Source organism: Dokdonia genika (assembly GCF_042652845.1).
Classification (GTDB): domain Bacteria; phylum Bacteroidota; class Bacteroidia; order Flavobacteriales; family Flavobacteriaceae; genus Dokdonia; species Dokdonia donghaensis.
In genome coordinates this window covers 57,672-115,342 of the sequence record NZ_JBHSHB010000042.1, presented here as the reverse complement: position 1 = coordinate 115,342, position 57,671 = coordinate 57,672, and the positions used below count along the sequence as shown (strand labels likewise).

Genomic DNA, 57,671 nt, shown 5'->3' with positions numbered 1-57,671 from the left:
ATAGATTACAAATTTAAGGCTTTAAGAAATGGGGGGTTCTTAAAGCCTTGATTGGGTTTAGAACGCTTTCGCGAAAGCGTTCTAAACCTTTTTATTAAATACTTAGTTTACATTAAGTGTACTCATACCACCATCTACACCTATCACTTGACCAGTGATCCAAGTGCTGTCGTCACCTAGTAAGAAGGCTGCTGCATTTGCAATATCTTCTGAGGTACCTACACGTTTAAGCGGGTGGCGCTCGTTCATCATTTCTTTTTTCTTGTCGTTGCTTAAGAGACGCTTTGCAAGTGGTGTGTCTGTAAGTGATGGTGCTATTACATTAACACGTAGCTTAGGTGCATACTCTGCTGCGAGTGCTTTGGCAAATCCTTCTATAGCTCCCTTTGCAGCGGCAACACTTGTGTGAAAAGGCATTCCCACCTTTACAGCAACTGTACTAAAGAAAACGAGACTTGCTTGCTCAGATTTCTTAAGGTGCTCCATCACCTGGTGTACTACGTTTACCATACTCAAAAAGTTAAGCTCCATATCCTTACGGAAGGTATCTACCGTGAGCATTTTAAAAGGCTTCAGGTTTATAGTACCTGGGCAAAATACAAAACCATCTAGGTGGTCTGGTAACTGGCTTAGGTCTAGCTCATCCTTTTCTGTGTCATACTCGATGTAGTTTACATCTAGATTACCTAGATTCTCATTAGTACGAGAAGCGACATATACCGTGTGGTCTTGGTATAGCTTGCTTGCGATTTCAAAACCTATTCCGTGGCTTCCTCCTATTAATAGTATGTTTTTGCTCATAGTGTTATTTTTATGCGTGTTAGGCTAGTATATCTTGTTTAAGTGTAGTTGCTGTTTGTTCTGGGTTTTTATAAACACCAAATTTATCTTCGAGGGCTTTCTTTCTGTATTCAAAAATCTCTTCTAGTTTTGGTTTTACCAGATAAGGGTGTGCAAGTCTTCCTAAAAAGCCTGCAGGTACTTTATAGTCTACAATATCTTCCATCTCTACGCCGCCTGGTATCTCTTTTATAAAATGCTTGTGATGCCATAGGGCATAAGGACCGTACTTTTGCTCATCTACAAAATAGGCACCTTCCTTTACACTTATAATTTCTGTAACCCACTGCATCTTAATATTTGCAATAGGGGTGACGGTGTATTGTATAAGTTGGCCAGCATACACCGGTCTATCTGCACCAGAGATTATATTAAAATTCATATAATCTGGAGTGATGGTACCTAGGTTACGTGCGTTTGATAAAAACTGCCAAGCCTCATCTACACTTATAGGTAGATTTTGCTTAGAATGTATTTGGTAGATTTTCATAGCTTATTTTCTGATTATAAAAATACAATCAAAATGTTTATCAAAACAAGCTATTTAGTTAAACAAAAATTAAATCTATTAGAAATAGCCTTTCATCTTGGTAGGAAGTAGTGCTAGTTTCCTGTTTTTGGTAGAGAGGTAATATAAAATTAAGAATGATTATCTTTTGAGTTATGAAATCAGAACGTCAACTTCCAGAGATATTTACTCGTGCCCTATTGCAAAAGGAGGAAGCACTTATCGCACGCTATCATACCATACGCGAGTACATCCTTAAAACTTATCCGGGTGTAAATGAGCTATTGTATCATACACACGCGTTGACGAGTGTATTTACAGTGTCAGAAAAGATGAGTGATGGTTTCTGTCTTATTCCTATATATACTGCACATCTCAACTTGGGTTTTCAGCGGGGAGTACTATTAAATGATAGTTTACATCTACTAGAAGGTACTGGCAAGCTTATGCGCCATATACCTATAAGGAATCTGGATGATTTCCATAAGGAAGCGGTTTATCACCTCATAGATGAGGCTTATCAACTCGCTATAGAAGATGCGGGTGCTAGCAGCGCATTAAATGGTAAAACCATTTCAAAAATAAAGAGTATTTAAGCATCACAACACTGCTCGTCTTTTACGAGCTTGCAACTTGCTACGGCTAGTATTGCGCCTATAAATGGAGCGGTAACATATAGCCACATAGGTTCCCATTGCCCAGAAAATATGGCAGGACCTATAGATCGCGCAGGATTCATAGACGCATTAGTCATAGGTCCCGCAAACATTGCTTCTAGCAATACGACACCACCTATGGCTATTCCAGCGATGATACCTATTTCTTTTGCACCTGTAGATACGTTTATGATGACCAGCATTAAGAAAAAGGTGAGGAGTATCTCTAGTACAAAAGCCTTATGATGCTCAAAGGAGGGAACGGTGCTTCCTAAAAATTCACTCTCAGGAAACAAGAACCACAACATCGCACCGGCAAGTGTAGCTCCTAGTACTTGTGCAATGATATACTTAGGTACCTCTCTCCACGCAAATTTCTTTGCATAAGCAAAAGCTACTGTCACCGCAGGGTTAAAGTGCGCACCAGATATATCGCCAAAGGCATAGATCATAGCCATCACAATAAGCCCCCAGGTAATTGCAACACCGGGGTGGGTAACGGCGCCGCCTGTAATCTCGTTTACTGTCATAGCGCCACAACCACAAAAAACCATTGTAAATGTTCCTATTATTTCGGCTATGTAGCGTTTCATATGTGCTATTTTGCGGTAAAGATACACAGCGTTATATTAAGGTTTTGTTAACATATGACGCATTTTAACATCTTATTTTTGTGTGAGGAGATTTTCGCGAAAGCGTAAAAAAATCCATAACCAATAAAATCAAGCATTATGAAAAAATTACTTTTTGTAGCCTTCTTAGGTCTTATGACGGCAGGAGCTACAGCACAAATTAAAACACCAGCACCTAGCCCAGCAGCAAAGGTGATGCAAACGGTAGGTCTTACAGATGTTACTCTTGAGTACTCTAGACCTGCAATGAGAGGACGTACTATTATGGGTGACCTTGTACCTTACGGTGCAATGTGGCGCACAGGAGCAAATGCAAATACAACTGTTGAGTTTTCTACACCAGTAACAGTTGCAGGTACAGAGCTTAAGGCAGGAAAATATGCAGTATACACAAAGCCTACAGCAACTACTTGGGAAGTATACTTCTACACAGATACAAATAACTGGGGTACACCTCAAAAGTGGGATGATAGCAAGGTTGCTGCAAAGGCAACAGCAAAAGCGCAAATGAGCAATATGCCAGCAGAGTCTTTTACTATGGGAATCAACCACCTGTCTAACGATGGTGCACACCTTACAATTCAATGGGATAAAACGTATGTAGCTGTACCATTTACAGTACCGGCAAACGAGACAGTACTTGCGAGTATAGATAAGATGATGGCAGGACCAGGTATGGGTGATTACTATGCTGCAGCAGTATATCTTTCTAGCACTGGACAGTCACTAGATAAAGCAAAGACGTATATGGACAAAGCGATGTCTATGAACAAAGATCCTAAGTTCTGGCAACTACGCCAGCAGTCATTATTACTTGCAAAGGTAGGAGACAAAAAAGGAGCTATAAAAGCGGCACAAGCGTCACTTAAAGGAGCAAAAGAAGCAAAAAATCAAGACTACATTAAGATGAACACAGACTCACTAAAAGAGTGGGGAGCGATGTAATCATTGTTTAGTTCGCTTTCGCGAAAAAGTAAGAGCCCTCACACGAGGGCTTTTTTTATGTCTAGTAGTCACAAACTACCTAGCAGATGCGTGTAAAAAAGAGCCATTCATTGCGCTTTTAACTTCGCAGCTCTTTGTATCTTTGTGTAACTTTTAAAAACAAATTATGAGTTCATACGATGTAGCCGTTATAGGCTCTGGTCCTGGTGGATATGTTGCAGCAATACGTTGTGCACAACTAGGAATGAAAACAGCATTAATAGAAAAATATAGTACACTAGGAGGAACTTGTCTTAACGTAGGGTGTATCCCGTCTAAGGCGCTTCTAGACTCATCACACCACTATGAAGATGCCATCAAGCATTTTGAAGAGCACGGTATCGAGGTAGGTGATGTAAAATTTAACCTAGAGAAAATGATTGCCCGCAAGCAAAGCGTAGTAGACGTTACTACAAAGGGTATTGAGTTCTTAATGGGTAAAAATGAGATAGACGTTTACCAGGGTGTGGGATCTTTTAAAGATGCTACACATATAGATATCGCAGGAGAGAAAAACCTAACTATAGAGGCAAAAAATACCATTATAGCAACAGGATCTAAGCCTAGCACATTACCTTTTATAAACATAGATAAAGAACGTATCATCACTTCTACAGAAGCATTAAAACTTCCAGAAGTACCTAAGCACCTTGTTGTGATAGGTGGTGGTGTGATAGGTCTTGAGCTTGGTCAAGTATACAAGCGTCTAGGTGCAGAGGTAACCGTAGTAGAGTATATGGATCGCATCATCCCTACGATGGATGGCGCTCAGAGTAAAGAATTACTTAAAGTCTTCAAGAAGCAAAAAGTAAAATTTGCTCTATCTCACGGAGTTACGGCTGTAGAGCGTGACGGAGATGAGATTACCATCAAAGCGACAAATAATAAGAAAGGTGTAGATGTAGAGTTTAAGGCAGACTACGTACTTGTAGCTGTGGGACGTCGTGCCTATACAGACGGTCTTAACCTTGATGCCGTAGGTATCAAGACAGACGAGCGTGGTAAAGTAGAAGTAAACGAGCACCTACAGACTAATGTGTCAAACATTTATGCTATAGGTGATGTGATAAAAGGAGCAATGCTCGCTCACAAAGCCGAAGAAGAAGGAACACTCGTTGCCGAAATTCTTGCAGGTCAAAAACCACATATAGATTACAACCTTATACCAGGTGTAGTATACACTTGGCCAGAAGTTGCCTCTGTAGGTAAAACTGAGGAGCAACTTAAAGAAGCTGGAGTAGCCTACAAGTCTGGACAGTTCCCTATGCGTGCATTAGGACGTAGCCGCGCGAGTGGTGATACAGACGGATTTGTAAAAATACTTGCAGATAAGGAAACAGATGAGGTACTAGGCGTACATATGGTAGGAGCTCGTGTAGCAGACCTTATAGCCGAAGGAGTAACCGCAATGGAGTTTAGAGCAAGTGCAGAAGATATTGCACGTATGAGTCACGCACACCCTACGTATGCAGAAGCTGTAAAAGAAGCTGCCCTCGCTGCAACCGAAGATAGACCTATACACATCTAGTCACTACTAGAATGATATACTATAAAAAAACCTGCTAGTGATAGCAGGTTTTTTTTTGGTTTGTGGAGTTGGAGAAGATTTTAATCAAAGTGATTTAAAAAAATAGGGTTATCGAGAAATCAATAAGAAACTAACTAATTGACTTTCGTTTATATTTTTTCTTGAGTTTGAAGCTCGTTGAATTTTTTAATTCAATGTCTTCAATTATTGCCCTATTGAAACTATTTAAGTATTGGCCCAGTAGAATACTAAATTTTATTTTAGACTCATAGCTGTTATTATAATTAAATGCTGATAAATTTTTAATAAAGTCAGCTTCTTTAATCTGAGGGCAACGAATTTTGTTGTTTAGTTCTTCAATAGATATTTCTGAGACATAATTAAGATAATTTCGAACCTCAGACGGACTAAAATTTTGATTGCTTTTTATGGTTCTGTATAAATTAGTAAGAATAGTGTTCTCTACTGTGTTGTTAGCTCTAGCAGATTGTTGCTCAAATAATTTTAAAGTGCTTTTTAAATCCTGCCATACTAGCTGGTGAACATTACCTCCAACTTTAGTTATTTCAATTTCCACATTACTTAGTGATTCTCCAGTTTTTTTGAAATGCCAATTTCCACTTCCAATACTAACTGAGAATGGCATAATCGCAGATAAAATAGAGCTTAAATTTTTGGCATCCCCCGTATCTAAATAGAAATAGCCTTTCTGTAAGTATCTCTGAAGCGCAACGTTGCTAAAAAAAAATGAATAATAATATGTAGTGTACTTCCAACTATCGTTTATATTGGTTTCCATATTGGTGAAATCTGACAATTGTAATAGCGATCTCACATAATATTGTTCAAATTCGGATAAAATAGATTTATAAAATAATGACTTTGGAACTTCTAAGAAATAGGCATTATTAGACTTTTCACTTTCTCTTGCAGAAATTGTGTTTTGCAAAAGCGTAGATCGAAATTTGTTAATTTTATATTCACTTAATTTTATATCAGTTTTGATTAATTCAATGCTATACTTGCTTTTTATTCGCACGAAATTTTGCCCAAACATAGCTTAAAAGATGTCATTTGAAATATCAATATTAAAATTATTGTTCTTATAAAGTTCCTTTTTCATATCAGATACAAGTTTTACAAGGACAGAGTTTGAAGATCCAATATAATTATCATAATTTAGAGAACCAATAGGAGAGAGCGTTTCCACCAATGAATTTAATTTTAAATTACTAAATCTTTTAAAACTCAACTCGACGACCTCATTAAAAATATCAAAAAGTGCACGGAAAATCATAGATTTAGTAAGTTTTGCTTTCTCTGAATTTGTAGAAAGTAAAACAACTTCTGCTGCTTCTAAGTAATTCTTAACAGCTTTGTAAACAACGTTAATATCTTCATCAGAAAAATAGCCAGAATCTAAAATTTTACTAGTTGCTTGATTGAACGTATTTTTAGATATTTTACCAACCCTGCTTTTCGTAGCAGACATTAAACCAGTAAGTACGCTATCTTTATTCAATAATTCAAATAAGTCTCTTTGTTTCTCTTCTTTTTTAGTTTCTTTTCCAGATAAGTTTTTAATATCAATTAATAAAGTAGTTGGTACACCTTTTTGATTTGTATTAATGTCAATAAAAAGGTTTACTTCTTCAAATGTTTTTAAATTATTGAAAATAATTACTGGTATTTTATGTGTTTTATCTGATAAAAACATCCCATATAATCTATGTTGCCCATCCAATACCAAAAATGAATTTTTGGAGTTAGAGAAAGATATTTTTGAGTTTTTTTCATCATATTTTAAGTTCGCACTTGGTTGAGCACTTAAAATCAGTGGAGATGGTATAACCCCATTATCTGAGTCCATATATTTAGCTATGTCTTTAGCTCTATTGGTATTCAATATTCTTTGAAAGCCTTTTATTGAATCTTCTTCTCTATTTAACACATAAGCAATATCTTTAAGAACATTTGTATCAAGAGTAGTTATGTAAAAAGTTTTATTATTTTGTTCTAATTTTAAAGATTGATAGCTGGCCATTTTATTTGTTTTATTCAAATTTAAAGTTTTATCCTTAGCCATTACTGTTTGCTAAGTCTAAATTCTATAATTTTTTGTTTTCGTGTTCGTTATTTTCGCAATCTCACTTTTCAACTATTTTGAACACCAAAGAAGAAATAAAATAAGGTCGTTTTGTATTTTTGCAGCTCTTAAAAAGAGTACATATGTGGTACAGACGCGCGCTTAAAATATCAATCATTTTCTTATACCTCATTATCATCGCAGGGGCGGTGGTACGTATGACGGGAAGCGGTATGGGTTGCCCCGACTGGCCACAGTGTTTTGGGTACTTAGTACCTCCTACAGAAGAGAGCGAGCTGCAATGGGAGCCTAACCATAGTTATGAAGATGGACAGGTCATTATACGCAATGAGTCTCTGCGCGTTGCCCCAGCAGATTTTACTTCTGGAGCCACCTATAATGAGCAAAACTGGGACACCTATGATACGCACGACTATGCCAGCTTTAACGTATGGCACACCTGGATAGAGTATATAAACAGGCTTGTAACGGCACTAGCCGGTATCCCTATGTTACTTATGGTAATACTCGCTTTCTGGTACTGGAAGGGGCGTAGGGGGCTTATTTTTGCCACTTTTATGGTGTTGCCTTTAATGCTTTTTCAGGCGTGGCTGGGTAAGCAAGTAGTAGACTCAAACTTACTGCCGGTAAAAATCACCATCCATATGATTGCGGCACTCTTTATCGTAGCGCTACTCTTGTTCTTGTGGTATAAATCGCAGCACAAAGAGATGGGGATTACGCTTTCGCGAAAGCGTACTTATGACCCTGTTTTTAAAAACCTCATTGTGATCGCTAGTATACTCACGCTTGTGCAAATAGCACTAGGCACACAAGTACGACAGTATGTAGATGAGCGCGTGGCAGAGGTAGGCTATGAGGCAAAGGAGTTATGGCTTAACCCGGCTACGGTATGGTTTTATGTACATAGATCTTTTTCTATACTCGTGACATTATTAAACCTATATATATTCTGGCGTAATAAAAACTTACTGCTAGGGCATACCAAGTTACTTAACTGGACGCTTATACTCATAGCCTTAGAGGTGGTGACGGGTATCGCGATGTATTATATAGATTTCCCGTTTGGGAGTCAGCCATTACATTTAGTCTTAGCGTCATTACTTTTTGGGGTTCAGTTTTATATTTTGTTAGAAAGTTTCCCAAAAAGGGAGGCTATCACACCTACGATATAGGGATAAACCAAGTATCTTTACCATCTTAAAATTTGTACAATGATTTACCGTTTTAGAGCAATTCTAGACACAGAAGAAGATGTTTTTCGCGATCTTGAGATCGAAGCTGCGGCTACGCTTGAAGACTTGCATAATGCTATAAACCAGTCTTTTGGGTTTGATGGGGCAGAGGTTGCTGCTTTTTACCTAAGTGATGATACCTGGATGCAGGGCGAGGAGTTTGCCCAGTTTGAAATGGGTGAGGGTGAGAGCCAGTTGCGCCTTATGAATGAGACGTCACTAGACGGGCTTCTGGGAGAACACCAGACGCGTCTTATATATGTATATGACTTCTTAAATATGTGGCGTTTTCTTGTAGAGCTTGCAGAGATTACAGAGCCAGAAGATGGCGTGACGTATCCTAACCTTATGTTTGTACAAGGGCAAGTGCCAGACCAAGCGCCAGAGTTTGAGATGGAGCCACAAGACGAGGAAGATGAGGATGATGATGAGTTTAATGATGATTACAACATCGACGATTTTGACGATTTAAGTTTTGATGAGAACTGGAATTAGTATTCTTGTATCTCTTTATAACCTAACCTGTGTGCATCGCATACATCACAACACATACATACGACTATGATAAATTTATATAGCGCTCAGATAGAGTCACTATCTATACACCGTATAGGTAATAAAGGAAAGGCAGAAGGACTTTTTGTATCTCAAGATCCGTATCCTTTAAGTGATGAGCTTACTCCGCTTATTAAGGAGTTTTTCTTTAAACCTTTTAGAGAAAAGGAGGAGAACTACTATAAGTTTTTTCACGATCAAGATTTAGAGTTCAATACGCTTTTTACGTTAGCAAAGAAGATTTTTGATAATCCGCACGGGACGCATTTACTCTCTGAGGATATTGCAAAACACTTATATGCACAAAGTGATCACCCGCACATTAAGGCTGGTGAGTTGTATATCGCACACCTAGAAGGCGTACAGATAGATAATATCAAAACAGATGCTTTAGGTATCTTTAAGAGTGAGTTAAAGCAGGATTTCTTGCAGTTTCGCGAAAGCGGGACAAACCTAGAGATGATACTTGAGCAAGGTATTAATCTTAATAAACTAGATAAAGGCTGTCTTATCTTTAACCATAAGGAGGACGAAGGGTATAAGGTACTCTCTGTAGATTCTAACCGTTATGATACAAAGTACTGGCTAGAGAATTTTATGGGTGTAGAGACCTTTGAAGATGATAACTTCTACACAAAGAAGTATCTTAAGTTTTGTCAAGACTTTGCAAAAGACGTAGTACTCCCTGCCGAAGATAAAAAGGAGGAAGTGCTGTTTATGAACCGCGCGGTAAATCACTTTGCAAAAAATGACACCTTTGAGGAAACGGCTTTTATGAATGATGTGATAGATAATCCGGATCTTATACCAGAGTTTCGTCATTATAAAACAGAGCAGTCGCCTAAGTATAAAATTGAAGACCTTACAGACTTCTCGATAAGCAATAAAGCGGTTACAGCACAGCGTAAGAAAATAAAAAGTGTGATTAATCTCGATACCAATATCCAGATTAAAATGGACTTTATTAACCCAGAAAGCGCAGAGAAATTTGTAGAAAAAGGATGGGATGAAGAAAAGCAGATGTACTACTACCTTGTGTACTTTAACAAGGAGCAGAACTAAGCCTTTCCATATTACATAAAAAAAGCGTAGCCAGATAGCTACGCTTTTTTTATGCTTTAAATCTCTTTTATGAGACGTTTAAGACTGATGTCTTCATAATTACGTTTTACAAACTCTAGCGCTGCACGTAGTACGGCTCCCATATTTGCAGCACGTTTAAATTTGAGATCACTTGTAAAGTCAAAAATATCTGCTCGTAGTTGACGCACATTCTCACGAGGAGAGATATTATCTGTAGCCATCACACGTAGTAATCTCGTGAGTCTCTTTTTACCATTGAGAATTCTCCTTGCAAGAAGTGCTCTCTCTTCATTACGGTACTGCTCGATAGAGCGGTTGTCTAGTCGCTTTGCAACTAGTTGTACCAGTCTTATGTTTTCTTTAAAAATAGCAGGTTGATATACTTTAAAATTACCTTCAAAACACTGTTGGTCAAAATCTATTGCACGTATTTTATAACGTACCGTGTCAAAATCGTGGGTAGGGATAATAACGTAGTTATAAGCTCTCATATCACCCAGTAGGGTAATCATACAGCGCTCGTTAAACTTTACAAACTCCTTTGCGATTTGTGTAAGACCTAGGTCATCACACTCGCTTAGGTGATTTTTTATAAACTCATCACCAGGTATACCAGAGATGTGCTCTTCTATAAGCGTGTCTTCATATACCAGAAAGTTAATACGGTTAGGCGATAAGATGTGCTCAAGCTCAAGTCCATAAACTCTACTAGCATCTGCCTGCTTTACATAAAAGTATACGTAGTTATTATTATAAATATTAAGCACCTTAATACGAAAGGGCTTAGAGTTACCAAAAGTGCAAAAGTCTATACCCGCAATGCGTAGGTAATCAAAGATATTCTCATTACCATCTGAGTGCAGCTGGGTATAAATGCGTTTAAGATTATACTCTATCTCATCTTGTTCAAACTCGGGATAGTAAACACGTATCCACAGCGTGTCATTATCTTCTTTATCAAAAACACTCACACCACCAGAAAACCTAAGCAGATCTTCATAAGAGATCGTAACCTCAGATGTCCTTGCGTAGGTGTCTAGATAGGAAAGAAGCTTCTCATTTACGGGAAATGAGGGTTTCTTTTTAGACATCAGTTTGTTTTCCATTGCGGGGTGTTTTTATGTAAAGATACTAAAGGCTTGTAACAAAAGGTCTACATAGCCGTCTTGTAAACACTAGCAATCAAAAAACATACTTCATATTGGAAACAATCCTAACGATTAATAATCTAACGAAACATTACGGCCTTGTAAAGGCTGTAAATGACCTCTCGTTTACGATAGAAAAAGGAAACGTATATGGCATACTAGGCCCTAATGGTAGTGGTAAATCTACCACCCTAGGTATGGTACTTAATGTGGTAAACCCTACTTCTGGAAACTTTCACTGGTTTGATGGGTCAGACACCACACATAATGCTTTAAAAAAGGTGGGAGCTATTATAGAGCGACCTAACTTTTACCCATATATGACTGCGGCACAAAACTTACAGTTAGTCTGCAAGATAAAGGATGTCCCGTCAGATAAGATTCAAGAAAAACTTGAAGTTGTAGGACTTCTAGATCGTATGCATAGCAAGTTTAGTACCTACTCACTAGGTATGAAACAACGTCTAGCCATTGCCTCTGCACTTCTTAACGATCCAGAGATACTTATACTAGATGAGCCTACAAATGGTCTTGACCCACAAGGTATACACCAGATACGTGAGATTATAAAGAAAATTGCCGCAGGAGGTACTACCATACTACTTGCCTCTCACTTACTAGATGAGGTAGAAAAAGTATGTACACACGTAGTTATCTTACGTAAAGGCGTAAAGTTATATTCAGGACGAGTAGATGCGATGAATGCTAGTCACGGCTTTTTTGAGTTGCGCACAGATAACTTATCTATGCTCGAGACCTATCTCAATGCCCACTCAGATTTTGGCGAGGTAAAGATAGAAGGCGACTTGCTCACTGGGTTTTTATTAAATCCGCTAGAAGCCAAAGAGCTCAACACGCAACTACACCAGCAAGGTATCGTGCTCACGCACCTTGTAAAGCGCAAAGAGAGCTTAGAAGAGCAATTCCTTGAATTAACTAAAAACTAAACAACCCAATGTTACGACTACTCACCATAGAATATCATAAACTCAGACACAGTAAGACATCACGTGTCCTAATCATAGGGTACTTTGTATTGCTATCTGCTATAGCACTGCTTGCCTCAATTAAGTTTAACCTTTTTGGAGCCGAGTTTCGTCTGGCAGACCAAGGTATTTTTAACTTTCCATACATCTGGCACTTTAATACGTATGTAGCGGCAATACTCAAATTTTTCTTAGCCGTTGTAATAGTATCAATGACTGCAAATGAGTACAGCAATAGAACGCTTAAACAAAACCTCATAGACGGTTTGAGTAAGAAGGAATTTATACTCTCTAAGTTCTTAACTGTTGTTGTCTTCTCAGCTATCTCTACTTTATTTGTGGCGGTACTCAGTCTTATCTTAGGCTTCTCGTTTTCAGATTTTACAGAGATGTCTATCATATTTTCTGACCTAGAGTTCTTATTTGCTTTTTTCCTTAAGCTGGTCGCCTTTTTCTCATTCTGTTTATTTTTAGGGATACTTATAAAACGCTCTGCATTTGCACTTGGCTTTTTATTAATGTGGTATTTCTTTGAAGGAGTTGTACAGCTCATCTGTTTATTCTTTCAAGAGAAGTATGATATGGAAGGACTACGCAGCAACGTCTCACAATTTTTACCACTTGAGAGTATGAGCAACCTTATAGAGCAACCACTCACAAGGCTCAATGTTGTACAGTCTGCAGCAAATCAAATTCAGGCAGATGTCCTTTCAGATTACACGGTATACTTTCACGAGATAGCTATCGTATCGGTATGGACGTTCTTATTTATATATGCAAGTTTACTATTATTAAAGAAAAGAGACTTGTAGTATCACGCTTTCGCGAAAGCGTAATCAATCACAATGCAACCTCAAAAGGGTTGCATTTTTTGTATCTTCATATCAGAAATCAGTCCTGGCGGTGACTTAAAAACCTAATGTTTTAATCATCTTGAAAAAGTGATGGTAGTTGAAACCCCGTTTGTAGCTGAAAATTAAAAGGATAATACCCTGTAAAGTACTGTGAATCTTAAAAAATAACCTATTTTCGCGAGAATGTCTATGACCTTTAAAGATCTCAATCTCGATAAATTTTTGTGGAATGCCCTAGATGATATGGGGTACACACAACCTACTCCTATACAGGTAGATGCACTTGCGCCTGTAATGTCTGGAAGTGACGTAGTAGGAATTGCTCAAACCGGTACAGGTAAAACATTTGCATACCTCTTACCTATACTAAGAACATTACCATACTCAAGACAAGAAAACCCTCGTGTACTTATTCTAGTCCCTACTAGAGAACTTGTACTACAAGTGGTAAACGAACTTGAAAAGCTCACAAAATACATAGATGTGCGTATTGCGGGTGTTTATGGTGGTTCTAATATCAATACCCAGAAAGCACTCATTGCTCAAGGGCAAGATATTGTAGTAGCGACACCTGGTAGACTGTATGATCTAGCCGTGAGTAGAGTATTGCAACTTAAATCTATCCAAAAAGTAGTGATAGATGAGGTAGATGTGATGCTGGATCTAGGTTTTAGACCACAGCTTATGAACATTTTTGACATTCTCCCAAAAAGGAGACAGCACATTATGTTTAGCGCCACGATGACAGAGGATGTAGATGCGCTTATTAAAGATTATTTTAACAAACCTAAGTTCATAAAAGTTGCTCGTAGTGGGACACCGCTAGAAAATATAAAGCAAGTAGGGTATAAGATACCTAACTTCTATACCAAGGTTAACTTTTTACTAGAAGAGCTCGCTTCCGCGAAAGCGTACCCAAAAACGTTATTATTTGTAAGAGACAAGCGTATGGCAGACAGGCTATACCTCAAGCTTGAAGAAGCGTTTCCGGGGCAAGTAGATCTCATACACTCTAACAAGACACAAAATTACCGTATAAACAGTATCAATGCCTTTTCTGAAGGTAAAGTACGTATGATGGTAGCGACAGATGTAATGGCGCGTGGTCTTGATATAGATGACATAACACACGTTATAAATGTAAACACACCTCGTTTTCCTGAAAACTATTTACATAGAATAGGGCGTACGGGTAGAGCACAAAAAGAAGGTACTTCAATAGTATTAAGCACTCCAGCCGAAGATGCTTTTCTAGAAGAGATAGAAGCGCTTATGGGTGTAAAAGTACCTATAGAGACGCTGCCAGAAGATGTTCAAATCTCTAAAGAACTCACACCAGAAGAGCGACCAGAAGCCAAAGAAATTTTTAATCCTCATAAATGGAATAAAAATGATGAGGATGCTCCGGGACCAGCTTTTCACGAGAAGAGTGAGAAAAACTCTAAGGTAAATCTAGGAGGTTCTTACAGAAGAGAAATTGCAAAAAAATACAAGAAGCCTAAGACTAGAGGCGATAAAAACTATAATAAAAGAAATAAACGAAAGTAAACAATGAAGCGACTACTGCAGATGTTAGGGATCTGTCTAGCCGTACTACTATTACATTCTTGTTTTGACAAGAGTAAGTATGCCCCCGAGCCTTACCTAAGGCCGCTAGAGATAATAAAACTATCTGATCAAGACTATATGCACGTCTCATATCTTAAGGACGGTAATGGTGGTTACATACCTTGCAATGGTTATATACGTAAGGAGGGTGATGAGGTTTTTGTATTTGAGACACCCCTAGATGATTCAACATCTGTACAACTTATTGACTTTATACAAAATGATCTTAACGCGACCATAAAGGCCGTTATGGTGAGTCACGCTCATATAGATGGCGCAGGCGGTGTAAAAGCATTTTATGAAGCAGGTATACCTACATATGGCTCGTCAAAAACGGCAGCATTACTTGCGAGAGATACAATTACCTTAAGTAATACATTCCAGCTTAAAGATAGTTTGATGCTAGGGAAGACGCTCGTAAAGATGGATTACTTAGGTCCTGCACATACAGATGATAATGCGATAGCCTATCTAGAAGGACCAGAGGTATTACTAGGCGGGTGTATGATAAAATCTCTAGAAGCTGGAAAAGGCAATCTAGCAGATGCAAACCTAAAGGAATGGGCAAAGACCGTAGCCACAGCAAAGTATCTGTATCCAGATGTAAAACAAGTAATACCAGGTCACGGGAGACGTGGAGACAGCTCACTGCTTACCTATACTATTAAAATGTTTCAGGTAGAAGAGCCCATAATTAAAGAATTAATAAACACCAATGAGCAGGAAACTGTTCAATTATAACTAATATATAATGGAGAATAATAAAAAAGTAGCAGGTCTAGCACCTATAGCCGTAGAGCTTGAAGAAGGAAAAAAATACTCTTGGTGCACTTGTGGACACTCTGCAAAACAGCCATTTTGTGATGGCGGACATAAAGCGGCAGAGAGTACCCCTAGTTTACGTTTTGAGGCAGTAAAAACTGGCACTGCCTACTTATGTAATTGTAAGATGACTAAGAATCCTCCTTATTGTGATGGAAGTCACAAAACCTGCGAGATAGGTTAAAACGGTCATTTATAGATATAAAAAATCCCCTTGATAAACTTCAAGGGGATTTTTGTTTTATAAGCTATAATCTTATGCAGTAAGCCCCATAGTCTTTGCTTTATCCATCATAAAGGCAACGGCAGCTTCTTTTTCGTTAGGTATCTCTCCTTCTAGTATAGCCTCCTTTATGGCTTCTTTGAGCGTTCCTATCTCACGACAAGGCTTTAGATTAAAGGTTTCCATAATTTCTTCACCAGATACTGGTGGCTGGAAGTTACGTATGTGATCGCGCTCCTCAACCTCTTTCATCTTCTCACGCACAACCTTAAAGTTGTTATGGTAGCGTCTAAAGCGTTTTGGGTTTTTTGTAGTAATATCTGCCTCACAAAGCGTCATAAGATCTTCTATATAATCTCCTGCGTCAAAAATGAGTCTTCGCACAGCACTATCTGTCACGTGATCTTCAGAGATAACAATAGGGCGTGAGCTCATCAATACCATCTTTTGAACAAACTTCATCTTGTCATTAAGAGGCATTTTAAGGCGCTTAAATAGTTTGTAAACCATCTTTGACCCTACAAACTCGTGCCCGTGAAAGGTCCACCCCACTTTTTTTGAAAACTTCTTAGTAGGTGCTTTTCCTATATCGTGTAAAAGCGCTGCCCATCTCAACCATAGATTATCTGTATGGCGAGAGATATTATCTACCACCTCAAGGGTGTGGTAAAAGTTGTCCTTATGTTTTTGACCCTCTATCTCGTCTATACCCTTAAGAGCAACAAGCTCTGGTAAGATATAAGGAAGTAAGCCTGTTTTTTCTAATAATAAGAATCCTTTAGAAGGCACTGGGCTCAACATTATCTTGTTAAGCTCGTCTACAATACGTTCATTAGTAATAATCTTAATACGCTCTGCATTACGTGTGATAGACTCCATAGATTTGCGTTCTATCATAAAATCAAGTTGTGTGGCAAATCTTATGGCACGCATCATACGCAACGGGTCATCACTATAGGTAATATCTGGATCAAGTGGAGTGCGTATTATTTTACAATCCAAATCACTTATCCCTCCAAAGGGATCAATTAAATCTCCATAACCTTCATCATTAAGACGTATGGCTAGCGCATTTATGGTAAAGTCTCTCCGGTTTTGATCATCTGCTAGCGTGCCGTCTTCTACTACTGGGTTGCGGCTATCTTTTGAGTATGACTCCTTGCGAGCTCCTACAAACTCTACATCTATCTGGTTAGAGCGCAACATTGCGGTCCCGTAGGTTTTAAAAACTTGAACTTTCGGTTTGTTAGGTAACAGTTCAGAGACTTTGCGAGCTAGCTTTATACCGCTCCCTACGGCTACAACATCTATATCTTTTACCTCACCACGTTTAAGGATGTAGTCACGCACAAACCCTCCTATGACGTATGTCTCGAGTTGTAAATCATCTGCAGCGCGTGAGATGGTATTAAAAATAGGATTGTTTAAAGCGTTTTTAAGATTCATTAGGTATGTAAAATATAAGGCAAAGGTACGGCTTCATTCCCTCTTTGTAAAAGTAGAATGAGCTGTAAAAAGGGTTGCCTTTGTAGGATGTTTATGTGGGGGTAATTACGCTTTCGCGAAAGCGTAAAAAACTACTTTCTAATAATAGTTACTTTACCGTCTTCTGTAAGTTTTATAATAGCACTTGGTTTGCTAGATTTACGACTGCGATCTATGTTTACTACATAATCTACACCATCTATAATCTCTTGTGAGATCTCGCTAAAGCTTTGTGGTGTAGGTTGTCCAGTAATATTTGCACTGGTTGAAACGATAGGTTTTTTAAACTTTTTAAGAAGAAAATTACAAAACTGATTGCGACATACTCTAAATGCTGTACTGTTGTCCGGCGCAATAACATTAGTGGCTACACGTATAGGATCGTCGTAGATAATGGTAGTAGGCTTTGCAGCATATTTAAGAATATCATAAGCTACCTCAGGTATATTTTCTACATACTGGTTGAGCATTTTGAAGTCACTTACTAAGCAGATTAGAGATTTACTTTCTGCTCGTTTTTTTAGTGCATATACTTTATCTACGGCGTCTGGATTAGTCGCATCACAACCTATACCCCATACGGTATCTGTAGGGTAGAGGATGAGACCCCCGCGTTTAAGTACTGCTAGTGCTGCGTCGTGTTCTTCTTTCATTAAATGATCTCTTTCATTTGCAAAGATAAATATAAAAGATTGCTCTTTTAAAAATCTAAGAGGTACTCTCTGCTTTAATTTTGATTATTTTTGAAAAAAATATCTGTATGCACATTTTACATATTAATGGTTCTCGACCTTGGGGAGGTAATGAGCAACAGCTTATTGATATGGTAATAGAACTTGAAAAGCTTGGGGTTAAAAACACTATTTTTTGTGCAAGAGATAGCGAGCTTTCTAAAGCTCTTAAAATAGCAGGAATTGACTTTATAGAAGCGCCCCACTCTAAATTTAAAAATGCAGAAAATAAAAAGGAATATGCTAGAGTAAAAAAGGCAATTGCGCCAGATATTATACATCTTCATACGAGTAATGCAATTATGTTTTTTATGAAAGAATATATTTTTTCTAAAAATAAAATTCCTGCTATTCTCTCTAAAAAAGGTATGGGAAGTAGTATGAGCTTCTTTAGTAAGTTTAAATACAACTTTAAGGGTATTAAAAAAATTATTTGCATCTCTAAACACACTGCATCTCAGATGAGAGAACAGATAATTTTTAAAAAAAACTGGTCAAGACTTGAAGTAGTATATGACGGTATACAACTAGATAGAATGGTCAAAAATGAGATAAACCTACGGGAAAAACTGGATACAAAATGTGATATAAAACTAGTAGGTAATATCGCAAACCACACTCCAGCAAAAGATTTACATACGTTTATAAAATCAATACATCACTTAGTAAATACTTTAGGAGAACGTAAGATACACATTGTACAGATAGGCGCACCTTCTAAGCATACCCAGGCACTTAAAGATGAGGTTACTCACTTTAAATTGTCTAGCTACATCACATTTTTAGGCGCTGTGCCTAACGCATCTGGCTTGTTACCACAACTAGATGCACACGTTTTAACTTCAGAAAGGGAAGGTATGGGACTCGTAAACTACGAGAGTTTTTATTATAAAATTCCCGTGATATGCACAGCAGCAGGTGGTATACCTGAGGTTGTAAAAGATCGAGAGACGGGCCGTCTGGCGCCTATTAAAGACTATAAAGCAATTGCTCAGGCTATTAAAGATACTTTAATAGAAGATTTGAATACAAAAAAGTACGTTGACAAAGCATATCAAGAGTTAATGGAAAATTATACAACTGGGTCTACCACAAAGCAAATTTTTAATATTTATCAAAAAGTTATCGCTTTATGAAAACCGCATTACTTATAAGTACTTATAATTGGCCAGATGCATTACAATTAGTATTAGATAGTGTTTTAGTTCAAACCCTACCTCCAAATGAAATACTGATTGCAGATGATGGATCAGACTCTAAAACTAAAAAGGTGATCGATGATTTTATAAGTAAATCTTCTGTAAGCGTAAAGCATTTCTGGCAAGAGGATATTGGTTTTAGGAAATCAATAATACTCAATAAAACTATTGCTTTTACAAATTCTGAGTATATTATACAGGTAGATGGGGATTGTATTTTACATCCTAATTTTGTAGAAGATCACACAGCTTTTGCTAATAGAGGTTTTTACTTATATGGTAGCCGGGTTAATATTAAACAACCTTTTGCGACCGAAATATTGATGAAACGTATCAAAATCTTTAATGTGTTTTCAAAACAAATAAAGAATAAAACAAGAACACTTCACTCTCCATTTTTAAGTAATTTCTTTAAGGGTAAATTAGGTGTGCCTGATAAATTTAGAGGATGTAATTTTTCATTTTGGAGAGATGATTTTATTGCTGTAAATGGTTACAATGAAGATATGACTGGTTGGGGTAGAGAAGATTCAGAACTTATTATTAGACTGACTAATAATAATGTTAAAGGTAGGAGACTGAGATATAGAGGTATTGTTTATCATATTTGGCATAAAATAAATTCTAAAGCAAGACTTACAATCAACGATAGTATACAACAAGAAGCAATAAATAAAAAAATCATATTTTGTAGTAATGGTGTGTCAAAATACATTAATAAAGAATTTTTTACAGACTAATATGGTGATTGAATTTACAAAAACATTTTCACCCAATTTTAAAGGAAATCCTAAAGAGATAATTAGTTTAATAATTAATTTTGATACACAAGGAAAATCCTTTGATGAGCGTGATCGTAACTCACTTAAACTATTTAATATAGGTGATGAGACGATTAATGTAAAGTCATTTAAAGTTCCTCACCTTATAAATAAAATTGCTTATAAATTTTTTAGAAGCTCAAAGGCCGAACGCTCATTTACTTACGCACATAAGTTACTTGAGAACGGGATTTTAACTCCTACGCCCATTGCATATTTTGAAGAAGAAACTATACTCTTTGGTCATAGTTATTATGTAAGTAAGCATCTTAAGTATGACCTTACGTATAGAGAGCTCACAACCGAAGGTATTTACAAGGGTAATAAAGAGATACTAGCAGCCTTTGCAAAATTCACGTATACACTTCACAATAAAGGCATACATTTTCTAGATCATTCTCCTGGTAATACGCTTATTGTAATCAAGGATGATGGCTATGATTTTTACCTCGTAGATCTCAATCGTATGAATTTCGGATCTATGGATTTTGAAACTCGTATGACAAATTTTGAACGCCTTTCATATAATGAGAGTGATATTGCTATTATGGCAAAAGCTTACGCGAAAGAAAGTGGAGAAGATCAAGAAAAAGTTTACAAAGCTATATGCAATGCAACTCAGTCTTTTCAAGAAAAATTTCACAAAAAGCAACAGCTAAAAAAGAAGCTAAAATTTTGGAAGAAAGCATAAAGTTGCGTCAATTGTGTGTAGATTAGTTCTTACTTGTGATAATAAGACAGCAAGTCGTTATTTAGTTCTACCTTCGCGATTATATAGAAGTGGCTGCATATAGGTCATTTCAGAAAACCTATTTATGTCATTTAAATCTTTGGGGCTATCTGACGCCCTGCTCAAAGCTGTGAGCGAAAAAGGCTATACAACGCCATCACCTATTCAACAAAAAGCAATTCCAAAAGTACTAGAAGGTAAAGATGTTCTTGCCAGTGCTCAAACGGGTACCGGTAAAACCGCAGGCTTTACATTACCTATGTTACACAACCTTATCGCAAACCCGCGACAAGGTAGGCGCAAAGTAAGAGCGCTTGTACTTACACCTACTAGAGAGCTAGCTGCTCAGATCTATGATAATGTGCGCGAGTATAGTAAGTACGTAGATATTAAATCTACAGTAATTTTTGGCGGAGTAAATCAAAATCCTCAAGTACGTACCATACGTCAAGGAGTAGATATCCTTGTGGCAACACCAGGGAGACTACTTGATCTTGAGAATCAAGGCCTACTTAGTCTTTCTGATATTGAGTTTTTAGTGCTTGATGAAGCAGACCGTATGCTTGATATGGGGTTCATACACGATATTAAAAAAGTATTACGATTAGTACCTGCAAAGAGACAGAACCTGCTTTTTAGCGCTACTTTTAATAAAGATATTAAGAAACTTGCAAGTAGTATACTTACAAATCCGGTACTAGTAGAAGCAACACCAGAAAACACAACCGCCGAAAAAGTAGACCAGAAAACCTACAGAGTAGATAAGTCTCGTAAGACCGAAATGCTTATAAAGTTTATTAATGAAGGTAACTGGGATCAGGTACTGGTATTTACAAGAACAAAGCACGGTGCAAACCGTCTTAGTCAAAAACTTGATAAAGCAGGAATAACATCTGCAGCTATACACGGTAATAAAACACAAAATGCGAGAGTAAAAGCACTTGCAGGGTTTAAAAGTGGTAAAATAAGAGTGCTTGTAGCAACAGATATTGCTGCACGTGGTCTTGATATCCCTTTATTACCTTATGTTATAAACTACGAGCTTCCTAATGTGCCAGAAGATTATGTACATAGAATAGGTCGTACAGGTAGAGCAGGAGCTAGCGGTCAGGCTATATCTTTAGTAGGGGTAGATGAGGTTGCTTATGTACGTAGTATTGAAAAACTATTAGGAGAAAAACTTCATAGCGAGGTGCTAGAAGGTTTTCAACCTACAGATACATTAGAGCAACTTAAAAAGGAGGCAGCAGAAAATAAAGCGCGTCACCAGCAAGGACGCCGTAATAGTCGTAATAGTAAACCATCTGGTGAGAAAAGAAATGATAAATCTAACAGTCGTTCTGGTAGATCTAGAAGAAGATAATTAAGTTTAAAACTTAGATTTTATAGTCCCCTTAGTTTTCTAAGGGGATTTTTTTTTTAGTATTTCATAAAATTTGAAAATAAGAGAAACCGCACTCAAGTAATTGAAAATAAATAGTTTGAGTGTCGTTTGCGTAGAAAAAACAAATACTTAACAATTTCTTATTCTTATTTATTCTAAATAAAGTTGTGTAGACCGTTACTCTCTCTTATTTTTGCCGTCGTAAACAAATTTACTATTTATAATAAGTCTAAATAAAAATGAAGAACTACTTACCAATAGCCCTAGCACTTACGACAATTGCATTTACATCTTGTGAAGATGATGATCCAGTAATAACTGATGGAGGTACAGATATAGAAGTAACGGCACCGGCTACATACTCTTTTGAGAGAGATGGAGAAAGTACTGTAAGCTTTTCTGGTCAAACTACTAGAATACAAATGGCTCAAGAGCTTGTAAGCGAGATGAGCAATTTTGACAATGCAACTGTAGCGTCACTATCTAATATGTTTTCAAATGAAGAAAACCCTTTTGAAAATGAAGATTTAAATGCTTCAGATAAAAGTATAAAAAGCAAGGTTGCTGCCTCTACAGATTATTATGCTGGTGATGCAGCAGGATCTGCAACAGTTAAGGCGTTTTTTGAAGCACGTCTTGCAGATCAAGTAAACGAAGTTTTTCCAGCTCAAAATACAGTAGCAGAAGCTGGTGTAGCTGGTCAGATTGCAGATGGAGAGAGTACAAGATATGTAAACGCTCAAGGTTTTGAGTACAACCAGATAGTTGCAAAGGGACTTATAGGAGCTCTTATGATAGATCAAGCGCTTAATAATTATTTAGGTACGGCTGTTCTTGACGAAGCTACTAATGTAGAAGATAATGATAACGGTGTTGTAGTAGAAGGGAAGTCTTATACTAATATGGAACACAAATGGGATGAAGCATTTGGTTACCTATACGGTAATGCTGCAGATGCGGCAAATGCAAATGCTACAGCAGGAACAGATGATAACTTTCTTAATAAGTACTTAGGTAGAGTAGAAGGAGATGAAGATTTTGCAGGAATTGCTCAAGAAGTTTTTGATGCTTTTAAACTAGGTCGTGCTGCTATTGTAGCAGGAGATTATGAGCTTCGAGATGAGCAGGCAGAAATATTAAGAACAAGATTATCTGAAGTAGTAGGTATACGTGCTGTATACTACTTACAGCAAGGTAAAAATGCCATAGAAGCAGGAGATTACGGTGCTGCTTTTCACGATCTATCAGAAGGTTTTGGGTTTGTGTACAGTTTACAGTTTACACGTAACCCTAATACAGATGCACCTTACCTTTCTACAGAAGAGGTAAATGCATTTATTAGTCAGCTTACAGCAGATAATGGTTTATGGGATGTTACTCCAGAAACCCTTGATGCTATATCTACTGCTATTGCGGCACAATTTGATTTTACAGTGACGCAGGCAGGAAGTTAATTTGAGTTTGTATGTAACTATAAAGGGAGCCCATTGGCTCCCTTTTGGTGGTAAAAAAAAGAATTACTTATGAAAAGAATTTTTGGAATACTAGCAATTTCGCTATTCATTTATGCCTGTGGAGGAGATGACACCACAGTAAGTACAGATGATACAGATACTGTAACTCCAGTAACTTTTGATCGTAGTGCGATGCTCACAAACTGGGCAGATAATATTATAATACCAGGTTATCAAGACTTTGTCGCAAAAGTTACTACGCTAGAAGCGCAAGTAGCCTCATTTACAGATACGCCTAGTGACCTTACCGCGGTAAGAGCAGCTTGGATAGATGCATATACCACTTGGCAACGTGTATCTATGTTTGAAGTAGGACCTGCAGAGACGGTTAACTTACGTCTTAATGTAAATATATACCCGGCAAATGTCGCTACTATAGAAGATAACATCACAGCAGGATCTTATAACTTAGATCTTTCTTCTAACAGAGCAGCCAAAGGCTTTCCAGCAATAGACTACTTACTATATGGTCTAGGTGAAGACGACGCAGCTATACTTGCAATTTATAACGGTACAGATGGCGATGCTTACAAGCAATACCTTGTAGATATAACGGCAGATATGAAAACTCTTGCGACCACAGTACTTAACGAGTGGGAAGGAGATTACAGAGAAACCTTTGTTGCAAATGACGGGGCATCTGCAACGGCATCTACAGATCGTTTTGTAAATGATTATATCTTTTATTTTGAGAAGCACTTAAGAGCAGGAAAAATGGGTATCCCTGGAGGCGTGTTTTCTGGAAGTGTTGAGCCTAATAATATAGAAGCACTTTATGCTGGAGGTATCTCAAAAGATCTTTTTATAGTAGGACTTAACGCTACCCAAGATTTCTTTAATGGTAAAGCATATAACAGCAGCGCACAAGGCGAGAGCCTTGCGAGTTACTTAGATGAACTTAATGCGATTAAGGATGGGGCAGATTTGAGCGAGATAATCAATTCTCAATTTGACGTTTCAAGAACCGTAGTTTCTGCTTTAGGTAACTTTGAGCAGGAGCTGGCCGTAAACCCTCCTACAAATTTCTTAAACGCTTATGATGAGGTACAACGCCTTGTACCATTACTCAAAGTAGATATGGTAAGCGCTATGAGTATAAGTATAGACTTTGCAGATGCAGACGGAGATTAGATACTAGATGAGTTCACGCATAACAACATATTTAAATACACAAAGAGAGGCCGCACCACTAGCGGTCTTTCGTGTGTTTTTTGGTGTGTTAATGTTTGCGAGTATTGCGCGCTTTTGGAGTTATGGATGGATAGAAAAATTTTACATCACTCCTAGCTTTCACTTTACTTTCTACGGGTTTGAGTGGGTGAGACCCTTAGGTGATTATACCTACTTACTTTTTGCCATTTGTGCATTAAGTAGCCTCTTTGTAATGGTAGGTTATAAATACCGCTGGGCAATTATAATTTTCTTTTTAAGCTTTACTTACATAGAGCTTATGGATAAGACAATGTATCTTAACCACTACTACTTCATCAGTATGTTAAGCTTCTTGATGATATTTCTTCCAGCTGGAGCTTACTTTTCTGTAGATGCTATTACGCTTTCGCGAAAGCGTAACACAATCCCACCACAATTCATCCCTGCTTGGACTATAGATAGTATAAAACTGCTTTTGGGTATTGTTTATGTGTATGCCGGTCTGGCAAAACTTAATAGTGACTGGCTCTTTAAAGCGATGCCGCTTAAAATATGGTTACCGTCTAAATTTGATATACCCCTCATAGGCAACCTTATGGGTGAGGAGTGGGTTCAGTATGCCTTCAGCTGGTTTGGTGCGGGTTATGACTTGTTTATTCCCTTCTTTTTGCTGTATAAAAAGACGCGCCCTTATGCCTTTGTAATGGTAATAATCTTTCACGTGCTTACACGCGTGTTATTTCCTATCGGGATGTTTCCTTATGTGATGATTGTAAGCGCACTCATCTTTTTTGACGCAGCGTTTCATAAAAAGATTATTTACGCTTTCGCGAAAGCGTTAAAATACCCCACAGCACTACTCAAAACGAGTAAGAAATACATTACTAGTTCTGCTATTTCAAAAAATTATGCGGTTGCTGTTGTTGTCATATTCTTTGTGATACAGATTTTATTACCGTGGCGATATCTAGCTTATCCTGGTGAGTTATTCTGGACCGAAGAGGGTTATCGTTTCTCCTGGCGCGTGATGCTTATGGAAAAATCTGGGTATGCTCAGTTTAAAATAGTAGACGGTGTGACAGGCAGACGATTTTATGTAGATAACACAGATTTTTTGACTCCGTTGCAAGAAAAGCAAATGAGTTTCCAGCCAGACTTTATTCTCGAGTATGCTCACTATCTTCGCGACCATTTTGAGAGTCAAGGCCATCAAGAGGTGCAAGTATATGTTGAGTCATACGTTGCTCTTAATGGGAGATTGAGTACAACATACATAGATCCAGAGGTAAATCTGGCAGAAATAGAAGATTCTTTTAAACACAAAACGTGGGTTATCCCATTTACAGATGAGATTAAAGGTTTATAATACACTTGTTTTTATACTTATAGCAACTACTGCCATTGCTCAGAGCAGCCTGAGCGGTACAATTTCTTCTCAAGATGGGAAGGCGCTAGAAGATGTTGAGATTTACTTAAGAGAAGCAAATCAAGTAGCTAGTACAGATGCGGCTGGAAAATACCGTTTTGAAAATATAGAAAACGGCACGTTTAACCTCATCGTTTTTGGACTGGCTTATGAACTTGTAGAGCAACAAATACGTATAGAAGGAGAAACTGTAAAAGACTATACACTTACACCACTAGGTGAATCTCTAAGCGAGGTAGTACTCACAAGCCGAAGAGAAAAGATTTTTGCCTTACGATCACTTAAAAAAGTTGAAGGAACTGCAATTTATGCGGGTAAAAAAAGTGAAGTAGTACTGGTAGATCAACTTACGGCAAACCTTGCCGCAAATGCCCCGAGACAAATATATAGCCAGGTAGTAGGCCTTAATATCTACGAGAACGGCGATGCAGGGTTGCAGCTTAATATAGGTGGCCGTGGTCTAGACCCTAATCGCTCTGCAAACTTTAATATACGACAGAATAATTATGACATAAGTGCAGATGTGCTGGGGTATCCAGAGAGTTACTATACACCACCGGCAGAGGCGCTTAAAGAGATACAAGTAGTGCGTGGTGCTGCATCTTTACAGTACGGAACACAGTTTGGCGGATTGATAAATTTTAAATTCAGAGAACCCGTAAAAGATAAGAAGATTGAATTAATATCAAGGCAAACCGCAGGCTCGTATGGATTGTTTACCTCTTTTAATAGCCTAAGCGGTACGGTAGGTAAATTAAGCTACTACACATATTTTAACTACAAAGAAGGTGATGGCTGGAGACCTAACTCTCAGTTTAACAGTCGTAATTATTTTGCACACGTGGCATATGAGTTAAGCGAGCGCACTACACTTACGGGAGAACTCACTCTTTTTAATTATTTAGCAAAACAGGCTGGAGGCCTTACAGATGCTCAATTTATAGAAGACCCTAACTTTAGCAACCGTGACCGTAACTGGTTTGATGTAGACTGGAAGGTGTACTCTTTGCGACTTGATCACGCTTTTAGTGATAAAACAGATTTTAGTTTAAATGTTTTTGGTCTAGATGCACAACGTAGCGCTGTAGGTTTTAGAACAAATAGAGTATCACAACCAGATGATGTAGAAGAGCCTAGAGAACTTCTTGTAGATAATTTTACAAACTGGGGAGCAGAGGCGAGATTACTTAGTAGGTATCGTATAGGTGATAAAGATGCGGTCTTCTTGATAGGAAGTAAGTACTATGATGCTAGTAATAGCCAGCAGCAAGGACCCGGAACTACAGCTGGCGATGCAGATTTTAGCTTTGCAACAGAGCACTTTCCTAATTATGAACGACAGGCGCAGTTTGATTTTCCTAATAAGAACTTAGCGGTTTTTGGAGAAAATATTTTTAACCTTACAGAAAGGTTTACGATTACACCCGGCTTTAGATTTGAGTATATAAAAACAGCAAGTGCTGGTTCTTATAAAGACATCGTGTTAGATCTAGCAGGTAACGTGCTTGTAAATCAAGACCTGGCAGATAATCGTGATTTTGAACGTGACTTTTTATTGTTGGGACTTGGTACTACATACCAGTTGTCTCCGGCTGTTGAGTTGTATGGTAACTTTAGTCAAAACTATCGTTCTGTTACTTTTAATGATATACGAGTGGTAAACCCATCTTTTGTGGTAGATGAAGATATTAAAGATGAAGAAGGCTTTACCGTAGATATAGGGGCAAGAGGTCGTATAGATAATAAGTTTGCTTATGATATTAGTGCCTTTGGTGTGCGCTATGATGATCGCCTAGGAGAAGTGCTTTTTGAAGATACAGATGGTAGTATAAAAAGGCGTCGTGGTAATATAGGCGATGCTTTTATCTATGGCCTTGAGGTTTTTACAGACTGGAACCTACGCAATACATTTTTTGAAAGTCATAAAGAGTTTAAACTCAATTTATTTACAAACCTCGCGCTTACTAGTTCAGAGTATCTTAGTTCTGAGGAGATAGGGGTTGAGGGTAACGAGGTAGAGTTTATACCAGATGTAAATTTAAAAACAGGATTAAATTTTGGTTATAAGAATCTTACAGCAAGTGTTCAGTATACCTACCTCACAGAGCAATTTACAGATGCTACAAATGCGCCACAAGATGTAAATGATAATCAGCGTGGTATAGAGGGGAGTATTCCCTCTTATGGAGTGCTAGATGTTTCGGCAGCTTACTCTTGGAAGCAGTTTAAGCTAGAGGCTGGACTTAATAATGCACTTGATGAGTCATATTTCACAAGAAGAGCAACCGGGTATCCTGGTCCTGGTATTATACCTGCAGAGCCTCTCACATTTTATACTACACTACAGATTAAATTATAAGCCTGTCTTTTACGAGATATGCTACATATAATAAAAGCCCTCACATAAAGATATGAGAGGGTTTTTATTATTTATTAATAAGTAAAGTACTAAGCTTGTGCTTGTGGTGCCCACGATGCACAGAGCATACCCGGTGCAGCAGTTTTTGGGTTTGCACAATCGCTTTCTTCATAGCGCTTGCAAGTAACACAGTTACGGTCATCTTTAAGAACAGCCTTCATTTCAAAGCTGTCACAGGTATATGCTGAGTTTACGTGTACTTGGTGTTTGTTACAATAATTATCGTCTTTAAGTTGATCACAGTTTATACAGTTATGTGCAAGTTTAATAGCCATCTTTTTCTTTTTTTAAGTTCGTATTCTTTCCTAAAGTTATGAATAAAGAATGTTTGAAAATTATAAATAACTGTTAATCAGGTTGTTTGTATTTAGATTGAGTAAGAATAAAGAGATAGTTGCGGTAAAATTGATTCAAAATTTCTTATCGATATTTTATTTAAATCACTCATTTTAAATGTCTTAAATGTAGATTTGATAGATGGGCGAGTTATATTGATTAATTAAGCGTATCTTTGCACGCAATTAATTGTTAGCGTGGATTTATAGTAGTACGCTTTCGCGAAAGCGTAAAAATCTCCACTCTCACCTCTTAAAACAATAATTGCTATGACTGCACACGAAAATAAAATTCTAGGAGAAGGGCTCACCTATGACGACGTACTTCTAGTTCCTGCTTTTTCTGAAGTATTACCTAGAGAAGTAAGCATACAATCAAAATTTACTCGCAACATCACTCTTAATGTACCTATTGTCTCTGCGGCGATGGATACGGTCACAGAGAGTCGTATGGCAATTGCTATTGCTCAAGAAGGTGGTATAGGAGTATTGCACAAAAATATGACTATAGATGAGCAGGCTATCAAGGTGCGTAAAGTAAAGCGTGCAGAGAGCGGGATGATTATAGACCCTGTAACATTACCTCTTAAATCTTTAGTAAGTGATGCAAAGGCTGCAATGCGTGAGCATAGTATAGGAGGAATTCCTATTGTAGATGATAATGGAAAATTGATAGGTATTGTTACAAACCGTGACTTACGTTTTGAAAAAGACAATGACCGTCCGGTAAGTGAGGTGATGACATCAGAAAATCTTGTTACTGCAGCTGAGGGAACCTCTCTACAACAAGCAGAAGAGATACTTCAAAATCATAAAATAGAAAAACTACCTGTTGTAACAGGAGATAATACACTTGTGGGTCTCATCACTTTTAGAGATATCACAAAACTTACTTTAAAGCCTAACGCAAATAAAGATAAATTTGGTCGCCTACGCGTCGCAGCTGCTATAGGTGTTACTGGTGATGCTGTAGAGCGTGCTGGAGCACTTGTAAAAGCTGGAGTAGATGCTATTGTTATAGATACAGCTCACGGTCATACTAAAGGTGTGGTAGAGGTCTTAAAATCTGTAAAAGCATCTTACCCAGAACTAGATTGTGTGGTAGGTAATATTGCTACTGGAGCAGCGGCAAAATACCTTGTAGAAGCTGGTGCAGATGCTGTAAAAGTAGGTATAGGCCCAGGATCAATCTGTACAACACGTGTTGTTGCGGGAGTTGGTTTTCCTCAGTTTAGCGCCGTGTTAGAGTGTGCAGCGGCTATAAAAGGTACAGGAGTTCCAGTAATTGCAGATGGAGGCATACGTTATACAGGTGATATTCCTAAGGCAGTTGCCGCAGGAGCAGACTGTGTGATGCTAGGTTCTTTACTTGCAGGTACAAAAGAGTCACCAGGAGAGACTATTATTTATGAAGGACGTAAGTTCAAATCATATAGAGGTATGGGGTCTGTAGAGGCTATGAAGCAAGGCTCAAAAGATCGTTACTTTCAAGATGTAGAAGATGACATTAAGAAACTAGTACCAGAAGGTATTGTAGGTCGTGTACCTTACAAAGGTGAGCTTAACGAGAGTATCCACCAGTTTGTAGGAGGTCTAAGGGCTGGTATGGGTTACTGTGGTGCTGGTAGCATCGAGGCTCTTAAAGAAAATGGCCAATTTGTAAAAATCACTGCTAGTGGTATAAATGAGAGTCACCCACACGATGTGACTATCACAAAGGAAGCTCCTAACTATAGTAGATAGAAATTTTAGGATTACGCTTTCGCGAAAGCGTAATTACATATAGTGAAATAAAAAAAGAGCCGCCTCAATTTGAGGCGGCTCTTGGCATTAAATAATTGGGGGACTTATTAATTTTTAATGAATCGTAGTGACTGGCTTGCTCTATCTCCAGTAAGTTTAAGGAAGTATACGCCTGTCTGTAAATCTGAAATATTAAGACTGGTAATTGCATTAGTAAAATCAAAGGATTTTACTACACTACCCACTATATTAATAATTTCAACATTGACGATAGTTGTATCCGTAGGGTTTGATACGGTTATTGAGCTCTGAGCTGGATTCGGGTAAATACTGATACTGGTATCTAGTAGTGCAGCGCTAGTAGAAAGCGCCTCGGCATTTATTGCCCACTCTAAAGTGTTAGACATAAGTTGTCCCACATCTGAGCTGCTTTCCCAAAAATCCGTTCTAGAGTCTGAAGATGGAGGAAAGAGATTTATGTAAGCACGTCTTGTGTGCATTTGTCCTACATTGTCTTTTGTTATAATGAGTGGTGATCCATCTGTCCACTCAGCAATCACTGTAGCACCGTTTGCTATATATCCTTCTGCGTTATGAAAAGATGCCATACCACCGTCTATAAAACTTATATCTGTCATAATAGTGCTCTCTGGATGATGTATGGTACCAAGACCTAGATAGGCATCACTGGCTTGGCCACATTGCATATATAATTCATATGAAGACCAGTCGCCCATAATAGGTATACTTGCTCCAAATGTTGCATCTACTACTGCGCCTCCGCTCTCTATATATTGAGCGAGCACATTACCAAAAGCTATAGGGTCACTAGGCTCACTATCTGTAAAGGTAAAGACCGCATCATACCCCTGTAATTCCTCAAGAGTGGGTGTGCCTGTAGTTGTGTTAAATGTGACAACATTATGTCTCCCTATCTCCTCTATTTTTTCCTCTACATCAAAAAGCCATACTTCGTGTGCTGGTGATGCAGCAATAAGCACAGTAGAGCCAGGTGAGTTGGGTAAAATCTGTTTACCATAGTTATTTTGATAACCAGTAAGTGTAGGCAAATTCTGAGAGATAGCGCTGCTCCCCTGTGCAGAGCTTTGTAGACCATTTAGGAGTAAAAGGATCGAAAATAATAATGTTGTAAGTTTCTTCATAATAAAGGTTGTTTATTACGCAATTGCGCTGTGAATAATAAGTATGATTTGAGGGTATTTAAATTTAATCGGTTAAAACAGTAGTTTATAGGTGTTTAACCTATTTGTTTAGTCCGAATATACTTACATTAAAATGCTGAAAGTCAGAATATTACAAGTTAATAATCTCATTTTTTTATCAATACAACGATTTAGTAAGAAAACAGCTGTTTTTCTTACTTGTATTATTCTAAAGTCTTGAAAATGAGCAAAAAATTTAAACGGCAGATAAAGGGAAGTTAGATTATCAAAATGAAACAATTTTTATGTGTGCCGTTCTATAATTATGAGTACTAGTACTTATATAAATATTGAGATTTTAAGCAGTACTCTCCTTAAAATCCCGTACTTTTACACCCCGTAAACGAACCTTCAGAAAATCCTTAAATGGCATCTACAAAATACATCTTCGTAACGGGCGGAGTATCCTCTTCACTAGGTAAAGGTATTATCGCAGCATCACTAGCAAAACTTTTGCAGGCGCGAGGATACAGAGTCACTATTCAAAAATTAGATCCTTATATTAATATAGATCCTGGTACACTTAATCCTTATGAGCACGGAGAATGCTATGTAACAGATGATGGTGCAGAGACAGATCTTGATCTGGGACATTACGAGCGTTTTCTTAATGCACCTACCTCACAGGCTAACAATGTTACAACGGGACGTATCTATCAAAGTGTGATAGATAAAGAGCGTAGAGGTGAGTTTTTAGGTAAAACAGTGCAAGTAATACCTCATATTACAAATGAGATTAAGGAGCGTATCCAGATTTTAGGAAAGAGTGGAGATTATGATATCGTTATTACTGAGATAGGAGGAACTGTAGGCGATATAGAGTCATTACCATATATAGAGAGTATACGCCAGCTTAAATGGGAGCTAGGTAAAAAGAACTCGCTGGTTATACACCTTACACTTATACCATACCTTGCAGCAGCAGGAGAACTTAAAACTAAGCCTACCCAGCACAGTGTAAAAACACTTATGGAGAGCGGTATTATGGCAGATATACTTGTATGCCGTACAGAACACGAGCTAGGGTATGATCTTAAGGCAAAACTTGCACGTTTTTGTAACGTAGAGCAAGAAGCTGTTATAGAGTCTAGAGATGCTAGTACAATATATGACGTACCAAACTTGATGCTAGAAGAAGGCCTTGATGCAATATCTCTTAAAAAATTAGACCTGCCAGACGCCACACAACCAGAGCTTACGAGATGGAATGAGTTTCTAGCAAAGCATAAAAACCCAAAATCTGAAGTAACGATAGGCCTTATAGGTAAATATGTAGAACTTCAAGATTCTTATAAATCTATACTTGAAGCATTTATACACGCAGGTGCAGAAAATGAGGTTAGGGTAAATATAGAGAGCATACATAGTGAGCATATCACTCCAGAGGTGATTAAAAATAAAATTGCAAACCTAGACGGTGTGCTAGTAGCACCAGGTTTTGGAGAGCGCGGTATAGAAGGTAAAATTAAGGCAGTGCAATATGCAAGAGAGCATAAAATTCCGTTTTTAGGAATATGCCTTGGTATGCAAATGGCAGTTATTGAGTACGGAAGAAATGTTTGCGAGTTTACAAAAGCAAACTCGACAGAGATGGACCCAAACACTCCGCACCCAGTGATAGATATAATGGAGGAGCAAAAGAGTATCACAGATATGGGAGGTACAATGCGTCTAGGGGCTTGGGTTTGTAAGCTTGCGCCAGATAGTATTGTAAAAGATGTATATGGCGATGAAATCATTATGGAAAGACACCGTCATAGATATGAATTTAATGACGCATATCGCGAGCGATTAGAAAAAGCCGGTATGAAAATTACAGGTACTAACCCAGATACAGGTCTTGTGGAGATTGTAGAAATAGAAGATCACCCTTGGTTTGTAGGCGTGCAATATCACCCAGAGTATAAGAGTACGGTAAGCAACCCGCACCCGCTATTTGTAGCGTTTGTGAGAGCAGCCGTTAGTTATGCTCAAGACAGTACGCGTGCCAGTATGGCATAAATAAACCCTTTGGCGAGTAAATTGCTTTGAGAAAATCACGCTTTCGCGAAAGCGTAATCAAAAAACACACCTAAACAGGATTAATGAAAAAGAACTTTGACACAAATTCACTTATTGGAATGCTCCTTATGGGAGGTATCCTTTTATGGATCATCTACTTTAATAAGCCTACAGCCGAAGAGCTAGAAGCTGAGAAAGCAGCACAAACAGAGCAGGTAGAATCACAAGATACAGGTGTGGCTAGCCTACCGGTTGCACAAACAGGTCCCGCAGTAGCATCAGACTCTATTACAAACATTGCATTACAAAACAGACTAGGTGCATTTGCATACTCTGGCTCATTACCATCTGCAAAGGAGGGAGCAACCACTACCATTTCTAACGATGTTTTAGAAATTAAAGTGAGCAATAAAGGTGGATATATAACAGAGGTGAAGTTGCTACAGCATAGCACTTATGACTCGATACCTGTATACCTTATTAAAGATGGTAACAGTACTTTTAATGTAAGTTTTAGTACGTCTGATAACCGTAATCTTAATACTAAAGACTTGTTTTTTGAGCCTAGTCCTTCTAAAAATGGTAACAATGATGTGTTATCTATGAAGCTTAAGGTTTCTAATAACGAGTATCTAGAGTACCGTTACGAACTTAAGGAAGGCGATTATATGATGGATTTTGGGATGCGTTCTCAAGGACTTTCTACTAGACTTAACACATCAAACCCTATGCGTATGCAGTGGGACTTTAAAGGGATGCGTCACGCACGTAGCCAGTCTTATGAAAATAGATACACGCGTCTTACATATAAGTATGAAGAAGATAAAACAGATAAGCTCTCACCAGCTGGAGATGATGATGAGATAGAAGAGGATCTTGTGTGGATGAACTACCGCCAGCACTTCTTTAGCTCAATGCTTATCTCTGAGACACCTTTTAAAGAAGCGAGACTTACCTCAAAAGATCTTTATAAAGAAGCAGACGATAGAGATGAAGAAACCATATTTACAAAACAATATGGATCTGACGTTTTACTAGAAGCCAAAAATGGAGAGCTAGACTACGCTATGCAGATGTACTATGGCCCTACAGATTACACAATCCTTAAGTCTTATGATCAAGGACTAGATGAGGCTATGCCATTAGGTTGGGGAATATTTGGGTTCTTAAACAAGTACCTTGTGATTCCGTTTTTTGGATTCTTATCTGGATTCTTACCAGCAGGTATTGCCATTATAGTAATGACTATTGTTATAAAATTATTTTTATCTCCTGTACAGTATAAACAGTACACGTCACAGGCTAAGATGAAGATTCTTAAGCCAGAAATTGCTGCTATCTCAGAAAAGTATAAAGATAACGCAATGAAGAAGCAGCAGGAGACTATGGCGCTGTATAGTAAGGCAGGGGCAAGTCCCGCCGCAGGTTGTTTACCAGCGTTATTACAAATTCCAGTGTTTTATGCGCTATTTACGTTCTTCCCATCTGCGTTTGATTTAAGAGGGAAAAGCTTCTTATGGGCAGATGATTTATCTAGCTATGATGAGATTGCAAAGCTTCCGTTTGAGATTCCTTTTTATGGTGATCACGTGAGTTTATTTCCTATACTAGCTGCAGTTACTATTTTCTTCTCTATGAGATTAACTACAGGTAACCAGCAAATGCAACAGCCTACTCAAGAAGGTATGCCAGATATGAGTAAGATGATGAAGTATATGATGTACTTCTCACCATTACTTATGCTTGTTTTCTTTAACCAGTATGCAAGTGGTCTGAGTTTATATTACTTTATTTCTAACTTGCTTACTATAGGTATTATCTTAGTTATTAAAAATGTGATTATCGACGAAGAGAAGATAAGAGCAAATATAGAAGTGAAAAAAGCTAAGCCTAAGAAGCAAGGTAAGTTTGCAAAGAAAATGCAACAAATGATGGAGCAAGCAGAGCAACAGCAGAAAAATAGAAAGTAAGCTGCTTCTTTATAAGTATCATATCAAAAACTCCTACCTCTTCAGGTAGGAGTTTTTTAAGTTTTATGGGGTATGAGAGCGCTTTCGCGAAAGCGTAAAAAGAAAATGTAATAGCCGCTGTAACAAAACCTATGATGTATCGTCTTCCTAATAACTAACCAATTAATCGATGGACCAACACTCGTTCATAAAGCTTGTAAATCCTTTTAAGGATAAGATATATCGCGTTGCAAAGCGATTGCTCGTATCACAAGATGAGGCGCAAGATGCTACGCAGGAAGTACTACTGCGACTATGGACAAAAAGGTCTAAAATAAAAGAATATCGAAGTGTTGAAGCATTTGCGATGACGATGACAAAAAATTATTGCTACGATAAGCTTAAAGCTAAGGGAAGCAATAATCTTAAAATCGTTCATAACAATTATGAAGATCACTCAGGTAATACAAGCAAGCATATTGAGGTTACAGATGAGGTCGCGTGGGTGTTTAAACTTATGGAAGACCTACCAGAGCAACAACGACTTATTGTACAAATGAGAGATGTAGAGCAAATGGACAATGCAGAGATTGCCGTGGCACTCCAGATGAATGAGATCGCTGTGCGAGTAGCACTCTCTAGAGCCCGCAAAAAACTAAGAGAAGAATTGATTAAAAAACGAAATTATGGAATCTCATAATATAGAGAAACTACTAGAAGATTACTTTGAAGGAAGTACTACGCTCCAGCAAGAAGCACAACTACGTGACTACTTTACGGGTGATAACGTGGCGCCACATCTTCAAGAGTATGAAAGTATGTTTACAGCATTTGCCGTAGCAAGTGAAGAGACTTATGATAGACCTATTGTATTACCTAAGCAGCACAAGCCTAGATATAGATTTATGGCAAGTGCAGCAGCAGCGGTAATAGTAGGACTAGTAATCTGGACGCAAGGTACTCAGGTAGATAATCGTATCTCTACAAATTATGAAAATGAAGAAGTAGCCATCTTAAAAACCAAGCAAGCCCTTGGTATGATGTCTCAAATGATTAACAGTAGCACCACACAGCTAGATGTGGTAGAAGAATTTGACAAAGCCTCTAGCACCTTATTTAAATAAAAATCAAAAAACAAAGAAGATGAAAAAGTTAATAATGATAGCAGCTCTTGCCTTAGTAACCCTAGCAAGTAACGCCCAGAGCCCTTTTGATAAGTACGAAGATCTTAAAGGAGTAAGCTCTATAGTAATGAATCAGAAGATGTTTAAGCTACTCAGTAAAGTAGATCTTAACTCATCAGACCCAGAGATGCAGCAATACATAAACCTAGTAGATAACCTAGAAAATGTAAAGATGTATACCAGTGCAAATGCAGGTATAATGGACCAGATGAACGCCTCTATGAAAGGCTACATAGCAAGCAGCGGTTTACAAGAACTAATGCGAGCAAAAGATGATGGTAAGAATGTAAAGTTTTACTATAAAGAAGGAAGTAGTGAAGACTATGTAAAAGAGTTTGTAATGTTCTTAAACGGAAATATGGAAGGTGAGCAACGTGCTGTATTCTTTCAGGTAACTGGAAACATAGATTTAAAGCAAATATCTAAGCTAGCTCAAGACCTAGATTTTAAAGGGAGTGAAGCTCTTAAGGAAGTTCAAAACGCAAAAAAGGCATAATATGTATAACACAATAAAAACAGTAGTAGCAGCCTTTGCGGTATTGCTCACACTTGCAAGTTGTAGTAATAAACAATCGTTGCAAGAGTATTATGTAGATAATCAAGAAAACGGTGACTTTATTCTTGTAGACGTACCTACTAGTTTACTAGGTAAAAATGTTGAGGCGTTAAGTGAAGAGCAGCAAGAGGTTTTTAAAACCGTGCGTAAAATAAACCTTATGGCATACCAGACTAAGTCTGGTGATACGGCAGCAATGCAAGTAGAGCGAGACAAGGTAAAAGAGATCCTTACCTCAGATGATTATGAGGAGCTTATGAAAGCCAGTGGAGATATGGGGCAAATGCGTCTCTATTTTAAAGGAGAAGAAGATGCTATAGATGAGGTAATCTTCTTTGGTGCAGATGATAATAAAGGCTTTATGCTTGCTCGCTTACTAGGTAATGATATGAACATAGGAGATATGATGCGTATGGCAGAGTCTCTAGAAAAGAGTGATATAGATGTATCACAATTTGGAAGCATTATGGAAGTTTTTGATAATAAATAAAGTCAAAAAATGTTGAACGCATAAGCCCTATTTGGCGATAGGCTTTCCATATATAGAGGTACCCGCAAGGTTGCCTCTTTTTTTTGGAGCACATTCAGCAGGTGTATTTACAAGAGCAGTATCCCGCTTTACGTTGCAATTCCTCGGGATGGCGCAGCCAGCCCTGCGGGATTTACACTACAATCGGGGCTAGCTATGAGATTTCTAGAGTACTCCCTTAGTACCCTATAATTGGCAAGTATATTTTCATCTAAACGTGTATCTTAGACAACCTAATTTTACGATATGAAAAAATACAGCATTCTCGCCATTTGTTTATTAGTCGCAACCAGCACCTTTGCACAGTTTTTAGATTCAAAAAAAGATCTAGTAACCTCAAAAGGTTTTTTCACACTGCATTATGATGAGAGTGATGATAAGATATATGTAGAGGTAGATAAGCTAGATGAAGAGTTTTTATACGTACACTCACTGCGCACAGGCTTAGGAAGCAACGACATAGGTCTAGATAGAGGACAACTAGGGGGTAATGCAGTAGTAAAATTTCAGAAAGTAGGTAATAAAATAATGCTCGTACAGCCTAATATGCGCTACAGAGCAAATACTACAAATGAGCTAGAACGCAAATCAATAGAAGAAGCCTTTGCAAAGTCTGTACTCTTTGGCTTTCCTATAAAAGAGCAAAAAGGGGGGAAGTACCTCATAGACTTCACACCGTTTTTACTAGAAGACACACACGGTGTAGCTGCGAGATTAAAACGTGGTAAGGAAGGTACTTATAAATTAGACAAAACAAGAAGCGCTATGTATATGGAGCGCACAAAGGCCTTTCCAGAAAACACAGAGTTTGAGGCGCTACTCACTTTTAAAGGCAGCCCAACGGGAAGAAACATACGCTCTGTTTCTCCAGATGCAAAGGCACTCACTGTGGTACAGCACTACTCATTTGTAAAGTTGCCAGATAATAAGTACGTGCCTCGTCCTTTTGATCCTCGTGCTGGAGTAAACGCAACTACATACCTAGATTATGCAACACCGGTACAAGAGCCTATAGTAAAGCGCTATGCTAACCGTCATAGACTGGAGAAGAAAAATCCTAATGCAGCAATGAGTGAAGCGGTAGAGCCTATTATCTACTACCTAGATCCTGGTACACCAGAGCCAGTAAGATCTGCATTACTTGAGGGAGCAAGCTGGTGGAACCAAGCATATGAGTCGGCGGGATTTAAGGATGCATTTCAGGTAAAAATGTTGCCTAAGGATGCAGACCCTATGGATGTGCGTTACAATGTAATACAATGGGTACACCGCAGTACAAGAGGGTGGAGTTATGGAGCAAGCGTGCGTGACCCACGTACAGGGGAGATCATAAAAGGGCACGTAAGCCTAGGGAGTTTAAGAATACGTCAAGATTTTTTAATTGCTCAAGCTTTGATGAATAAGCCTTTTGCAGAGCGTGATGATAATTATGAGCCTATGCTAGAGATGGCACTCGCAAGAATAAGACAGTTAAGTGCTCACGAGGTAGGTCACACTATAGGGTTTGCACACAACTTTGCAGCAAGTTCAAACGGTAGAGCTAGTGTTATGGATTATCCGCACCCTACACTTACGTGGGATGGAAGTGAAGTAGATTTTTCTAATGCCTATGCAACAGGTATAGGAGAGTGGGATAAAGTTACTGTACAGTATAACTACGGAGTGGCTCCTAAGGGAGTTTCAGAAAAAGACTATCTCAATACTATTTTAACTAAAGCAGAGCAAAGTGGCTTACGTTATATAACAGATAGTGATGCAAGACCGCAGGGGGGAGCTCACGCTAAGGCGCACCTATGGGATAATGGCGCTAGTGCTTACCAAGAGTTAGATAAAATGCTTGCTTTAAGAAAAGGGGCTATCGCAAACTTCTCTGTAGATAATATACGTAGCAATGAGCCGTACTCTGTGCTTGAAGATGTATTTGTGCCACTATATTTTTACCACAGATATCAAACTGAGGCGGCGGTAAAAATGGTAGGAGGTCTTGAGTATAACTATGCTGTAAAAGGAGATAATAATCTTGACGTTACAAAAATTCTTGACGCTGATGAGCAAAAAGCAGCGCTTAGTAGTGTTTTAAAAACCTTGAAGGCAACAGAACTGGCTATACCTAAAGACAAGTTGGGATTATTCCCTCCTCGAGCACAAGGGTATGGGAGATCACGTGAAAGTTTTAAAAGTAACGATGGTGTAGGCTTTGATGCTTTAGGTGCTGCAGCAACAGCAAGTGATATGACGTTGTCAGTGCTTCTTCATCCAGAAAGAGCAAACAGACTTGTACAGCAGAAGGCGATAGACCCGTCTCAAATGGGACTTGATGGAATGCTCTCTACGCTTGTAAATAGCACCATATTCAGTAATGAGCAAGATTCTTATAAAGCAGGAGTACAACAAACTATAAATTACAATGTACTTAAACATCTTATGAATCTTTCGGCGCATAGTAAGTCTATACCACAGACTAAAGCTTTTACAAGAGCACAGCTTAAACAGGTGAGAGCAAAACTCGCTAGTCAAACTACAGATGCAAATGCAGTATTTATGGTAGATGAAATTGAGACATTCTTAAAAGCACCAGAAAAGTTTAAGGTGTTACCATCTCCAAAAATTCCAGATGGATCACCTATAGGATGTATGTAAGTACGCTTTCGCGAAAGCGTAATCTTAAAACTCACCACCACATATTATAATTATATCATACACTAGAATTAATGAAAATAGATTTACGCTCAGATACACTCACAAAACCAACTCCGGCTATGCTCGATTTTATGATGCAAGCACAGGTGGGTGATGATGTTTACAAGGAGGACCCGACAGTAAACGAGTTAGAAAGTCGCCTGGCAAAAATGTTTAAGATGGATAGCGCTCTATACTTCCCAACTGGGAGTATGGCAAATCAAGCAGCCATTAAGTTACACACACAGCCAGGAGAGCAACTTATAGCAGATGCTTATGCTCACGTTTATAATTATGAAGGAGGAGGAGTATCCTTTAATAGTGGTGTATCGTGCAAACTTATAAATGGTAATAGGGGTATGATAAGTGCATCTCAAGTAGAGGCAGCTATAAATCCGCCGGATTTTTATCATAGTCCGCTCACTACATTGGTGTGTCTAGAAAACACAACAAATAAAGGTGGAGGAGCTTGTTATGATCTAGAAGAGATAAAGAAAATTAAAGCAGTGTGTAATAATCACGGCTTAGGTTTACACCTAGATGGTGCACGATTATGGAATGCCCTTGTGGCAAAAGGAGAGGAGCCGTCTAGTTATGGAGAACTATTTGACACTATATCTGTATGTCTTTCAAAAGGCCTTGGAGCTCCTATGGGCTCTGTTCTTATAGGAAAACGACAATTTATGGATAAGGCAATGCGTGTGCGTAAAGTTTTAGGTGGTGGTATGCGCCAGGTAGGGTATATGGCCGCTGCTGGCCTGTATGCGTTAGACCACCACGTAGATAGAATGGCAGAAGATCACCAGCGAGCTCAAGAAATAGCAATATTACTAAAAGATCAAGCTTACATTAAATCTGTTGAGTCTACTGAGACAAACATTATAATATTTAACCTTAAGGATACTATAGATGTGGCTTCTTTTACTAACTATCTTTTTGAAAATCAAATAGCTATAAGTGATATGGGACAAGGTAAATTAAGAATAGTGACTCATTATGATTACGATAAAACTGCTCACGCACGTGTTTTAGACGTTTTAGCCAGATTTTGAGGCTGTTATTAGATTTAAATTATTTGAGTAAAATACATCATTGCTTAAAGATTCGATTTTTTTGTGTTGTTGGTCGGTCTAAATACGTATTTAATCCCTTTTGAACTTTCTTAAAAAAAAAGTTAACGTCTTTATAAGGGAAAGCGGTTATTTTTGTACTTTTAAATTGAATTCCAACACTTTAATCTTTTAACTATCAATTATTATGAAGAAAATTTTATTTTTATGTGCCCTAGTAGGATTTGCATTTGCAAATGTTCAAGCACAAGATTTACCTACTAATCCAGAACCAGGTAAATGTTACGTACGTTGTACAACTCCAGACATCTATGAGACTCAGAGTGTACAGATCCAAAAAACACCAGCTTACAAAGTACTTAAAGTTGTACCTGCTCAATACGACACAGTAACTGAGCGTGTAATGGTAAAAGAGGCTTCTAAGCGTCTTAGAGTAATACCAGCTACTTACAAAACTGAAACAGTAACTTATGTAAAGAGTACTTCTGGTTCTTCTTTAAGAGTAGTTCCTGCTTCTTTTTCTAACGATACTGAGACTATCGAAGTAAAATCTGCTTATGCGCAGTGGGAATTAGGTGCTCCAGCTCCTGATTGTGCTTCTTCTAACCCAGACGATTGTCGTTACTGGTGTTATAAAGGGTACCCAGCTGAGTATACTACAGTATCTAAGCGTGTACTTGCTTCAGATGCAACAGTACAGTCTACTCCAGGAGGTTCTGCAAACGGAACTTACACTAAGAGAGTTGTAGATCAGCCTGCAAGAGTAGTTGAGGAAGAAGTTCCTGCTGAGTTTGCAACTATCACTAAAACTGTACTTGTAAAGGATGCTACTACTACTGAAGAAGTAGTTGCTGCAACTTTTGACACTGTATCTAAAGAAGTTCTTAAGCAAAAAGGTGGTCTTACTACTTGGAGAGAAGTTGAGTGTGCTCTTGTTGAGTACCAAGCACTTCCTATCAACTGGAATACTAACTCTGCAACTTTGACTCCTGCTGCAAAAAACATTATCGATACTAGATTAATGCCATTACTTGCTGAAAACCCAGGTGTAAAATTAGAGATCGCTTCTCACACAGATTCTAGAGGAGCTGCTTCTTCTAACCAAGATCTTTCTGAGCGTCGTGCACAGTCTGTAGCAAACTACCTTATCTCTAAGGGAGTAAACAACAGTCTTCTTGTAGCAAACGGATTTGGTGAGCGTAAGCTTAAAAACCGTTGTGCAGATGGTGTTTCTTGTACTGAGCGTCAGCACGCTGCAAACCGTCGTACTGAATTCCGTCTTATCAATAACTAAGACTTATATTAGCACTAGCTAATCAGTTATATAGTAAAGCGCCTTCATTATGAAGGCGCTTTTTTTTGCTTCATATTCTAATAAGTGATTAGAACAAAAAAAGGCTACCACGCTATGTGGATGCCTTTTTTAATACAGTATATATGTTGTGTTATTTAAACATATCCATTCCTGGTATGTTAGGCATACCTTCCTTAGCAACGGCAGCCATTTCTGTATCGTGTATATCTTGTGCCTTCTCAAGCGCTTTATTAAGGGTTAATACAAGATAGTCTTCTAGTTGTTCTTTATCTTCTAGTAACGCTTCATCAAGGCTAATCTCTTTTATACGGCCACTTGCTGTCACAGTCGTTTTAAGTAATTGGTCTGACGATGCTTCGTCTATTAAAACTGTTTTAAGTCTTTCTTTAGTTTCTTCGGCTTTTGCTTTGGCTTCTTGTAGTTTACCCATTAAGCCCATCATATCTCCAAACATATGTATTTTTTTTAATCATTAGTGAGTACAAAGTTATTAAAAGCATTGAAGACCTATTTCATACAAGCCAGAATTGTTAGACAGATGGGTTGTACTTTTGCATTTCTATAAAATATATAAGGTCTTGATAAAAAATAACAAACCACCTGTAGCCAAAAAATCACCTGTTCAACTAGAAAAGCATAATGATATACGAGTAGACGATTATTTCTGGATGAATGAAAGAGATAGTCCGGAGGTGTTATCACACCTTGAAGAAGAAAATAGGTATTACAATGAAATGACGGCTCATACCAAAGCATTTCAAGCTGAACTTTTTGAGGAGATGAAAGGTAGGATAAAAGAAGATGATGCTTCAGTACCTTATAAGCACAATGGCTATTGGTATTACAGACGTTTTGAAACAGGTAAGGATTACCCGCTATATTGTAGAAAAGAGGGAAATTTAGATGCTCCAGAGATCATCGTTTTTGATAATAATGAGATGGCTATTGGTCATTCTTATTTTAGTCAAGCTAGCTATTCTGTCTCAGAAGATAATACCATTGCGGCTTACGGTATTGATACCGTAAGTAGACGCCAGTATACCATACGTTTTAAAAATCTCGTTACTGGAGAGATTCTTAATACTGAAATTAAAAATACAACAGGGGGAGCTGTATGGGCAAATGATAATAAAACTGTCTATTATTCCAGAAAAGACGAAGAGACACTACGCTCTAACCAGATATTTAAACACACATTAGGTACAGATCCTAGTGAAGATGTGCTCGTTTATCAAGAAGACGACGAGACATTTTATACTTATGTATTTAAGTCAAAGTCTAAAAAATATATTCTCATAGGTTCTGACAGTACGATGACGAGTGAGTTTAGATTTGCATCTGCAGCCCGAGGAACAACAGACTTTAAAGTTTTTCAAGAGCGTACACGAGGTCTTGAGTATGCAGTATCGCACTATGATGACGCGTTTTATATACAGACTAATAAAGATAAGGCTACTAACTTTAAGGTAATGAGAACCCCAGAATATCAAACAGCGATGCAGCACTGGGAAGACCTTATACCTCACAGAGAAGACACGCTTATAGAAGACGTTGAGATTTTTAAGGAGTACTTAGTGATAAGTGAGCGTAGCAACGGGTTAAATAAGATAAGAATCAAAAGTTGGGATGATAGCGTAGACTATTACCTTCCTTTTGATAATGAGACTTATGATGCATACCCTACGACAAATATAGATTTTGATACTCATATTCTTAGATATGCTTACAATGCTTTAAATACGCCTGCATCTGTTGTAGACTTTGATATGAAAACTCAAGAAAAAACGGTTCTTAAAGAACAAGAAATTATGGGTGAAAACTTCTCAAAAGATAATTATAAGATGGAGCGTATCTGGGCACCAGCCCAAGATGGTGCAAAAATTCCAATCTCAATCGTTTATCATAAAGATACAGTGCTAGACGGAAACGCTCCCCTACTGCAATATGCATACGGAAGCTACGGAAGCACCATAGATCCATCCTTTAGTAGTATACGTCTTTCTTTACTTGATAGAGGTTTTATCTATGCCATTGCGCATATACGAGGAGGGGAGTATCTAGGTCGTAAATGGTATGAAGATGGAAAACTGCTAAAAAAGAAAAACACTTTTACAGATTTTATTGATGTTTCGAAATTTTTGATAGCACAAAATTACACATCATCAAAACATCTTTATGCATACGGAGGCTCTGCGGGAGGTTTACTTATAGGTGCAGTTATAAATATGGCGCCAGAGCTCTATAACGGGGTTATCGCTGCTGTTCCATTTGTAGATTTAGTTACAACGATGCTTGATGATACCATACCACTCACAACGGGAGAGTATGATGAGTGGGGAAACCCTAATGATAAGGAGTATTATGAATATATGAAGAGTTACAGTCCTTATGATAACGCTTTCGCGAAAGCGTACCCTAATATACTAGTAACCACAGGTTATCACGATAGCCAGGTGCAATACTGGGAACCTGCAAAATGGGTAGCAAAACTTAGGGAGAACAACATTTCTAATAACCAAATCATCTTCCAGTGCAATATGGATGCGGGTCACGGTGGAGCATCAGGGCGTTTTGAAGCCTTAAAAGAGGTGGCGCAAGATTATGCGTTTTTGCTTGATTTAGAGGGGATTACTAAGTAATGCTACAGCTTGATGTTTATAACTGTATGGAATAGAACCACTAAGAAAGATCTTATTTTTAAAAATTATAGTATTTTTGCTCTGTTTTGCGCGCACGTTTTAACCAGAAACTGCGCAAGGCACTAACCTAGATATATGAACAAGGACTTAAACGTTTATGATAACGCGTTACAACTTATAGGTAACACGCCCCTCATAAAATTAAATAGCATAACAGCCGATTTTGACGGTGAATTTTTAGCCAAAGTCGAAGCTTTTAACCCAGGTCACTCTTCAAAAGATCGTATAGCTCTTCACATTATAGAGGAGGCAGAGCGTACTGGAGTACTTAAACCCGGCGATACTATTATAGAGACTACATCTGGTAACACAGGTTTTAGTATTGCAATGGTGAGTATCATAAAAGGATATGAGTGTATACTTGCAGTTAGCTCAAAATCTTCGCCAGATAAAATAGATGCTCTTAAAGCAATGGGAGCAAAGGTGTATGTATGTCCTGCAAATGTGAGTGCAGACGACTCAAGATCTTATTATAGTGTTGCAAAGCGTCTACACGAAGAAACAAAAGGGTCTGTATACATTAACCAGTACTTTAATGAGCTTAATATAGATGCTCATTACCTCTCTACAGGTCCCGAAGTATGGAGTCAGACTAAGGGAGAGATTACACACCTTATAGCTTGTAGTGGTACAGGTGGTACAATATCTGGAACTGCTAGATTTTTAAAAGAGCAAAATCCAGAGATAAAAGTGATAGGGATAGATGCCTATGGATCTGTGATTCAAAAGTATCACCAGACTCGTGAGTTTGACGCTACAGAGATTTACCCTTACAGAATAGAAGGTTTAGGTAAAAACTTAATACCTACTGCTACAGATTTTGATGCTATAGATGAGTTTGTAAAAGTGAGTGATGAAGAGGCAGCACATAGTGCTAGAGAAATCGCTACTACAGAGGGCCTTTTTGTAGGTTATACAAGTGGTGCCGCTATACAAGGTGTAAAGCAGCTAGCTGCACAAGGAGAATTTACAAAAGATAGTAAAGTAGTTATAATATTTCCAGATCACGGAAGCCGTTATATGAGTAAGGTCTTCTCTGATAAATGGATGAGCGACCAAGGCTTTTTTGATAGTCAAAATGAAGAAGCTGTCGCAACTATAGAATACATAAAGTAATCTAAAATATTACGTATATTTAAACTCCTACCTCGTGTAGGAGTTTTTTGTTTTTGGCATTCATACTATTCGATTTTACTGTTAGGTAAAAATGTCAAAATTGTGTACTTTTGCACCTGTTTTCAAAACAAGCATATGAAAGATTTATTTGATAAAATTTACAAGGATAAGGGACCATTAGGTAAATGGGCATCAGTAGCAGAGGGATATTTTGTATTCCCAAAGTTAGAAGGGCCTATTTCTAACCGTATGAAGTTTCAAGGGAAAGAAGTGATCACGTGGAGTGTAAATGATTATTTAGGTCTTGCAAATCGTCCAGAAGTAAGAGCAGTAGACGCACAAGCAGCTGCAGACTATGGATCTGCTTACCCTATGGGTGCTCGTATGATGTCTGGTCATACAGAGCTACACGAGCAACTTCAAAATGAGTGTGCTGCCTTTGTACAAAAGGAAGCAGCTTACTTACTTAACTTTGGTTACCAGGGTATTATGTCTACTATAGACGCGCTGGTAGGTAAGGATGATATCATTGTGTATGATGTAGATACCCACGCTTGTATTATAGACGGTGTGAGACTGCATATGGGTAAACGTTTTACCTACAAGCATAACGATATGGCAAGTATCGAAAAAAATCTTGAGCGTGCTACAAAAATGGCAGAGCAAACTGGCGGAGGAATCTTAGTGATTTCTGAAGGTGTATTTGGTATGCGTGGAGAGCAAGGGAAACTAAAGGAGATAGTTGCTCTTAAGAAAAAATTTAATTTCCGTTTACTTGTGGACGATGCACACGGTTTTGGTACACTAGGTGCTACTGGTGCAGGAGCAGGTGAGGAGCAAGGTGTTCAAGATGATATAGATGTATACTTTGCAACCTTTGCAAAATCTATGGCATCTACAGGAGCATTTATTGCTGGAGATCAAGAAATAATAGATTACTTAAAATATAACCTACGTTCACAAATGTTTGCAAAGTCACTGCAAATGCAACTTGTGGTAGGAGCACTTAAGAGACTAGATATGCTACGCTCTATGCCAGAACTTCGTGAGAAGTTATGGGAGAATGTAAATGCATTACAAGGTGGTCTTAAGGAAAGAGGTTTTGATATAGGTACAACACAATCTTGTGTAACACCAGTATATCTTAAAGGATCTGTGCCAGAAGCAATGGCACTTGTAAAAGACTTGCGTGAGAACCACGGAGTGTTCTGTTCTATTGTAGTATACCCTGTAATACCTAAAGGTCTTATACTTCTTAGAATGATACCTACGGCATCACATACGCTTACAGACGTAGAAGAAACACTTAACGCTTTTGAGGCGATACGTGAGCGTCTTGATAATGGAACGTACAAGAGACTTTCGGCAAAGGTGGCTGAGGCTTTTGGAGCTTAAGTTTCAACTATAATAAAAATGAAAACCCGTTACTAGATATAGTAACGGGTTTTTTTATGCTTTCGCGAAAGCGCAATAACAACTATTCACTTTCACTTACCATTGATAGCTTGTTATCAAATTGAAGTGTTCTAATAGGGAATGGGATATTTACATCATTTGCATCAAAGGCTTTCTTAATTGCTAGCATCCCTTTATGCTTTGCTGTGAGCTTATCCTTGCCGTTTTCACAGTCTACCCAGTAACGACATACAAAGTCTATAGAACTGCCGCCAAAGGCTGTGTAAAAGAATTCTACCTCTTCATTAGATCCGTTTTGTGCAAACGTATTGTTTATAGTATCCTTTGTGAGTTTTTCTACCATCTCAAGATCAGATTCATAGCCTACACCACATTCTATAATAATGCGTGCGCGGTCTGTGATAGAGTAATTTTTTAAAGGATTATCTGTAATTGTTTTGTTAGGAATGATTACAATATTGTTATCTGGTTCACGTATACTAAAATTATTAAGTTTTATATCCTCTACATAGCCAGTATAACCACTAGTTTCTACCCAATCGCCTATATTAACTCGTTTTCTAAAGGAGAGTATAATCCCTGCAATACCATTTGCAAGCGCTCCTTGCAAGGCGAGACCTATAACGAGTCCAGATACACCGGCACCGGCTATAAGTGTGTTGAGCGTTTTATCGAGATTAAGAACGCCTAAGGCAAGAAATAAGCCTACAAGCACAACGATTACGGCAAGAGCTCTACCTATAAGTTTTGTAATAGATTTTTGCGGTACATACTTCTTTACTACTTTTTGTGAGTACTTATTTACTAGGCGTGATACAAAGTATGCGATCACGAGTACAAGTATAGCGACTGCTAGATTAGGAAGGTTTCTTATAAATGCTTCTACCCATCCCCATAATTTGGTCGATAGGTTATTTAATGATGCTGTTATTTTATCCATTCGGGTTTTTTCTTTGGTTTGAAACCAAATTACTACCAAATGTTAAAATTTCTATCTCATTTAACCTTCATTAACTAGTAAATATGGGTATTTCTAAAAAAAATTAAGAAAATAGGAGTACGCTTTCGCGAAAGCTATCTCGTGGCCTCTAGTTCTTCTTGCTCTGCAATGCGGGCAGATATCTTTCCATCTGCTATGATTTCTTTAATGTCTTGAACTTCTTCTTTTGACATACTAGGGTTAGGAACATCTACATCTACGAGCGGGAAAGCGATGTTATAATACATTGCAAAATGATCTGAACCAAAGCGCGGTAAGCGCTTCATTTGTGTAACGTGCAAATCCTTTGAATAAAATAAATGATCTAGCGGAAATCTAAGTAACCAGTAGTTTGCGTGGAAGGATGGATACAACCCTCTTCCTACTCGTGGGTCAAGATATCCTGTCATTTTACTAAAAAGGCGTGAGGTTTTAGACCATACCACATCATTAAGATCACCACATACCACGGTAGCGTCTTGTGACTCTCTACATTTTTTACCCACAAGCATAAGCTCTGCATCACGTTCTTTTGACGTTTCATTTTCTGTAGGACTCGGTGGAGCAGGGTGTATTGCAATTAGATTAAATAGCTGGTTTGCGTAGTTTATCTCGCAATGTATAGAAGGAATATCCTTTTCTACTAGATAGTGTATATCTGCACTCTTAAAGGGAATTTTAGAATAGATATGCATCCCATAAAAATTATCTAGCGTAGCCTTTACAGTATGTATATACTCTGGAAATGCCATAGAGATGGCATCATCCCACTTTTGGTCTGACTCCATCGTAATGAATATGTGAGGCTTGCTTTCCTTTATGAGCTTTATAAAGTCATCATAATTTGTATTGGTCTGTAAAACGTTTGCTGTGACCAGCGTGAGTTGTTCTTTGTGAAATTGCTGCTTAGGCTTACGTCTGTGATAAAAAGGCGTGTATGGTCTTATAAGAATGACCTGGTATAGCAGTACAGCTGCAATGGCAGTAATAGCAATTATTTGCACGACATTAAATTGCTTCCAGAAAATAAAAGCAAGGGCAATGAGTATAACTTGTATAACAGCCGTTTGTAATCGCACAAAATCAAAAAACCTAACGGTCCAGTGAGATATAGGCAATAGCGGTAGCAGTGGTGCTACAATAAACAAACAGATAAGCCCTATTAACATAGTAGTAAATGTAAACAGGCTATATGATATTTGCTATATTTTTTACAATACTTTGTGATGACAGCTTTTAGCTGTCACCTAAAAGCTCTTTCATTTTTGCACCTAGGGCAGATCCTCTTAGGTCTTTTGCGATAATAACGCCATTCTCATCAAGTAAAAATGTAGCTGGTATTGCACGCACACCATAGCTTCTAGGTATTGGGTCTTGCCAGTAATTTAAGTTAGAGACGTGGTACCAGTCCATTTTATCATCTTTAATAGCTTTTTTCCACCTAGCTTCTTGACCTGGTCTGTCTAGGGATACACTTATAATATTAAGTCCTTTATCGTGATACTGGTTATATACGTTTACAACATTAGGATTTTCCATACGGCAAGGCCTACACCACGATGCCCAGAAGTCTATGATAGTATACTTTCCTAATGCATCAGATAAGGCAAGTTCTTTACCTTCTGGAGTCTTTGCGCTAAACTCAGGCGCTTTATTACCTACACTAGCTAGAGCACTGGCAATACGTTGTGATTTGAGTTGTGCGATATAATTTTCTACGCTTTCACCTATAGGAGAATCTTGTATGTCTTTTGATAAGCTCTGGAAATAAGCATCAGACTCATCTACTTTAAGAACTTTTGCATTAATAAGATCAGATAGAGCTATGATTGAGACCATCTTGTCTGTATTATTCTCTACTACTGCCTTTTTATCAACAATAAATTGCTCGTCTATATCTGCTATTTTTTCACGCATAAGTGTGACCATTACGCCATCTGTCTCACGTTGCGCTTTTTGCATTTCTTTAATGTATTGTTGTTTTTTTACAGCTGTCTGTCTAGCGCTATTTCTGTAAGAATTAAATAATTCATTTTCTAAACTTCCTGTCACAATTGATGCGCCTAGACTATCTTTGTACAATTCTACAGTAAGAGGTTTTGCATCCTTTACTAGTAAGAGTTGGTTATTAGGTTTGCCTTGGCTCAAGATTAAAATACCAGTACCCTCTGTTATTGGTTTTTTAAAAGTAAAAGTTTCGGCAGTTACCTGGGCAGTGTCTAGAGCTATACGCTTATTGTTAGACCCCAGTTCTTCTAGATAAAGCTCTGTGCCATCTGGCATACCAGCAGCGGTTCCTTGTATTGGAGAAATATCATTATTCCCACAAGAATAAAGTAATAAAAGTACGGTTATCGCTACTAATTGTTTCATAAATGATTATTTTAAGTAACAAAAATAAGAATAGTGCGTATAATAAAGAAAGAAAGAGGGCTATAGAAGCCAGAAGTTATGAAGACGAGTATGCAATTTAAAAATCAAGATTTTCCGTTGGACCTACGCTTTAGTGTGGAGAAGCTTATGGCGCACTACACCCAAGAAGCAGCAACAGATCATCTACAGGCTCAAAATAGAATTAAAGAGCTTACTCAAATAACACAAAAATTTCCTGAGCTTATCACAGGTATAAGCGATCTAGACAACTTATCACAATATCAAGAGCAGATAGATAATTTACTGTTAGATCTCTTTCCTGCAGTATTACAAGGCAATGAAATAAAAATTGTCTCAATGCCATTTCAGGAAACGGTATTACAGTCTACAAAGCGATATAAGTCTATTATAGCTAGCGGAGGTGAAGAGTATACTCCGGAGATAACAAACTTTGATGATAACCATTATTACATAATGGGCTGCAGTATTATCTTAATGCAGTATTATGGTTATAAAATAGACTTTAGAAGGCCATTTTATTACGAGATACCAGATGCAAGTGGTATGACACGTTCATATAGAATGTTATATAACGGAGACTTTGTAGATATAGAAAAAAAGCCAGAAACTCCAGAAATCACAGAAGAGGATGTTGCCGTGTTATTAGATAACTTTGATAATATAGAGGTGTGGAAAGAAAAATTCCCCTCTCAAGGTTATATTTTTAAAGGCTTTGTAATCGCAAACCTATATGACGCCACGGTAGATGTATCCATATCAAATCTAAAATCTGGTCTATTACAATATGACCAAGATGATACAAACTTTACAGAAGATTTTCATAAAATCTTTCAAGCTATATTCAATTTACCAGAAATCCAAATAGGTTTTTCTAACTATAATGAGCAAGAAGGTAAATTTGAACTGGTACCACTTAAAAAAATAAACAGTTACATCCTTTACGGTGAGACTGAGGCGACGTGTACATCTGCCCTTTGTGAAGGATCTTATGATGCCGTTTTTAAGACAGGTAAGTATTTTGCAGTATCAGATATTAAACAATATCATAAACGTTTTCCAGACATTAAGATGTATGAAAACTTTAAAGATCAAGGTATAGGAAGTGTGATACTAGCTCCTGTAAGGTATAAAGGTAATTTGCTAGGAATATTTGAGTTAGCTTCTCCCAATATAGGTGAGCTTAACACTATTAATGCAAATAAACTAGAAGATGTAATGCCTTACATAGTCGAGGCAGTAGTGCGCAATAAAGAGCAGCAAGAAAATGAGATAGAACTCGTTATTCAAAACGAGTGTACGTCTATACATCAGAGTGTCTACTGGAAATTTGAGCAAGAGGCAAAACGCTTCTTAAAATTACAAGCTCAAGGAGATGCAAACGTTCAGTTTAGAGATGTTGTTTTTAAAGATGTATACCCACTCTTTGGGCAAATAGATATTAAAGGCTCTTCAGAAGCGCGTAATAAAGCTACGCAAAAGGATATCTTATTACAGCTAGATAAGGCTATAGAAATTCTAAAAGAAGCACGCAGTATAGAATCTTTACCTATCTATGAGCAATTAGAATATAATCTTAATGAGTTTTTAGTAGAAACTAAAGAGCAACTGGAGGTAGATAGTGAGCGTAAGATTCTTAACTTTTTAAAAGAAAATATACGCCCATTATTCAGCCATTTATTAAAACGCAGTGATAAGCTCAAAGCACTCATTACATCATATAGAAGCCAGATAGAAGATAATCTAGGTCTTGTGTACCGACACCGTAAAGAGTACGACGAGTCTGTTATGTTACTCAACAAGCGTATGGCAGCCGTACTCGAAAAGAAGCAAAAAACAGCTCAAAATATGTACCCACACTTTTTTGAATTGTTTAAAACAGACGGAGTAGAGCACAATATGTACTTAGGAGAGGCTATTACAAAAGACGATAGCTTCAATAAAATTTACCTCTATAATTTACGACTGTGGCAACTACAAGTAATGTGTGAGATGGAAAATGAACATTTCTCGCTTTCGCGAAAGATGGATCACCCACTAGAGGTTGCCTCTATGATACTCGTGTTTAACACTTCACTATCTGTTCGTTACAGAATGGACGAAAAACGTTTTGACGTAGATGGCACTTATAATGCTAGGTATGAAGTGGTAAAAAAGCGAGTAGATAAAGCTTATATAAAAGGCACTCAAGAGCGTATTACACAAGCTGGTAAAATTACCATCGTGTACTCGCAATATGAAGACGAACAAGAATACTTACGTTATATAAAATTCTTGCAGACCAAGAATTATTTAGGATCTGAGATAGAGATACTTCAGTTAGAAGATTTACAAGCGGTTACTGGCCTCAAGGCACTACGTGTAAACGTGCTTTACGCTCAGAAAAAGGGAAAAGCAAAAAAGAGCTTCTATACCTATGAAGATCTTATGGAAGAGATAAAGGCATAAATAGTATACCTTAGGCTTTATTTATATAAAGCCTAAGGTCATATTAGTAAGGTCACCCACACCTTCTACCACAGTGGCAGCTTTATCTCTATAGATAAAGAATACTGCAAACGTTATTACAGATATGATAATACCTATCATAAAGACATTATAGGTCATACGTAGCAACTTATATTTCCTGTCGAGTACGACTCCTAAGAAGTATAAATCTTTTGTAAGTGCAGAGTATATGTATTCTTTATCTTGCAACATCTCTCCTATAGCCCACTCATAATCTTCAAGTTTCATTTTATGAAAATTTCCAAAGAATAGTAGGTTTACCTTTTTTTGACGTACATCCTCTTTGTCAAATTCACCGCGGGTAACGTTTGGCCTGGTAGCTATAATAGACATTACCATAGAGATCATTGCAAAAAGCACAAATACCGCAGTAGGATATATTAAGTGAGCATTACTTTCATTCTCAAGTTTTGGGATAAGATTTGCAAGGGCAAGAGAGATTACAATCGCATTTACAGAGAGTAAAATGTTTGCCTTTGTATCAGCAATATCACTAAGCTTGATGTGGTTACGTAAAGCAATACGATACATAGACTGGATACCTTTTTCTGGACTTGCGTCCTTAAGTTCCATTTTTATTTTTTCTTTCTTTCTAGCTTTTTTTGCCTTTTTACGTGCCTTTGTTAGATCGTTAAGATTGCTATCTTTTTTGGGCTTCCAGTTTTCTTGGGCATAGGTGGTATAGTACTTATGTTTTATTGTAAACATCTCTATGTTTGCCTTTGTCCACTCTTCTGGAGTGTACTCCTTGATGTTTTTTATTTTTAGTTCTTGACGCAAGTATTCACTAGCTTCTGGAAAATAATCTTTGGCAAAATGGGATGCATCTGCATCTCTAAGTACCTTCTCTAGATAGGTTTCTGGCTCAACTCGCATATCTGTTGCGAGTATTACTTTTTTAACTTCAGAGATAATATGATCATCTACACCTTCACCTTTTAAGAAGGTTTCTGCCATTTGTGCACTGCGTGCTTCGTGCTCTTTTGTGCCGTCTACATACCCTATATCGTGCAGTAGTGCACCTAGTTGAAGAATGAGTTTTTCTTCATCTTTAAGGTTTTCTTCACTATTATCTATAATTTCTTGGGTACTTTTAAGGACTCTCTTTGTATGTACATAATTATGATATATACACGTCTTAGGTAGTTCGTTATCAAAAAGTTGAGAGATATAGTTATCCGTTTTTTCGAGTAATTCGGTCATAGTAATTGCAAGCGATTAGACTTCTAAAGTACATTAAAATTAGCCATATGAACAAATATTACGTTTTTCTTAACTTCTTACTAGCCCTCTTCTTAAGTGGTTGTGCGACGTATGCCCCTAAGTATGCAAATGAAGTAGCTGAGCCTCAAAATTTTGATAGTAGTACGCTTTCGCGAAAGCGTATACATAAAACCTTTTATCTTATAGGTGACGCCGGAGGTGATAGTGATGGCGGTAGTACTTATGCGCTTGATGCTTTCAAAAAAGTAATAGATACGGCAGATACTAAGGATGACTATGCAGTCTTTCTGGGAGATAATATTTATGATGCTGGGTTACCTAAAAAAGATCACCCAGAGCGCGCAGAAGCAGAGCGCAGGCTAGATATACAAATCGCTGCTTTAGAAAATTTTAAGGGGAAAACACTTTTTATACCTGGTAATCACGACTGGTATGCAGGTGGAGTAGAAGGAGTAAAACGCCAAGAAAAGTATATTGAAAAAGCACTAGATGATAAAGAAGCTTTTCAACCAGAAAATGGATGCCCTATCGAGATGAAAGAGGTAAGTGATGATGTGGAGTTAATGATTATAGATACGCAGTGGTATCTAGAAGACTGGGATGAAAATCCTACTATAAATGATAATTGTAATATCCGTACTCGTGAGGGGCTATTTTTAGAAATAGAAAATGAGTTTAAAAAGAATAATGAGAAAACGATAGTCGTTGTAATGCATCACCCTATGTATACAAATGGGGTACACGGTGGTAAATTCAGTTTTGATAAGCAATTATATCCTACGCAAAGTAAGTTTCCGCTTCCGGTGCTTGCTTCTCTTGTAGCACAAATTAGATCGCAAGGTGGTGTATCTATCCAAGATAGATACAATAAACGCTACAATGAGCTTATGAAACGTATAGCGGTACTTGCTACAGATACAGATAAAGTGATTTTTGCTTCTGGTCACGAGCATAGTATACAGTATATTGAGAATGACCGTATTAAACAGATTGTGAGTGGTGCAGGTGCAAAAAACTCTGCAGCAGCGCTAGGAGAAGATGGGCTTTTCTCATACGGAGGTCAAGGCTTTGCTATATTAGATATTTATGAAGACGAGTCTTCGGCAGTACGATTTTATGCGGCAAACCAAGGAGAGCCAGAATTATTATTTACATCACAAGTACACCCACCTCGCGAGCCGGTTAATTTAGACTCGCTGCCAGAGTTTTATCCAAAGACGGTAATGGCAACGGTATATGAACAAAATGATACAGACGTCTCAGATGTACATACGTCACTCTGGGGAGATCATTATAGAGAAGTTTATGGTACGCCAGTTACAGCTCCTGTTGCAACGCTAGACACGCTTATGGGAGGTTTTACAGTAGACAGAAAGGGTGGTGGGCATCAGACACGCTCTTTACGACTTAAGGATAAAGATGGGCGCGCTTATAACTTGAGAGCCGTACGTAAGAGCGCAGTACAGTTTTTACAGAGTGTGGCATTTAAGGATAATTTTATTCAAGAAGATTTTAGGGATACGTTTACAGAAGACTTAATTCTTGATTTTTACACATCTGCACACCCTTATGCCTCACTTGCGGTGGCACAACTCTCTGATGCGGTAGGTATATACCATACTAACCCGCGTTTAATTTATGTGCCTAAGCATAAAGCTCTTGGTAAGTATAATGCAGATTATGGAGATGAACTATATCTCATAGAAGAACGACCAGACGAAGATTTTACAGATGTAGACTCTTTTGGAAACCCAGATAGTATAGATAGTACAGATGATGTATATGAAAATTTAAGAGATGATGAGGAGTACCAGATAGATGAAGCAGCTTACCTCAGGGCTCGTATTTTTGATATGCTTATAGGTGATTGGGACCGTCACGCAGACCAGTGGAGGTGGGCACGATTTGATAACAAGGATTCGAAGGTGTACAGACCTATACCACGTGATAGAGATCAAGTGTTTTCAAAATTTGATGGAGCAATCTTAGGTCTTCTTAAAACGCTTATCCCAGCGGTAAAGCAGTTTCAAAATTATGATGGAGATCTAGAAAACGTAAAGTGGATTAATGAGGCGGGTATCAAAATGGATCGCGCACTACTCAAAAATGCCGTAAAAGAAGACT

50 protein-coding genes (2 of these 50 cut by a window edge) are annotated in these 57,671 nt (G+C 37.9%); 34 read left to right on the top strand and 16 right to left on the bottom strand.

Annotated elements, in window-relative coordinates; genetic code table 11:
• The 3 genes from ACFO5T_RS14910 to ACFO5T_RS14900 all read right to left on the bottom strand — a co-directional run.
• Nucleotides 1-2, bottom strand: a 2-nt sliver of a protein-coding gene (locus ACFO5T_RS14910; RefSeq protein WP_380036011.1) for a cryptochrome/photolyase family protein. The gene continues 1,309 nt to the left of window position 1, outside the view; just 2 of its 1,311 coding nucleotides fall inside the window; its start codon straddles the left edge of the window (only 2 of its three bases are visible, at nt 1-2); its stop codon lies off the left edge, out of view.
• Between the two features lie 100 nt (nt 3-102).
• Nucleotides 103-801, bottom strand: a complete 699-nt coding sequence (locus tag ACFO5T_RS14905; protein WP_035328292.1) for an SDR family NAD(P)-dependent oxidoreductase — start codon at nt 799-801, stop codon at nt 103-105.
• Nucleotides 802-820: 19 nt separating this feature from the next.
• A complete protein-coding gene (locus ACFO5T_RS14900) occupies nt 821-1,330 on the bottom strand; it encodes an SRPBCC family protein (protein ID WP_298354189.1) in 510 nt (169 codons plus the stop codon).
• Nucleotides 1,331-1,503: 173 nt separating this feature from the next.
• Between ACFO5T_RS14900 and ACFO5T_RS14895 the strand changes: the two genes are divergently transcribed.
• The gene (locus tag ACFO5T_RS14895) at nt 1,504-1,944 is read left to right on the top strand and encodes a DUF1801 domain-containing protein (protein ID WP_380036006.1); all 441 of its coding nucleotides are present in this window, start codon (nt 1,504-1,506) and stop codon (nt 1,942-1,944) included.
• Here the strand turns inward: ACFO5T_RS14895 and ACFO5T_RS14890 are convergent.
• Nucleotides 1,941-2,624, bottom strand: a complete 684-nt coding sequence (locus ACFO5T_RS14890; RefSeq protein WP_380036003.1) for an MIP/aquaporin family protein — start codon at nt 2,622-2,624, stop codon at nt 1,941-1,943. The genes ACFO5T_RS14895 and ACFO5T_RS14890 overlap by 4 nt on opposite strands.
• 111 nt (nt 2,625-2,735) lie before the next feature.
• Here ACFO5T_RS14890 and ACFO5T_RS14885 point away from each other — a divergent pair, with 111 nt between their 5' ends.
• Both ACFO5T_RS14885 and lpdA read left to right on the top strand, forming a co-directional pair.
• Nucleotides 2,736-3,581 (top strand): DUF2911 domain-containing protein, encoded by an 846-nt coding sequence (locus tag ACFO5T_RS14885; protein WP_380036000.1) that lies wholly within the window; start codon nt 2,736-2,738, stop codon nt 3,579-3,581.
• 166 nt (nt 3,582-3,747) lie between these two features.
• Complete coding sequence (lpdA, locus tag ACFO5T_RS14880) at nt 3,748-5,148, top strand: dihydrolipoyl dehydrogenase (RefSeq protein ID WP_380035997.1); 1,401 nt, start codon at nt 3,748-3,750, stop codon at nt 5,146-5,148.
• Between the two features lie 130 nt (nt 5,149-5,278).
• Here the strand turns inward: lpdA and ACFO5T_RS14875 are convergent, their stop codons facing one another.
• Together ACFO5T_RS14875 and ACFO5T_RS14870 are read right to left on the bottom strand one after the other, a co-directional pair.
• Entirely contained in the window at nt 5,279-6,205 is a 927-nt protein-coding gene (locus ACFO5T_RS14875; protein ID WP_380035994.1) for a hypothetical protein, read from the bottom strand.
• Nucleotides 6,206-6,208: 3 nt separating this feature from the next.
• Nucleotides 6,209-7,234 (bottom strand): DGQHR domain-containing protein, encoded by a 1,026-nt coding sequence (locus ACFO5T_RS14870; protein WP_380035991.1) that lies wholly within the window; start codon nt 7,232-7,234, stop codon nt 6,209-6,211.
• Between the two features lie 143 nt (nt 7,235-7,377).
• On the opposite strand from ACFO5T_RS14870, the gene ACFO5T_RS14865 reads away from it, so the two are divergent.
• The 3 genes from ACFO5T_RS14865 to ACFO5T_RS14855 all read left to right on the top strand — a co-directional run bounded on the left by ACFO5T_RS14865 (nt 7,378) and on the right by ACFO5T_RS14855 (nt 10,107).
• Nucleotides 7,378-8,430, top strand: coding sequence for a COX15/CtaA family protein (locus ACFO5T_RS14865; RefSeq protein ID WP_380035988.1), 1,053 nt, complete (start codon nt 7,378-7,380; stop codon nt 8,428-8,430).
• 39 nt (nt 8,431-8,469) lie between these two features.
• On the top strand, nt 8,470-8,985 hold the full coding sequence (locus tag ACFO5T_RS14860) for an IS1096 element passenger TnpR family protein (RefSeq protein WP_035328315.1): 516 nt from the start codon (nt 8,470-8,472) through the stop codon (nt 8,983-8,985).
• A gap of 66 nt (nt 8,986-9,051) precedes the next feature.
• Nucleotides 9,052-10,107, top strand: a complete 1,056-nt coding sequence (locus ACFO5T_RS14855) for a nucleoid-associated protein (protein ID WP_375252726.1) — start codon at nt 9,052-9,054, stop codon at nt 10,105-10,107.
• Between the two features lie 56 nt (nt 10,108-10,163).
• On the opposite strand, the gene ACFO5T_RS14850 is transcribed toward ACFO5T_RS14855, so the two are convergent.
• A complete protein-coding gene (locus tag ACFO5T_RS14850) occupies nt 10,164-11,234 on the bottom strand; it encodes a hypothetical protein (protein ID WP_038600429.1) in 1,071 nt (356 codons plus the stop codon).
• A gap of 95 nt (nt 11,235-11,329) precedes the next feature.
• On the opposite strand from ACFO5T_RS14850, the gene ACFO5T_RS14845 reads away from it, so the two are divergent.
• From ACFO5T_RS14845 to ACFO5T_RS14825, 5 genes are all read left to right on the top strand, one after another.
• Nucleotides 11,330-12,223 (top strand): ABC transporter ATP-binding protein, encoded by an 894-nt coding sequence (locus ACFO5T_RS14845; protein WP_375252727.1) that lies wholly within the window; start codon nt 11,330-11,332, stop codon nt 12,221-12,223.
• A gap of 8 nt (nt 12,224-12,231) precedes the next feature.
• On the top strand, nt 12,232-13,074 hold the full coding sequence (locus tag ACFO5T_RS14840) for an ABC transporter permease (RefSeq protein WP_380035983.1): 843 nt from the start codon (nt 12,232-12,234) through the stop codon (nt 13,072-13,074).
• 231 nt (nt 13,075-13,305) lie between these two features.
• Nucleotides 13,306-14,664, top strand: coding sequence for a DEAD/DEAH box helicase (locus ACFO5T_RS14835; RefSeq protein WP_380036121.1), 1,359 nt, complete (start codon nt 13,306-13,308; stop codon nt 14,662-14,664).
• A 3-nt stretch (nt 14,665-14,667) separates the two neighbouring features.
• A complete protein-coding gene (gene bla, locus ACFO5T_RS14830; protein WP_380035980.1) occupies nt 14,668-15,465 on the top strand; it encodes a subclass B1 metallo-beta-lactamase in 798 nt (265 codons plus the stop codon).
• 10 nt (nt 15,466-15,475) lie between these two features.
• Nucleotides 15,476-15,730, top strand: coding sequence for a CDGSH iron-sulfur domain-containing protein (locus tag ACFO5T_RS14825; RefSeq protein ID WP_035328326.1), 255 nt, complete (start codon nt 15,476-15,478; stop codon nt 15,728-15,730).
• A gap of 72 nt (nt 15,731-15,802) precedes the next feature.
• Here the strand turns inward: ACFO5T_RS14825 and ACFO5T_RS14820 are convergent, their stop codons facing one another.
• Nucleotides 15,803-17,215 (bottom strand): CCA tRNA nucleotidyltransferase, encoded by a 1,413-nt coding sequence (locus ACFO5T_RS14820; protein ID WP_380035976.1) that lies wholly within the window; start codon nt 17,213-17,215, stop codon nt 15,803-15,805.
• A gap of 131 nt (nt 17,216-17,346) precedes the next feature.
• Nucleotides 17,347-17,907, bottom strand: a complete 561-nt coding sequence (locus ACFO5T_RS14815; RefSeq protein WP_035328332.1) for an L-threonylcarbamoyladenylate synthase — start codon at nt 17,905-17,907, stop codon at nt 17,347-17,349.
• A 107-nt stretch (nt 17,908-18,014) separates the two neighbouring features.
• On the opposite strand from ACFO5T_RS14815, the gene ACFO5T_RS14810 reads away from it, so the two are divergent.
• The 8 genes from ACFO5T_RS14810 to ACFO5T_RS14775 all read left to right on the top strand — a co-directional run bounded on the left by ACFO5T_RS14810 (nt 18,015) and on the right by ACFO5T_RS14775 (nt 28,570).
• Nucleotides 18,015-19,121: a glycosyltransferase family 4 protein gene (locus tag ACFO5T_RS14810; RefSeq protein ID WP_375252415.1), complete on the top strand. Its 1,107-nt coding sequence runs from the start codon at nt 18,015-18,017 to the stop codon at nt 19,119-19,121.
• The gene (locus tag ACFO5T_RS14805) at nt 19,118-19,924 is read left to right on the top strand and encodes a glycosyltransferase family 2 protein (RefSeq protein WP_380035971.1); all 807 of its coding nucleotides are present in this window, start codon (nt 19,118-19,120) and stop codon (nt 19,922-19,924) included. Before ACFO5T_RS14810 ends, ACFO5T_RS14805 begins: the two co-directional genes overlap by 4 nt.
• Nucleotide 19,925: 1 nt before the next feature.
• Nucleotides 19,926-20,696: a Kdo domain containing protein gene (locus tag ACFO5T_RS14800; protein WP_380035968.1), complete on the top strand. Its 771-nt coding sequence runs from the start codon at nt 19,926-19,928 to the stop codon at nt 20,694-20,696.
• Nucleotides 20,697-20,820: 124 nt separating this feature from the next.
• Complete coding sequence (locus ACFO5T_RS14795; protein WP_375252412.1) at nt 20,821-22,098, top strand: DEAD/DEAH box helicase; 1,278 nt, start codon at nt 20,821-20,823, stop codon at nt 22,096-22,098.
• A 260-nt stretch (nt 22,099-22,358) separates the two neighbouring features.
• On the top strand, nt 22,359-23,573 hold the full coding sequence (locus ACFO5T_RS14790; RefSeq protein ID WP_380035965.1) for a DUF4856 domain-containing protein: 1,215 nt from the start codon (nt 22,359-22,361) through the stop codon (nt 23,571-23,573).
• Nucleotides 23,574-23,642: 69 nt separating this feature from the next.
• Complete coding sequence (locus ACFO5T_RS14785) at nt 23,643-24,764, top strand: imelysin family protein (protein WP_380035962.1); 1,122 nt, start codon at nt 23,643-23,645, stop codon at nt 24,762-24,764.
• Nucleotides 24,765-24,771: 7 nt separating this feature from the next.
• On the top strand, nt 24,772-26,151 hold the full coding sequence (locus ACFO5T_RS14780) for an HTTM domain-containing protein (RefSeq protein ID WP_380035959.1): 1,380 nt from the start codon (nt 24,772-24,774) through the stop codon (nt 26,149-26,151).
• Nucleotides 26,132-28,570 carry a TonB-dependent receptor domain-containing protein gene (locus ACFO5T_RS14775; RefSeq protein ID WP_380035956.1) on the top strand — a complete coding sequence of 813 codons (2,439 nt, stop codon included), beginning with the start codon at nt 26,132-26,134 and terminating at the stop codon, nt 28,568-28,570. The genes ACFO5T_RS14780 and ACFO5T_RS14775 overlap by 20 nt, the downstream gene beginning before the upstream one ends.
• 89 nt (nt 28,571-28,659) lie before the next feature.
• Here the strand turns inward: ACFO5T_RS14775 and ACFO5T_RS14770 are convergent, their stop codons facing one another.
• Nucleotides 28,660-28,905 (bottom strand): hypothetical protein, encoded by a 246-nt coding sequence (locus ACFO5T_RS14770; RefSeq protein ID WP_375252407.1) that lies wholly within the window; start codon nt 28,903-28,905, stop codon nt 28,660-28,662.
• A gap of 330 nt (nt 28,906-29,235) precedes the next feature.
• Here ACFO5T_RS14770 and guaB point away from each other — a divergent pair, with 330 nt between their 5' ends.
• A complete protein-coding gene (gene guaB, locus ACFO5T_RS14765) occupies nt 29,236-30,708 on the top strand; it encodes an IMP dehydrogenase (protein WP_038600485.1) in 1,473 nt (490 codons plus the stop codon).
• 107 nt (nt 30,709-30,815) lie between these two features.
• On the opposite strand, the gene ACFO5T_RS14760 is transcribed toward guaB, so the two are convergent.
• Complete coding sequence (locus ACFO5T_RS14760) at nt 30,816-31,871, bottom strand: T9SS type A sorting domain-containing protein (RefSeq protein WP_380035951.1); 1,056 nt, start codon at nt 31,869-31,871, stop codon at nt 30,816-30,818.
• A 426-nt stretch (nt 31,872-32,297) separates the two neighbouring features.
• Here ACFO5T_RS14760 and ACFO5T_RS14755 point away from each other — a divergent pair, with 426 nt between their 5' ends.
• The 9 genes from ACFO5T_RS14755 (at nt 32,298) to ACFO5T_RS14715 (ending at nt 43,193) form a co-directional block, all read left to right on the top strand.
• Nucleotides 32,298-33,932 (top strand): CTP synthase, encoded by a 1,635-nt coding sequence (locus ACFO5T_RS14755; RefSeq protein ID WP_380035949.1) that lies wholly within the window; start codon nt 32,298-32,300, stop codon nt 33,930-33,932.
• 83 nt (nt 33,933-34,015) lie between these two features.
• Complete coding sequence (gene yidC / locus ACFO5T_RS14750; protein WP_380035946.1) at nt 34,016-35,902, top strand: membrane protein insertase YidC; 1,887 nt, start codon at nt 34,016-34,018, stop codon at nt 35,900-35,902.
• Between the two features lie 169 nt (nt 35,903-36,071).
• Entirely contained in the window at nt 36,072-36,581 is a 510-nt protein-coding gene (locus tag ACFO5T_RS14745; protein WP_380035943.1) for an RNA polymerase sigma factor, read from the top strand.
• Nucleotides 36,568-37,005 (top strand): hypothetical protein, encoded by a 438-nt coding sequence (locus ACFO5T_RS14740; protein ID WP_375252402.1) that lies wholly within the window; start codon nt 36,568-36,570, stop codon nt 37,003-37,005. Before ACFO5T_RS14745 ends, ACFO5T_RS14740 begins: the two co-directional genes overlap by 14 nt.
• Nucleotides 37,006-37,024: 19 nt before the next feature.
• Complete coding sequence (locus tag ACFO5T_RS14735; protein WP_375252401.1) at nt 37,025-37,561, top strand: DUF4252 domain-containing protein; 537 nt, start codon at nt 37,025-37,027, stop codon at nt 37,559-37,561.
• Nucleotide 37,562: 1 nt separating this feature from the next.
• Nucleotides 37,563-38,111 (top strand): DUF4252 domain-containing protein, encoded by a 549-nt coding sequence (locus ACFO5T_RS14730; RefSeq protein WP_380035938.1) that lies wholly within the window; start codon nt 37,563-37,565, stop codon nt 38,109-38,111.
• A 285-nt stretch (nt 38,112-38,396) separates the two neighbouring features.
• Complete coding sequence (locus ACFO5T_RS14725; protein WP_380035935.1) at nt 38,397-40,790, top strand: zinc-dependent metalloprotease; 2,394 nt, start codon at nt 38,397-38,399, stop codon at nt 40,788-40,790.
• A gap of 71 nt (nt 40,791-40,861) precedes the next feature.
• On the top strand, nt 40,862-41,881 hold the full coding sequence (locus ACFO5T_RS14720; protein ID WP_380035932.1) for a threonine aldolase family protein: 1,020 nt from the start codon (nt 40,862-40,864) through the stop codon (nt 41,879-41,881).
• Nucleotides 41,882-42,086: 205 nt separating this feature from the next.
• Nucleotides 42,087-43,193, top strand: a complete 1,107-nt coding sequence (locus ACFO5T_RS14715) for an OmpA family protein (protein ID WP_038600509.1) — start codon at nt 42,087-42,089, stop codon at nt 43,191-43,193.
• Between the two features lie 151 nt (nt 43,194-43,344).
• Here the strand turns inward: ACFO5T_RS14715 and ACFO5T_RS14710 are convergent, their stop codons facing one another.
• The gene (locus tag ACFO5T_RS14710) at nt 43,345-43,668 is read right to left on the bottom strand and encodes a YbaB/EbfC family nucleoid-associated protein (protein WP_035328382.1); all 324 of its coding nucleotides are present in this window, start codon (nt 43,666-43,668) and stop codon (nt 43,345-43,347) included.
• A 124-nt stretch (nt 43,669-43,792) separates the two neighbouring features.
• Here ACFO5T_RS14710 and ACFO5T_RS14705 point away from each other — a divergent pair, with 124 nt between their 5' ends.
• From ACFO5T_RS14705 to ACFO5T_RS14695, 3 genes are all read left to right on the top strand, one after another.
• On the top strand, nt 43,793-45,853 hold the full coding sequence (locus tag ACFO5T_RS14705; protein WP_380035927.1) for a S9 family peptidase: 2,061 nt from the start codon (nt 43,793-43,795) through the stop codon (nt 45,851-45,853).
• Between the two features lie 135 nt (nt 45,854-45,988).
• Nucleotides 45,989-47,029, top strand: a complete 1,041-nt coding sequence (locus tag ACFO5T_RS14700; RefSeq protein WP_035328387.1) for a PLP-dependent cysteine synthase family protein — start codon at nt 45,989-45,991, stop codon at nt 47,027-47,029.
• Between the two features lie 135 nt (nt 47,030-47,164).
• Nucleotides 47,165-48,424, top strand: a complete 1,260-nt coding sequence (locus ACFO5T_RS14695) for an aminotransferase class I/II-fold pyridoxal phosphate-dependent enzyme (RefSeq protein WP_035328391.1) — start codon at nt 47,165-47,167, stop codon at nt 48,422-48,424.
• Between the two features lie 82 nt (nt 48,425-48,506).
• Here ACFO5T_RS14695 and ACFO5T_RS14690 read toward each other — a convergent pair whose 3' ends face one another.
• The 3 genes from ACFO5T_RS14690 to ACFO5T_RS14680 form a co-directional block, all read right to left on the bottom strand.
• Nucleotides 48,507-49,385, bottom strand: a complete 879-nt coding sequence (locus tag ACFO5T_RS14690; RefSeq protein WP_380035923.1) for a mechanosensitive ion channel family protein — start codon at nt 49,383-49,385, stop codon at nt 48,507-48,509.
• Between the two features lie 134 nt (nt 49,386-49,519).
• Nucleotides 49,520-50,593 carry an endonuclease/exonuclease/phosphatase family protein gene (locus ACFO5T_RS14685; protein WP_380035920.1) on the bottom strand — a complete coding sequence of 358 codons (1,074 nt, stop codon included), beginning with the start codon at nt 50,591-50,593 and terminating at the stop codon, nt 49,520-49,522.
• A gap of 67 nt (nt 50,594-50,660) precedes the next feature.
• Complete coding sequence (locus tag ACFO5T_RS14680) at nt 50,661-51,797, bottom strand: TlpA disulfide reductase family protein (RefSeq protein ID WP_038600527.1); 1,137 nt, start codon at nt 51,795-51,797, stop codon at nt 50,661-50,663.
• Nucleotides 51,798-51,875: 78 nt separating this feature from the next.
• Between ACFO5T_RS14680 and ACFO5T_RS14675 the strand changes: the two genes are divergently transcribed.
• A complete protein-coding gene (locus tag ACFO5T_RS14675; protein ID WP_380035916.1) occupies nt 51,876-54,263 on the top strand; it encodes a GAF domain-containing protein in 2,388 nt (795 codons plus the stop codon).
• Nucleotides 54,264-54,284: 21 nt separating this feature from the next.
• Here the strand turns inward: ACFO5T_RS14675 and ACFO5T_RS14670 are convergent, their stop codons facing one another.
• Complete coding sequence (locus ACFO5T_RS14670; protein ID WP_035328401.1) at nt 54,285-55,526, bottom strand: Pycsar system effector family protein; 1,242 nt, start codon at nt 55,524-55,526, stop codon at nt 54,285-54,287.
• Nucleotides 55,527-55,573: 47 nt separating this feature from the next.
• Between ACFO5T_RS14670 and ACFO5T_RS14665 the strand changes: the two genes are divergently transcribed.
• Nucleotides 55,574-57,671: the 5' portion of a metallophosphoesterase gene (locus ACFO5T_RS14665; RefSeq protein WP_380035912.1), read on the top strand. Its footprint extends 1,625 nt past the window's final position; the window shows 2,098 of its 3,723 coding nt (coding positions 1-2,098); its start codon is at nt 55,574-55,576; its stop codon lies off the right edge, out of view.

Coding starts and splice junctions, on each gene's coding strand:
- ACFO5T_RS14690 (WP_380035923.1), bottom strand. CDS start 49,385: ATGGATAAAATAACAGCATCATTAAATAACCTATCGACCAAATTATGG.
- lpdA (WP_380035997.1), top strand. CDS start 3,748: ATGAGTTCATACGATGTAGCCGTTATAGGCTCTGGTCCTGGTGGATAT.
- ACFO5T_RS14685 (WP_380035920.1), bottom strand. CDS start 50,593: ATGTTAATAGGGCTTATCTGTTTGTTTATTGTAGCACCACTGCTACCG.
- ACFO5T_RS14815 (WP_035328332.1), bottom strand. CDS start 17,907: ATGAAAGAAGAACACGACGCAGCACTAGCAGTACTTAAACGCGGGGGT.
- ACFO5T_RS14720 (WP_380035932.1), top strand. CDS start 40,862: ATGAAAATAGATTTACGCTCAGATACACTCACAAAACCAACTCCGGCT.
- ACFO5T_RS14870 (WP_380035991.1), bottom strand. CDS start 7,234: ATGGCTAAGGATAAAACTTTAAATTTGAATAAAACAAATAAAATGGCC.
- ACFO5T_RS14735 (WP_375252401.1), top strand. CDS start 37,025: ATGAAAAAGTTAATAATGATAGCAGCTCTTGCCTTAGTAACCCTAGCA.
- ACFO5T_RS14795 (WP_375252412.1), top strand. CDS start 20,821: ATGTCATTTAAATCTTTGGGGCTATCTGACGCCCTGCTCAAAGCTGTG.
- ACFO5T_RS14740 (WP_375252402.1), top strand. CDS start 36,568: ATGGAATCTCATAATATAGAGAAACTACTAGAAGATTACTTTGAAGGA.
- ACFO5T_RS14700 (WP_035328387.1), top strand. CDS start 45,989: ATGAACAAGGACTTAAACGTTTATGATAACGCGTTACAACTTATAGGT.
- ACFO5T_RS14905 (WP_035328292.1), bottom strand. CDS start 801: ATGAGCAAAAACATACTATTAATAGGAGGAAGCCACGGAATAGGTTTT.
- ACFO5T_RS14770 (WP_375252407.1), bottom strand. CDS start 28,905: ATGGCTATTAAACTTGCACATAACTGTATAAACTGTGATCAACTTAAA.
- ACFO5T_RS14780 (WP_380035959.1), top strand. CDS start 24,772: ATGAGTTCACGCATAACAACATATTTAAATACACAAAGAGAGGCCGCA.
- ACFO5T_RS14675 (WP_380035916.1), top strand. CDS start 51,876: ATGAAGACGAGTATGCAATTTAAAAATCAAGATTTTCCGTTGGACCTA.
- ACFO5T_RS14755 (WP_380035949.1), top strand. CDS start 32,298: ATGGCATCTACAAAATACATCTTCGTAACGGGCGGAGTATCCTCTTCA.
- ACFO5T_RS14805 (WP_380035971.1), top strand. CDS start 19,118: ATGAAAACCGCATTACTTATAAGTACTTATAATTGGCCAGATGCATTA.
- ACFO5T_RS14900 (WP_298354189.1), bottom strand. CDS start 1,330: ATGAAAATCTACCAAATACATTCTAAGCAAAATCTACCTATAAGTGTA.
- ACFO5T_RS14760 (WP_380035951.1), bottom strand. CDS start 31,871: ATGAAGAAACTTACAACATTATTATTTTCGATCCTTTTACTCCTAAAT.
- ACFO5T_RS14775 (WP_380035956.1), top strand. CDS start 26,132: ATGAGATTAAAGGTTTATAATACACTTGTTTTTATACTTATAGCAACT.
- ACFO5T_RS14875 (WP_380035994.1), bottom strand. CDS start 6,205: ATGTTTGGGCAAAATTTCGTGCGAATAAAAAGCAAGTATAGCATTGAA.
- ACFO5T_RS14840 (WP_380035983.1), top strand. CDS start 12,232: ATGTTACGACTACTCACCATAGAATATCATAAACTCAGACACAGTAAG.
- bla (WP_380035980.1), top strand. CDS start 14,668: ATGAAGCGACTACTGCAGATGTTAGGGATCTGTCTAGCCGTACTACTA.
- ACFO5T_RS14725 (WP_380035935.1), top strand. CDS start 38,397: ATGAAAAAATACAGCATTCTCGCCATTTGTTTATTAGTCGCAACCAGC.
- ACFO5T_RS14865 (WP_380035988.1), top strand. CDS start 7,378: ATGTGGTACAGACGCGCGCTTAAAATATCAATCATTTTCTTATACCTC.
- ACFO5T_RS14745 (WP_380035943.1), top strand. CDS start 36,072: ATGGACCAACACTCGTTCATAAAGCTTGTAAATCCTTTTAAGGATAAG.
- ACFO5T_RS14785 (WP_380035962.1), top strand. CDS start 23,643: ATGAAAAGAATTTTTGGAATACTAGCAATTTCGCTATTCATTTATGCC.
- ACFO5T_RS14855 (WP_375252726.1), top strand. CDS start 9,052: ATGATAAATTTATATAGCGCTCAGATAGAGTCACTATCTATACACCGT.
- ACFO5T_RS14710 (WP_035328382.1), bottom strand. CDS start 43,668: ATGTTTGGAGATATGATGGGCTTAATGGGTAAACTACAAGAAGCCAAA.
- ACFO5T_RS14820 (WP_380035976.1), bottom strand. CDS start 17,215: ATGAATCTTAAAAACGCTTTAAACAATCCTATTTTTAATACCATCTCA.
- ACFO5T_RS14730 (WP_380035938.1), top strand. CDS start 37,563: ATGTATAACACAATAAAAACAGTAGTAGCAGCCTTTGCGGTATTGCTC.
- ACFO5T_RS14695 (WP_035328391.1), top strand. CDS start 47,165: ATGAAAGATTTATTTGATAAAATTTACAAGGATAAGGGACCATTAGGT.
- ACFO5T_RS14825 (WP_035328326.1), top strand. CDS start 15,476: ATGGAGAATAATAAAAAAGTAGCAGGTCTAGCACCTATAGCCGTAGAG.
- ACFO5T_RS14885 (WP_380036000.1), top strand. CDS start 2,736: ATGAAAAAATTACTTTTTGTAGCCTTCTTAGGTCTTATGACGGCAGGA.
- ACFO5T_RS14670 (WP_035328401.1), bottom strand. CDS start 55,526: ATGACCGAATTACTCGAAAAAACGGATAACTATATCTCTCAACTTTTT.
- guaB (WP_038600485.1), top strand. CDS start 29,236: ATGACTGCACACGAAAATAAAATTCTAGGAGAAGGGCTCACCTATGAC.
- ACFO5T_RS14835 (WP_380036121.1), top strand. CDS start 13,306: ATGACCTTTAAAGATCTCAATCTCGATAAATTTTTGTGGAATGCCCTA.
- ACFO5T_RS14810 (WP_375252415.1), top strand. CDS start 18,015: ATGCACATTTTACATATTAATGGTTCTCGACCTTGGGGAGGTAATGAG.
- ACFO5T_RS14715 (WP_038600509.1), top strand. CDS start 42,087: ATGAAGAAAATTTTATTTTTATGTGCCCTAGTAGGATTTGCATTTGCA.
- ACFO5T_RS14850 (WP_038600429.1), bottom strand. CDS start 11,234: ATGGAAAACAAACTGATGTCTAAAAAGAAACCCTCATTTCCCGTAAAT.
- ACFO5T_RS14860 (WP_035328315.1), top strand. CDS start 8,470: ATGATTTACCGTTTTAGAGCAATTCTAGACACAGAAGAAGATGTTTTT.
- ACFO5T_RS14790 (WP_380035965.1), top strand. CDS start 22,359: ATGAAGAACTACTTACCAATAGCCCTAGCACTTACGACAATTGCATTT.
- ACFO5T_RS14800 (WP_380035968.1), top strand. CDS start 19,926: ATGGTGATTGAATTTACAAAAACATTTTCACCCAATTTTAAAGGAAAT.
- ACFO5T_RS14895 (WP_380036006.1), top strand. CDS start 1,504: ATGAAATCAGAACGTCAACTTCCAGAGATATTTACTCGTGCCCTATTG.
- ACFO5T_RS14680 (WP_038600527.1), bottom strand. CDS start 51,797: ATGAAACAATTAGTAGCGATAACCGTACTTTTATTACTTTATTCTTGT.
- yidC (WP_380035946.1), top strand. CDS start 34,016: ATGAAAAAGAACTTTGACACAAATTCACTTATTGGAATGCTCCTTATG.